Annotated in this window: 46 protein-coding genes, 1 tRNA gene and 3 pseudogenes; 30 read left to right on the top strand and 20 right to left on the bottom strand. The window is 63.7% G+C overall.

Translation table 11 applies throughout. The features are described 5' to 3' along the window. On the top strand, window positions 1–575 hold a 575-nt coding region (locus tag FUT88_RS20860; RefSeq protein ID WP_147217974.1), incomplete at its 5' end, for a transporter substrate-binding domain-containing protein. A gap of 77 nt (window positions 576–652) precedes the next feature. On the opposite strand, the gene FUT88_RS20865 is transcribed toward FUT88_RS20860, so the two are convergent. From FUT88_RS20865 to FUT88_RS20890, 6 genes are all read right to left on the bottom strand, one after another. Then, window positions 653–1,402 (bottom strand): amino acid ABC transporter ATP-binding protein, encoded by a 750-nt coding sequence (locus tag FUT88_RS20865; protein ID WP_024975122.1) that lies wholly within the window; start codon window positions 1,400–1,402, stop codon window positions 653–655. Then, window positions 1,399–2,091, bottom strand: coding sequence for an amino acid ABC transporter permease (locus FUT88_RS20870; protein ID WP_147214038.1), 693 nt, complete (start codon window positions 2,089–2,091; stop codon window positions 1,399–1,401). Before FUT88_RS20870 ends, FUT88_RS20865 begins: the two co-directional genes overlap by 4 nt. 2 nt (window positions 2,092–2,093) lie before the next feature. Beyond that, window positions 2,094–2,789 (bottom strand): amino acid ABC transporter permease, encoded by a 696-nt coding sequence (locus tag FUT88_RS20875; RefSeq protein WP_147214037.1) that lies wholly within the window; start codon window positions 2,787–2,789, stop codon window positions 2,094–2,096. 59 nt (window positions 2,790–2,848) lie between these two features. After that, a complete protein-coding gene (locus FUT88_RS20880; protein ID WP_147217977.1) occupies window positions 2,849–3,694 on the bottom strand; it encodes an ABC transporter substrate-binding protein in 846 nt (281 codons plus the stop codon). 368 nt (window positions 3,695–4,062) lie between these two features. Next, a complete protein-coding gene (locus tag FUT88_RS20885) occupies window positions 4,063–4,641 on the bottom strand; it encodes a hypothetical protein (RefSeq protein WP_147217979.1) in 579 nt (192 codons plus the stop codon). Between the two features lie 90 nt (window positions 4,642–4,731). After that, window positions 4,732–5,523 carry an IclR family transcriptional regulator gene (locus tag FUT88_RS20890; RefSeq protein ID WP_147217981.1) on the bottom strand — a complete coding sequence of 264 codons (792 nt, stop codon included), beginning with the start codon at window positions 5,521–5,523 and terminating at the stop codon, window positions 4,732–4,734. A 326-nt stretch (window positions 5,524–5,849) separates the two neighbouring features. On the opposite strand from FUT88_RS20890, the gene FUT88_RS20895 reads away from it, so the two are divergent. The 10 genes and pseudogenes from FUT88_RS20895 to FUT88_RS20940 all read left to right on the top strand — a co-directional run bounded on the left by FUT88_RS20895 (window position 5,850) and on the right by FUT88_RS20940 (window position 14,471). Continuing rightward, a complete protein-coding gene (locus FUT88_RS20895; RefSeq protein WP_147217983.1) occupies window positions 5,850–6,539 on the top strand; it encodes a 3-oxoacid CoA-transferase subunit A in 690 nt (229 codons plus the stop codon). Beyond that, window positions 6,536–7,198: a CoA transferase subunit B gene (locus FUT88_RS20900; RefSeq protein ID WP_147217984.1), complete on the top strand. Its 663-nt coding sequence runs from the start codon at window positions 6,536–6,538 to the stop codon at window positions 7,196–7,198. The genes FUT88_RS20895 and FUT88_RS20900 overlap by 4 nt, the downstream gene beginning before the upstream one ends. A 22-nt stretch (window positions 7,199–7,220) precedes the next feature. Next, window positions 7,221–8,422 (top strand): annotated as a pseudogene (gene pcaF / locus FUT88_RS20905) (3-oxoadipyl-CoA thiolase). A gap of 13 nt (window positions 8,423–8,435) precedes the next feature. Beyond that, the gene (locus tag FUT88_RS20910; RefSeq protein ID WP_147217986.1) at window positions 8,436–9,797 is read left to right on the top strand and encodes a 3-carboxy-cis,cis-muconate cycloisomerase; all 1,362 of its coding nucleotides are present in this window, start codon (window positions 8,436–8,438) and stop codon (window positions 9,795–9,797) included. Between the two features lie 22 nt (window positions 9,798–9,819). After that, entirely contained in the window at window positions 9,820–10,632 is an 813-nt protein-coding gene (pcaD, locus tag FUT88_RS20915; RefSeq protein ID WP_147217987.1) for a 3-oxoadipate enol-lactonase, read from the top strand. Further along, entirely contained in the window at window positions 10,625–11,023 is a 399-nt protein-coding gene (gene pcaC / locus FUT88_RS20920; RefSeq protein ID WP_027680879.1) for a 4-carboxymuconolactone decarboxylase, read from the top strand. Before pcaD ends, pcaC begins: the two co-directional genes overlap by 8 nt. An 83-nt stretch (window positions 11,024–11,106) precedes the next feature. After that, complete coding sequence (locus tag FUT88_RS20925; RefSeq protein ID WP_147217989.1) at window positions 11,107–11,976, top strand: branched-chain amino acid ABC transporter permease; 870 nt, start codon at window positions 11,107–11,109, stop codon at window positions 11,974–11,976. Then, on the top strand, window positions 11,973–13,007 hold the full coding sequence (locus FUT88_RS20930; RefSeq protein ID WP_147217991.1) for a branched-chain amino acid ABC transporter permease: 1,035 nt from the start codon (window positions 11,973–11,975) through the stop codon (window positions 13,005–13,007). Before FUT88_RS20925 ends, FUT88_RS20930 begins: the two co-directional genes overlap by 4 nt. Continuing rightward, window positions 13,004–13,777, top strand: a complete 774-nt coding sequence (locus FUT88_RS20935; RefSeq protein ID WP_147217993.1) for an ABC transporter ATP-binding protein — start codon at window positions 13,004–13,006, stop codon at window positions 13,775–13,777. Before FUT88_RS20930 ends, FUT88_RS20935 begins: the two co-directional genes overlap by 4 nt. Next, complete coding sequence (locus FUT88_RS20940) at window positions 13,770–14,471, top strand: ABC transporter ATP-binding protein (RefSeq protein WP_147217995.1); 702 nt, start codon at window positions 13,770–13,772, stop codon at window positions 14,469–14,471. Before FUT88_RS20935 ends, FUT88_RS20940 begins: the two co-directional genes overlap by 8 nt. Window positions 14,472–14,491: 20 nt before the next feature. Here FUT88_RS20940 and FUT88_RS20945 read toward each other — a convergent pair whose 3' ends face one another. Together FUT88_RS20945 and FUT88_RS20950 are read right to left on the bottom strand one after the other, a co-directional pair. Beyond that, complete coding sequence (locus tag FUT88_RS20945) at window positions 14,492–15,643, bottom strand: ABC transporter substrate-binding protein (protein ID WP_261797238.1); 1,152 nt, start codon at window positions 15,641–15,643, stop codon at window positions 14,492–14,494. A gap of 140 nt (window positions 15,644–15,783) precedes the next feature. Continuing rightward, on the bottom strand, window positions 15,784–16,761 hold the full coding sequence (locus tag FUT88_RS20950; protein ID WP_147217996.1) for a LysR family transcriptional regulator: 978 nt from the start codon (window positions 16,759–16,761) through the stop codon (window positions 15,784–15,786). 117 nt (window positions 16,762–16,878) lie between these two features. On the opposite strand from FUT88_RS20950, the gene pobA reads away from it, so the two are divergent. Next, window positions 16,879–18,105 carry a 4-hydroxybenzoate 3-monooxygenase gene (gene pobA / locus FUT88_RS20955; protein WP_147217998.1) on the top strand — a complete coding sequence of 409 codons (1,227 nt, stop codon included), beginning with the start codon at window positions 16,879–16,881 and terminating at the stop codon, window positions 18,103–18,105. Here pobA and FUT88_RS20960 read toward each other — a convergent pair. Then, on the bottom strand, window positions 18,083–19,189 hold the full coding sequence (locus FUT88_RS20960) for an endo alpha-1,4 polygalactosaminidase (RefSeq protein ID WP_147218000.1): 1,107 nt from the start codon (window positions 19,187–19,189) through the stop codon (window positions 18,083–18,085). The two genes, pobA and FUT88_RS20960, sit on opposite strands and share 23 nt — an antisense overlap. Before the next feature lie 306 nt (window positions 19,190–19,495). Here FUT88_RS20960 and FUT88_RS20965 point away from each other — a divergent pair, with 306 nt between their 5' ends. The 3 genes from FUT88_RS20965 (at window position 19,496) to FUT88_RS20975 (ending at window position 21,821) form a co-directional block, all read left to right on the top strand. Further along, window positions 19,496–19,789, top strand: a complete 294-nt coding sequence (locus FUT88_RS20965; protein ID WP_004631110.1) for a hypothetical protein — start codon at window positions 19,496–19,498, stop codon at window positions 19,787–19,789. 347 nt (window positions 19,790–20,136) lie between these two features. Then, complete coding sequence (gene infA, locus FUT88_RS20970) at window positions 20,137–20,355, top strand: translation initiation factor IF-1 (RefSeq protein ID WP_004631109.1); 219 nt, start codon at window positions 20,137–20,139, stop codon at window positions 20,353–20,355. Between the two features lie 470 nt (window positions 20,356–20,825). Further along, entirely contained in the window at window positions 20,826–21,821 is a 996-nt protein-coding gene (locus FUT88_RS20975; RefSeq protein WP_147218002.1) for a hypothetical protein, read from the top strand. A 131-nt stretch (window positions 21,822–21,952) separates the two neighbouring features. On the opposite strand, the gene galU is transcribed toward FUT88_RS20975, so the two are convergent. Continuing rightward, window positions 21,953–22,825 carry a UTP--glucose-1-phosphate uridylyltransferase GalU gene (galU, locus tag FUT88_RS20980; protein ID WP_027680889.1) on the bottom strand — a complete coding sequence of 291 codons (873 nt, stop codon included), beginning with the start codon at window positions 22,823–22,825 and terminating at the stop codon, window positions 21,953–21,955. A gap of 40 nt (window positions 22,826–22,865) precedes the next feature. Continuing rightward, complete coding sequence (locus FUT88_RS20985) at window positions 22,866–25,742, bottom strand: valine--tRNA ligase (RefSeq protein WP_147218004.1); 2,877 nt, start codon at window positions 25,740–25,742, stop codon at window positions 22,866–22,868. Between the two features lie 150 nt (window positions 25,743–25,892). Here FUT88_RS20985 and FUT88_RS20990 point away from each other — a divergent pair, with 150 nt between their 5' ends. Further along, window positions 25,893–28,253: a UvrD-helicase domain-containing protein gene (locus tag FUT88_RS20990; protein WP_147218006.1), complete on the top strand. Its 2,361-nt coding sequence runs from the start codon at window positions 25,893–25,895 to the stop codon at window positions 28,251–28,253. Window positions 28,254–28,278: 25 nt separating this feature from the next. On the opposite strand, the gene FUT88_RS20995 is transcribed toward FUT88_RS20990, so the two are convergent. The 4 genes from FUT88_RS20995 to FUT88_RS21010 form a co-directional block, all read right to left on the bottom strand. Continuing rightward, window positions 28,279–29,076: a BPSS1780 family membrane protein gene (locus tag FUT88_RS20995; RefSeq protein WP_147218008.1), complete on the bottom strand. Its 798-nt coding sequence runs from the start codon at window positions 29,074–29,076 to the stop codon at window positions 28,279–28,281. Continuing rightward, window positions 29,067–30,071 (bottom strand): homoserine kinase, encoded by a 1,005-nt coding sequence (locus FUT88_RS21000; RefSeq protein ID WP_147218010.1) that lies wholly within the window; start codon window positions 30,069–30,071, stop codon window positions 29,067–29,069. The genes FUT88_RS20995 and FUT88_RS21000 overlap by 10 nt, the downstream gene beginning before the upstream one ends. Before the next feature lie 85 nt (window positions 30,072–30,156). Then, window positions 30,157–30,585 carry a hypothetical protein gene (locus FUT88_RS21005; RefSeq protein ID WP_147218012.1) on the bottom strand — a complete coding sequence of 143 codons (429 nt, stop codon included), beginning with the start codon at window positions 30,583–30,585 and terminating at the stop codon, window positions 30,157–30,159. A gap of 94 nt (window positions 30,586–30,679) precedes the next feature. Next, window positions 30,680–31,633, bottom strand: coding sequence for a TIGR00730 family Rossman fold protein (locus tag FUT88_RS21010; protein ID WP_147218014.1), 954 nt, complete (start codon window positions 31,631–31,633; stop codon window positions 30,680–30,682). A 4-nt stretch (window positions 31,634–31,637) separates the two neighbouring features. Between FUT88_RS21010 and polA the strand changes: the two genes are divergently transcribed. The 4 genes from polA (at window position 31,638) to FUT88_RS21035 (ending at window position 37,938) form a co-directional block, all read left to right on the top strand. After that, window positions 31,638–34,451, top strand: coding sequence for a DNA polymerase I (polA, locus tag FUT88_RS21015; protein ID WP_147218015.1), 2,814 nt, complete (start codon window positions 31,638–31,640; stop codon window positions 34,449–34,451). Window positions 34,452–34,658: 207 nt separating this feature from the next. After that, the gene (locus tag FUT88_RS21020; RefSeq protein WP_147218017.1) at window positions 34,659–35,993 is read left to right on the top strand and encodes an NAD(P)/FAD-dependent oxidoreductase; all 1,335 of its coding nucleotides are present in this window, start codon (window positions 34,659–34,661) and stop codon (window positions 35,991–35,993) included. 109 nt (window positions 35,994–36,102) lie between these two features. Next, window positions 36,103–36,981 carry a dienelactone hydrolase family protein gene (locus FUT88_RS21030; RefSeq protein ID WP_147218019.1) on the top strand — a complete coding sequence of 293 codons (879 nt, stop codon included), beginning with the start codon at window positions 36,103–36,105 and terminating at the stop codon, window positions 36,979–36,981. 150 nt (window positions 36,982–37,131) lie between these two features. Then, window positions 37,132–37,938 (top strand): ZIP family metal transporter, encoded by an 807-nt coding sequence (locus tag FUT88_RS21035; protein ID WP_147218021.1) that lies wholly within the window; start codon window positions 37,132–37,134, stop codon window positions 37,936–37,938. A 69-nt stretch (window positions 37,939–38,007) separates the two neighbouring features. Here FUT88_RS21035 and FUT88_RS21040 read toward each other — a convergent pair whose 3' ends face one another. The 3 genes and pseudogenes from FUT88_RS21040 to FUT88_RS21050 form a co-directional block, all read right to left on the bottom strand. Then, window positions 38,008–38,895: a sulfurtransferase gene (locus tag FUT88_RS21040; RefSeq protein ID WP_147218023.1), complete on the bottom strand. Its 888-nt coding sequence runs from the start codon at window positions 38,893–38,895 to the stop codon at window positions 38,008–38,010. 21 nt (window positions 38,896–38,916) lie between these two features. Further along, window positions 38,917–39,905 (bottom strand): annotated as a pseudogene (locus FUT88_RS21045) (DMT family transporter). A 97-nt stretch (window positions 39,906–40,002) separates the two neighbouring features. Next, complete coding sequence (locus tag FUT88_RS21050) at window positions 40,003–41,100, bottom strand: aromatic ring-hydroxylating oxygenase subunit alpha (protein WP_102066516.1); 1,098 nt, start codon at window positions 41,098–41,100, stop codon at window positions 40,003–40,005. A 425-nt stretch (window positions 41,101–41,525) separates the two neighbouring features. Here FUT88_RS21050 and FUT88_RS21055 point away from each other — a divergent pair, with 425 nt between their 5' ends. The 4 genes and pseudogenes from FUT88_RS21055 (at window position 41,526) to folE2 (ending at window position 45,743) form a co-directional block, all read left to right on the top strand. Continuing rightward, window positions 41,526–41,813, top strand: coding sequence for an exodeoxyribonuclease VII small subunit (locus FUT88_RS21055; protein ID WP_027680903.1), 288 nt, complete (start codon window positions 41,526–41,528; stop codon window positions 41,811–41,813). Beyond that, window positions 41,810–42,721 carry a polyprenyl synthetase family protein gene (locus FUT88_RS21060; protein WP_147218025.1) on the top strand — a complete coding sequence of 304 codons (912 nt, stop codon included), beginning with the start codon at window positions 41,810–41,812 and terminating at the stop codon, window positions 42,719–42,721. Before FUT88_RS21055 ends, FUT88_RS21060 begins: the two co-directional genes overlap by 4 nt. A 56-nt stretch (window positions 42,722–42,777) precedes the next feature. After that, window positions 42,778–44,686 (top strand): annotated as a pseudogene (dxs, locus tag FUT88_RS21065) (1-deoxy-D-xylulose-5-phosphate synthase). Window positions 44,687–44,936: 250 nt separating this feature from the next. Continuing rightward, window positions 44,937–45,743: a GTP cyclohydrolase FolE2 gene (gene folE2, locus FUT88_RS21070; RefSeq protein ID WP_102066512.1), complete on the top strand. Its 807-nt coding sequence runs from the start codon at window positions 44,937–44,939 to the stop codon at window positions 45,741–45,743. Window positions 45,744–45,789: 46 nt separating this feature from the next. Here folE2 and tsaD read toward each other — a convergent pair whose 3' ends face one another. After that, window positions 45,790–46,833, bottom strand: coding sequence for a tRNA (adenosine(37)-N6)-threonylcarbamoyltransferase complex transferase subunit TsaD (gene tsaD, locus FUT88_RS21075; protein ID WP_147218027.1), 1,044 nt, complete (start codon window positions 46,831–46,833; stop codon window positions 45,790–45,792). A 96-nt stretch (window positions 46,834–46,929) separates the two neighbouring features. On the opposite strand from tsaD, the gene FUT88_RS21080 reads away from it, so the two are divergent. The 3 genes from FUT88_RS21080 (at window position 46,930) to dnaG (ending at window position 50,592) form a co-directional block, all read left to right on the top strand. Beyond that, on the top strand, window positions 46,930–48,153 hold the full coding sequence (locus FUT88_RS21080; RefSeq protein ID WP_147218029.1) for an NAD(P)/FAD-dependent oxidoreductase: 1,224 nt from the start codon (window positions 46,930–46,932) through the stop codon (window positions 48,151–48,153). A 131-nt stretch (window positions 48,154–48,284) separates the two neighbouring features. After that, complete coding sequence (locus FUT88_RS21085; RefSeq protein ID WP_316890109.1) at window positions 48,285–48,734, top strand: GatB/YqeY domain-containing protein; 450 nt, start codon at window positions 48,285–48,287, stop codon at window positions 48,732–48,734. 46 nt (window positions 48,735–48,780) lie between these two features. Further along, window positions 48,781–50,592, top strand: a complete 1,812-nt coding sequence (gene dnaG / locus FUT88_RS21090; RefSeq protein WP_147218033.1) for a DNA primase — start codon at window positions 48,781–48,783, stop codon at window positions 50,590–50,592. Between the two features lie 309 nt (window positions 50,593–50,901). Here the strand turns inward: dnaG and FUT88_RS26890 are convergent, their stop codons facing one another. After that, complete coding sequence (locus FUT88_RS26890) at window positions 50,902–51,081, bottom strand: hypothetical protein (RefSeq protein WP_258035456.1); 180 nt, start codon at window positions 51,079–51,081, stop codon at window positions 50,902–50,904. Between the two features lie 58 nt (window positions 51,082–51,139). Here FUT88_RS26890 and rpoD point away from each other — a divergent pair, with 58 nt between their 5' ends. From rpoD to FUT88_RS21105, 3 genes are all read left to right on the top strand, one after another. Next, window positions 51,140–53,398, top strand: coding sequence for an RNA polymerase sigma factor RpoD (gene rpoD / locus FUT88_RS21095; protein ID WP_261797239.1), 2,259 nt, complete (start codon window positions 51,140–51,142; stop codon window positions 53,396–53,398). 106 nt (window positions 53,399–53,504) lie between these two features. Continuing rightward, window positions 53,505–53,592, top strand: a tRNA-Ile gene (locus FUT88_RS21100). Window positions 53,593–54,332: 740 nt separating this feature from the next. Then, window positions 54,333–55,928: a DUF2957 domain-containing protein gene (locus FUT88_RS21105; protein ID WP_147218037.1), complete on the top strand. Its 1,596-nt coding sequence runs from the start codon at window positions 54,333–54,335 to the stop codon at window positions 55,926–55,928. The last annotated feature ends 231 nt before the right edge of the window (window positions 55,929–56,159 follow it).

Here is a 56,159-nt window from a genome sequence, read left to right on the forward strand (position 1 = left end):
CCACCAACAACCTCGAGCGCCAGAAGCAGGTCGCGTTCTCGAACAACATCTTCATCTACGGCATGTTGATGCTGGTGAAGAAGGATTCGGGCATCAAGGACTTCCCCGACCTGAAGGGCAAGACCGTGGTGACCACCGCCGGCACGACGGAAGACCGCATCCTGCAGAAGATGAATGGCGAGGCCAAGGACGCCGACAAGATGAACCTGATCCTCGCGAAGGATCACGGCCAGGCATTCCTGACGCTGGAATCGGGCCGCGCTGTGGCATTCGTGATGGATGAGCCGCTGTTGTACGGCGAGCGCACCAAGGCCAAGAACCAGGCCGACTGGGTGGTCACGGGCACCCCGCTGCAGACCGAAACCTACGCCTGCATGATGCGCAAGGACGATCCGGCGTTCAAGAAAGTGGCCGACGACGTGATTGCCGACCTGATGAAGTCGGGCAAGGCGAATGACCTGTACAAGAAGTGGTTCCTGTCGCCGATTCCGCCGAAGGGCCTGAACCTGAACTACCCGATGACGGCCGGCATGAAGGAGTTGTACGCGCGTCCGAACGACAAGGCGATCCAATAAGCCGCGTTGCCGTGCATCCAAAGAAAACGGGGAACAGTGTTCCCCGTTTTTTATTTGGCCGCCCGCTGCGTGAAGGTTCAGGCCGGTTCGCTCCACGGCGAACGGATGTCGGCCAGGAAGCGCTGCGCACGTGGATGTTGCGGGCGTTGGAAGAAATCTTCCGGCGTGGCGCGTTCCAGCACCTGACCCTGGTCCATGAACAGGACGCGGTCGGCCACCTCGCGCGCGAATCCCATTTCGTGTGTGACGCAGACCATGGTCATGCCGTCGCGGGCGAGGTCCTTCATGACCAGCAGCACCTCGTTCACCATCTCCGGGTCGAGCGCGGAGGTCGGCTCGTCGAACAGCATCACGGGCGGCTTCATGGCCAGGGCGCGCGCGATGGCCACGCGCTGCTGCTGGCCGCCCGACAGCTCGCCGGGGTAGGCGCCGGCCTTGTGGGGCAGGCCCACGCGTTCGAGCAGACGCATCGCAAAGTCCTTCGCTTCCTGTGGTGCCATGCGCTTGAGCTGCACCGGCGCCAGCGTGCAGTTCTGCATGACGGTCAGGTGCGGAAACAGGTTGAACTGCTGGAACACGAAGCCGATGCCGCTGCGCAGCACGTTGACGTCCACGCCCGGCGCATGCACTTCATGCCCGTTCACGACGATGCGGCCTTTCTGAATGGCTTCGAGCCGGTTCAGTGTGCGGATGAGCGTCGACTTGCCCGAGCCCGACGGTCCGCACACGACCACCACTTCGCCCTTGGCAACGGTTTCGTTGATGTCGACCAGCGCATGGTAATCGCCGTACCACTTGTCGACGTGTTCGATCGTGATCATGTTCATGGTTTGGACGGGGCGCTAGCTGCAAGGCGGCGCTCCAGATAAAACGCCACGCGCGTCAGGCTGAAGCACATGATGAAGTAGCTGATGCCGAGCAGGCCGTACACCTCGGCGGACTTGACCATCACGGCGGTGCTGATCTGCCCGGCCACGAACGACACCTCGGGCAGGCTGATGATGTAACCGAGCGAGGTCTCCTTGATGGTCGACACGAGCTGATTGACCAGCGACGGCAGCATGTTGCGCAGCGCCTGCGGCAGGATCACGCGGCGCATCGCCTGCATATACGACAGGCCGAGCGAGCGGGCGCTTTCCATCTGCCCGCGCGGCAACGCCTGGATGCCTGCACGCACGATCTCCGCCAGATATGCGCCGTCGAAGATCACCAGCGCGGTCAGCATGGTGCTGAACTGGTCCGTGCGCTGGCCGGTAACGGACGGGAGCAGGAAATACGCCCAGAAGATCACCATCAGCAGCGGCGTGCCGCGCACGACATAGACGAGCGCGGTGGCCGGCCAGCGCAGCGCGGCAATCGGGCTGACGCGGCACAGGCCCAGCAGGATGCCCACCGGCAGCGCGAGCACGAGGCCCGCGGATGCCAGCAGGAACGTCAGCGCCAACCCGCCCAGCGGCCCATTCGGGTACTGACCGATCAGGTAGTAGATACCGTAGGTTTGAATGAGATCGAGCATGGCTACAGCGTCCGGACGGGGTAGCGATGCTGATACCAGGCGGAGAACACCGTGATCGCGATCGAGATGGTCAGATAGGCCGCGGTGGCAAACGCAAACGCCTCAAAGCCGCGGAACGTGGCGGACTCCACCTGCTGCGCCTGGTACATCAATTCGGCCACGCCGATCACCATGGCAATGCTGGAGTTCTTCCACAGGTTCAACGTCTGGCTGACCAGCGGCGGAACCGTCACGCGCAGCGATTGCGGCAGCACCACCAGCCGCATGGCCTGCAGGAACGAGAGCCCGAGCGCGCGGCTGGCCTCAAGCTGTTCCTTCGGGATCGAGCGGATGCCGCTGCGGATGTCTTCCGCCATGTAGGCAGCCGTGTAGAGCACGAGCGCAATGACGGCGCTCGCGGCCTCGTAGTTCATGCTGTAGAGCCAGTCCCGGATGAACTCCGGCAGGATCTGCGGCGCACCGAAATACCAGAACAGCATGTGGGCGAGCAGCGGCACGTTGCGGATGGCTTCGACATAGGTCTGGCCGATGCCGCGCAATGGTGCAGCCGGCGACAGACGCAGCAGCGCCACCACGATGGCAAGCGGCAGCGCCAGCACGAAAGCCAGCACGGAAAGCTTGATCGACAGGAAGAAACCGCTGACGAGCCACTGGTGATACTGCCCCGAGAGCAGCATCGACAAATCAAAATGGGGCATGGAGATTCACCGCCCGGACGCAGTTCAGATACCGGTCCGGGCGGCCCGACCTTTAGCGATTAATCGATCTTGTCGGTAGAAATCTTGAAGGTGCGCTGCGGGAAGGCCATCTTCGTATTCGGGCCGAACCACTTGTCGAACAGCTTCTGCGCCTCGCCGCTCTTTTCCATGCCGAGCAGCACGTCGTCGACCTGCTTCTTGAAGGCGGGCTCGCCCTTGCGGATGCCCAGTGCCAGGTGTTCGGTCGACAGGTTTTGCGGCAGCAGCGCGTAATCCTTGGCCGCCGGGCCCATCTTGGCCATGTTGCCGATCAGCGTGGTTTCGTCGTTCACGTAGGCGACGCCCTTGCCTTGCTGCAGCGCCAGCAGCGCCTGCGGGCTGTTGTCGAACGAGACAACGTCGGCGTTCTTGATGGTCTTGGCAATGTTGGCTTCCATGGTGGAGCCCTTGACCGTCAGGAGCTTCTTGCCATCAAGCTGGGCGAGCGACGTGATGCCGCTGCTCTTCTTCACCATGGCCTTCTGGCCGGTGATGAAGGTCGACACCGAGAAGTCGATCTGCGCCTCGCGCTCCTTGTTGTGCGTGAGCGAGGCGGCCAGCAGGTCCACGCGGCCTTGCTGCAGTTCGGGCAGGCGGGCGGCCACGGCCAGTTGCTTGAGCACGGGCTTGACGCCCAGGCTCTTGGCGATGGCGTCGCACATGTCGACGTCGTAGCCGACGATCTCGCGGCTCATCGGGTCCTTCAGGAAGCTGAACGGCTCGTCGGTGCCGAGCACGCCGCAGACAAGTTCGCCCTTCTTCTTGATGTCGGAAACTTGATCAGCATGCGCGGTGGTGGCGACCAGGGTTGCCGCGGCCAGGATGGCGGCACCCGCAAATTGCGTCAGACGTCGGTTTGTTTTCATCGGATTTCCTCCTTGACGACTTCGGTGGTGAACAGTGTGCGAATCGAGTTCGGATCGGGGATCGCCCGCGAGCATACCGGCATATGCGCGCTTTGCATGCGCGCACTTCGGATAACCATATGACGGCGAGCGGAACGCCCAACTATAGTCCATGCCGATACGGCGCAGATGGCGGTTGGCAGGCAGGGCGGGGTGCAATGCACAGGCGGGATGTTTGGGTTGCCGGGGTTGGATGCGTGCAGCCCGGTAAGGCTGGCGCAGCAAGGCAGGGGCCCGGCAGACGTTGGATGAAATGGGACTTTGTCTGCCATTAATGACATGGCAGCCGACTGCACTCCATCAGGGGATTCCCGGGGCGGAACGTGGGCCTACAGCGCGCCGCAGATCGATTCGTTGATGGGCACGTCGCCCACGGTCTCGTGGTCGTTGCCGCGATAGCGGTAGACCAGGCTCAAGCCCAGGCGCGTGAGGATGCGCACGTCGCCGTTGTTGCAGATGTTCTTCTGCAGGATCGGCACGAAATTCAGCCGGAAGCCCTGCGATGCAGCCGAGTGCGCCGCGTAGTTGGTCAGCGTGATGACGAAGACGAGGTTCTTCTTCTGCGCCAGCGAGCATTGCGCCAAGGAGGTCTCGCGGTCGAGCGGGACAGGGGTGAAGCGGTTGATTTCGGCGCAGGCCTGGGCGAGGGCGCGGTCTGCATTGCGGGCGGGGCCCGTGAGGGCCGGCACGCCGGCGGCGGCCGTGCTGCGCCCCGTGGCGGCGCCTACCAGCATGCGGGCCAGTGGCGTCAGCTCCTGCATGGCGGTCGCCAGCGGCGTCGATTGTGCCCACACAGGGCTGGACAGCAAGGGCAGGGCAAGCGCCAGGATGCACGACGCATGCGCCCGGCGATGGCGGCCTTTCACATCCAGACCGGTGTGAATGGCGGTGTGTTGAGTCACAGACATCCTCTTTGCCCACGGAGCCACAATTTTATTGAAAAAACTGTCGGGATGCGAGGCGCGCAGCGCACCGGGCACTGCCGCTTTTAACTCAGATCAGGTGCGTACCCGCACCATGGCCGAAATGCGCTCGGCCGCCTGCTGCAGCGGACCGAGAAACTGCTTCGTCATCTGTTTGCCTGAAGTCCGGTTGGCCTGCCCGCTGATGTTCATGGCGGCGATGATATCGCCTGCACGATTGCGGATCGGCGCCGATAGCGAAATCAGCCCTTCCTCAAGCTCCTGGTCGACCAGCGCCCAACCCTGTTGGCGCACGCCGGCTATGACTTCCTTCAGTGCGTCGACGTCTGTAATGGTGCGCTGCGTGCGTGGGCGGCGGTCCGACTCACGCAGTGCGATGTCCAACTGATCCTCGGGCAGGCCCGACAGCAGCACGCGGCCCATCGACGTACAGAACGCCGGCAGGCGGCTGCCGACCGACAGGTTCAGCGCGATGATCTTCTGCGTGGGCACGCGCAGAACGTAGACGATTTCCGTCCCATCCAATACCGAGGCAGAGCAACTTTCGTGCACCGTCTGCACGAGCTCTTCCATCACCGGCTCGGCGAGGTTCCAGAACGGCATCGAGGTGAGGTAGGCGAACCCAAGGTCGAGGATCTTGGGCGTGAGGCGGAAAAGGCGGCCTTCAAAGCTGACATAGCCGAGGCTGACCAGCGTGAGGAGGATGCGCCGGGCGCCGGCGCGGGTCAGGCCCGTGGCCTCGGCGACTTCGGAAAGCGTCTGCTCCGGGCGTTCGGCGTTGAACGCGCGGATGACCGACAGCCCTCGCGCAAAGGACTGGACGTAGGAATCGCTGGGTTTTTCGGTGGGCAGTTCGGCGGCAGACATGCAAAGACAGGCAAAAGCGGTGCACTGGCCTCAAGACTACTGGCATTGCCCCGGTTTCGCCACTCGAACACTCGATCGGGATGCGTACGCCTTGACACGCTCGGGAGGTGAGGCGTAGATTCGTTCTTGGATCGAACGTTGGTTCTAACAGCGAACAAACGAGAGGCAAGGTAAGCCCGGGCCGGACAGCAAAGGCCTGTGTCGATCCGATCGTCAACAGGAGACTCGCAGGCCGCCCCGTTGCGGCTCGGCCATGTCCGGCCCCCGCGATGCTCCGCCCTGCGCCAGCCATCGAGAATGTGCGGCGCCCTTGCCGGAGAATGCACGTGATCAACAAGCTTTGTCCGTCTGTGGAGGCCGCTCTGGCCGATATCCCGGACGGTGCCACCATCATGATCGGCGGGTTCGGTGCCGCCGGCATGCCATCGGAACTCATCGACGGGCTGATCGCGCACGGCGCGCGTGAGCTGACCATCATCAACAACAACGCCGGCAACGGCGAGACGGGCCTGGCCGCGCTGCTCAAGGCGCGCCGCGTACGCAAGATCGTCTGCTCGTTCCCCCGCCAGGCCGATTCGTATGTATTCGATGCGCTCTACCGCGCCGGCGAGATCGAACTGGAGCTCGTGCCGCAAGGCAACCTGGCCGAGCGCATCCGCGCTGCAGGTGCCGGCATTGGTGGGTTTTTCTGCCCGACCGCCTACGGCACGCAATTGGCCGAAGGCAAGGAAACGCGCATCATCGACGGCAAGCCGTACGTGTTCGAGCTACCGCTGACAGCCGACTACGCCCTCATCAAGGCCCTGCGCGCTGACCGCTGGGGCAATCTCGTCTATCGCAAGACCGCACGCAACTTCGGGCCGGTGATGGCCATGGCGGCCAAGTGCACCATCGCGCAGGTCAGCGAGACGGTGGAACTGGGCGAGCTGGACCCCGAGCACATCGTCACGCCCGGCATTTTTGTGAAGCGCGTCGTGAAGCTCGTCTCCGCGCAACCCGCCAAGGAGGCCGCATGAGCGCCGAAACTACCGCCAAGATCCAGCGCTGGACGCGCGATCAGATCGCTGCCCGTGTGGCGCGTGATATTCCCGATGGGTCGATCGTCAACCTCGGCATCGGCCTGCCGACCCTGGTGGCGAACCAACTGCCGGCCGATCGCGAAATCATCCTGCACACCGAGAACGGCCTGCTCGGCATGGGCCCGGCGCCCGCTCCCGGGCAAGAAGACGAAGACCTCATCAACGCCGGCAAGCAGCCCGTCACCGTCAAGCCGGGTGCCTCGTTCTTCCATCACGCCGATTCGTTTGCCATGATGCGGGGCGGCCATCTCGACTATTGCGTGCTCGGTGCCTTCCAGGTGTCGGCCACGGGTGACTTGGCCAACTGGCACACCGGAGCACCGGATGCGATTCCCGCCGTGGGCGGCGCGATGGACCTGGCTATTGGTGCCAAGCGCGTCTTCGTCATGATGGAGCACCAGACCAAGCAGGGCGAAAGCAAGATCGTGCCGTCGTGCACGTACCCGCTGACGGGCATCGGCTGTGTCGATACCATCTACACCGACCTTGCCGTGATCGACATCACGCACGAGGGGCTGGTGGTGCGCGAGATGGCCGACGGCCTTGATTTCGATACGCTGCAGACGATGACGGCCGCGCCGTTGCGTCGTGCCTAGAACCATTGGAGACAGAACCATCATGACCGAAGCCTTTATCTGCGACGCCATCCGCACCCCCATCGGCCGATACGGCGGCAGCCTGTCCGCCGTGCGCGCGGATGACCTGGGTGCCGTGCCGCTCAAGGCGCTGATGGCGCGCAACCCGCAGGTCGACTGGTCAGCCATCGACGACGTGATCTTCGGCTGCGCCAACCAGGCGGGCGAAGACAACCGCAACGTGGCGCGCATGTCGTCGTTGCTGGCCGGGTTGCCCGACAGCGTGCCGGGCTCGACCATCAACCGCCTGTGCGGCTCGGGCATGGACGCCACCGGCACCGCCGCGCGTGCCATCCGCTCGGGCGAAACCGGGCTGATGATCGCGGGCGGCGTGGAAAGCATGAGCCGCGCGCCGTTCGTGATGGGCAAGGCGGCCACCGCCTTCTCGCGCGATGCTGCCATCTACGACACCACCATCGGCTGGCGCTTCATCAACCCGCTGATGAAGGCGCAATACGGTGTCGACTCGATGCCCGAGACCGCCGAGAACGTCGCCACCGACTACAAGATCAACCGCGAAGATCAAGACCGCTTCGCGCTGCGCAGCCAGGCGAGCGCCGCACGTGCGCAGGAAGACGGCACGCTGGCGCAGGAAATCACGCCGGTGACGATCCCGCAGAAGAAGGGCGATGCCATCGTCGTCAGCCGCGACGAGCATCCGCGCGCGACAACCATGGAAGCGCTCGCCAAGCTCAAAGGCGTGGTGCGTCCGGATGGCACGGTGACGGCCGGCAATGCGTCGGGCGTGAACGATGGCGCCTGCGCGCTCCTCCTTGCCAATGAAGAATCCGCCAAGCGCTTTGGCCTGACGCCGCGTGCGCGCATCGTCGGCATGGCCACGGCCGGCGTGCCGCCGCGCGTGATGGGCATTGGTCCGGCACCGGCGTCGCAAAAGCTGCTCAAGCAGCTGGGACTGACCATCGACCAGATGGATGTGATCGAGCTGAACGAGGCGTTTGCCGCGCAGGGCTTGGCCGTGACGCGACAACTGGGCCTGCGTGATGACGACCCGCGCGTCAACCCGAACGGCGGCGCCATCGCACTCGGTCACCCGCTCGGCATGAGCGCGCGCGCCTGGTGACCACGGCGATGTATCAGCTGCAACGCACCGGTGGGCGCTACGCGCTGTGCACCATGTGCATCGGCGTGGGTCAGGGCATTGCACTGGTCATCGAACGCGTTTGAGTTTGACACGGCCATGACCAGCGGACTGCTCGATCGCGCCTTCTCCACACCGGCCATGCTGGCGGTGTGGTCCGATGCCGCCACGGTGCGCGCGATGCTCGATGTGGAGGCCGCGCTGGCGCAGGCCGAAGGCGCGGTTGGCGTGATTCCGGCCGAAGCCGTGGCGCCGATTCGCGCGGTGTGCGCCAAGGCGACATTGGATCTGGACGCGCTCGGCAATGCCGCTGCCAGCGCAGGCAACCTGGCGATCCCGCTGGTCAAGCAACTGACTGCCGCTGTTGCACAGCACGATGAAAACGCCGCGCGCTACGTGCACTGGGGCGCCACCAGTCAGGACATCATCGATACCGGCTTGATGCTGCAGTGGCGGCAATCGGCCGCATTGCTCGAAGCGGATTTGCAAAAGCTGGCCGACGCGCTGGCTGCACTGGCGCAACGTCATCGCAATACGCCGATGGTGGCGCGCACGTGGTTGCAGCAGGCCCTGCCGACGACGTTCGGGCGCAAGGTTGGGGGCTGGCTGGAAGCGGTGCATCGCGCGCAGGATCGTTTTGCCGCGCTGCGCGCGCATGTGCCCGTGCTTCAGTTTGGCGGGGCGGCAGGCACGCTTGCCAGCTTGGGCGAACATGCACGCGCAGTCGCTCAAACGCTGGCGCACGAACTTGATCTGCCGCTGCCAGCACTCTCTTGGCACGGCGAGCAGGATCGAATCGCCGACATCGGTACGACGCTCGCGTTGCTGACCGGCACACTGGGCCATTTCGCGCGCGATCTCTCGCTGATGATGCAAACAGAGGTTGGCGAAGTTGCGGAGCCGTCCGGTGCCGGCAAGGGCGGTTCTTCCACCATGCCGCATAAGCGCAACCCGGTTGGCTGCGCGACGGTGCTGGCTGCGGCCACGCGCATGCCGGGTTTGGCCAGCACGCTGCTGGCCGCGCTACCGCAGGAGCACGAGCGCGCGCTCGGCGGTTGGCAGGCGCAGTGGGCGACGTTGCGCGAGATGGCCTGTCTCGCGGCGGGCGCGCTCGATCGCATGTGCGAGATCGTCGGAGGTTTGCAAGTCGACGCTGCTCGCATGCACGCAAATCTAGACCTTACGCACGGCCTGATTCTCGGTGAAGCCGTGATGCTGGCGCTGGGGGCGGATCTTGGGCGCCTGCAGGCGCACCATGTGGTCGAAGCTGCCAGCCGCAAAGCGGTACAAGAGAACAAGACGCTGCATGACGTACTGGCGCAGGATGCCGACGTTCTTCGCATCTGGGGTGCGACCGCGCCGCAACGGCTGAGCGCGCTGCTCGACCCCACTCATTACCTTGGCGATGCGGGCGCCGCTGTCGACCGCGTGCTCGCAGAGCATGCCCGCCGCCATTCCTGAAAACGCATTCCACGGAGACACCATGCCCTGGCTTGAACACGACAACGTCCGCCTGTATCACGAATTCGACGATGGGCCCGCCACGGGTAAGCCGGTGCTGGTGCTGTCGAACTCTCTCGGCACCAACCTCGGCATGTGGGAGCCGCAGCTCGACGCGTTGCGCCAGCACTTCCGCCTGCTGCGCTACGACCAGCGCGGCCACGGGCAATCGAGCGTGCCGGACGCGCCATTTGGCGTCGCGCAACTCGGCGGTGATGTGCTTGCGCTGCTCGACCACTACAACATTGAGCTGGCGCTGTTCTGCGGCCTGTCGATGGGCGGGCTGACCGGCCTGTGGCTGGCCGCGCATCACGGCGAGCGTTTCCCGCGCATGGTCGTGACGAACACCGCCGCGCTGATCGGCACGCAGCAAAGCTGGAATACGCGCATCGCGCAGGTCGAGCAGGGCGGGATGGCAAGCATTACGGAAACGGTGCTGGAGCGCTGGTTCACGCAGGGCTACCGCGATGCCAACGCCAGCCGCGTCGACATCGTCAAGGCGATGTTGCTGTCCACACCGGACGCCGGCTACAACGGCAACTGCGCGGCCATTCGCGATGCGGATTTGCGCGCGCAACTGCAGAACATCCGCGTGCCGATGCTGGTGATCGGCGGCACGCACGATATCTCCACGCCGGCTGCACAGACCAAGCTCATTGCCGACGGCGTGCCGGGCGCCCAGTACATCGAACTGTCTGCCGGCCACCTCGCCAACTGGGAGCAGGCTGACGGCTACACCGAAGCGCTGGTCAGCTTCTTGACGACCGGCGTGGCACGCGAGGTCGCCCATGGATGATCGCGAACGCTACGCTGCCGGCATGGAAGTGCGCCGCGCTGTGCTGGGCGATGCCCACGTCGACCGCGCCAACGCTGCCCAGACTGACCTCACCGCACCGTTTCAAGACCTCATCACACGGTACGCCTGGGGCGAAATCTGGACGCGCCCGGGCTTGCCGCGCCACACCCGCAGCCTGCTGACGATCGCCATGATGGTCGCCCTCGGCCGCGACGGCGAGTTGCGTTTGCACCTGCGCGCTGCCGCCAACAACGGTGTTACGCGCGACGAGATCCAGGAAACGCTCCTGCAGACCGCCATCTACTGCGGCGTGCCGGCTGCCAACCATGCCTTCCATCTCGCGCAGACGGTGTTTGCCGAGATGGATGCGGAGGGCGCTGCGAAGAAGTAACACCGCCGTCTCCGGAGAGACGCCACGCAACACACCGGGCAAACCGGCCGCCGAGCTGGAAAAAAAGCCCAAGGAGGAGACCCATGCTCAGCGCACTGGGTGTGTTGTTCGACGGGCTGGCCTACGGCAGCCTGCTATTCCTCATCAGCATCGGCCTGTCGGTCACGATGGGCTTGATGAACTTCATCAACCTCGCCCACGGGGCGTTCGCCATGGCGGGCGGCTATGTGTGCGTGGTGCTGATGAACCGCCTCGGCGTGCCGTTTCTGGCGACGCTGCCCATCGTTTTCCTTGTCACCGCAGCTATCGGTTTTGTGCTGGAGCGCACGCTGTATCGGCGGCTCTATCGCGCGAGCCCGCTCGATCAGGTGCTGTTCTCCATCGCGCTCGTTTTCATGGCGATGGCGGGGGCGACTTACGTGTGGGGCCCGTCGCAGCAACCGGTTGAACTGCCCGAGATGCTGCGCGGGCAATGGCGGGTTTTCGATAGCGGATTGGAAGTCGGGCGCTATCGCGTGTTCCTGATTGGCGTCGTGATTGCGCTGACGGCGCTGCTCGCGTGGCTGGTCGAGCGCACGCGCTTCGGCGCGCAGGTGAGGGCGTCCGTGGACAACCAGCAGGCATCTGCAGGGCTGGGCATCAACGTGAGCCTGGTGTTTTCCGTCACGTTCGCGCTGGGCTCGGGGTTGGCAGGGCTGGGCGGCGGATTGGGCATCGACGTGCTCGGGATCGACCCGGCCTTCCCGATCAAATACATGGTGTACTTCCTGCTCGTGGTGGCAGTCGGCGGCGCCGGTTCCATCAAGGGCACATTGCTGGCGGCGCTTGTGCTCGGCGTGTTCGACGTAGCCGGCAAGTACTACGTGCCCGATGTGGGCGCGTTCGTCATCTACGGGTTGATGGTCGTGCTGCTCGTGCTGTTCCCGAGCGGTTTGCTGGGGAGGCGCGCATGAGTGTGCTGCAGCAGTTGAGGCGGTCAGCCCGGCCTGTTGAGGGCTCCGCCGCACATGGGTTGCCGGAAGCACGGTGGTCACCGTTCGAGATCGCGTTCTGGTGCGTGCCGATTGCGGTGTTCTTTCTTCTTCCCGATTACCTTGTCTTCGGCAGCCAGGTGCTGATCGTCGGGCTGTTTGCGTTGTCGCTCGATCTGGTGCTCGGCTATGCGGGCATCGTGTCGTTGGGGCATGCAGGCTTCTTCGGGCTTGGCGCCTACACCGCCGGACTGCTCGCGGCGCATGGCTGGGGTGAACCGCTCAGCGGTCTGGCTGTTGGTGCTGTCGTGGCTGCGCTGGCCGGCTTCTGTGTGAGTTTTCTCGTCGTGCGCGGCCAGGATCTGACGCGGCTGATGGTCACGCTCGGCATCGGCCTGATGCTGTATGAAGCGGCCAACAAGATGGCGTTTCTCACGGGCGGTGTTGATGGCCTTTCCGGTGTGACGATGCGCAACCTGCTCGGCACGTTCGAGTTCGACCTGGAGGGGCGCACGGCTTACGTCTACAGCCTGGCCGTGCTGTTTCTGGTGTTTGTAGGGTTGCGTCGCCTGGTGCGCTCGCCGTTCGGGTTGTCGCTGCGCGGCATTCAGCAAGGGCCGAAGCGCATGCCGGCCATCGGCGCGAATGTTCGCATGCGGCTGGTGGCCGCGTTTACCGTGAGTGCGGCGATTGCCGGTGTTGCAGGCGCCTTGCTCGCGCAGACGACGCAATTTGTCGGATTGGATTCGCTGGGCTTCTCGCGTTCGGCAGAGTTGCTGATCATGCTCGTGCTGGGCGGTGCCGGGCGGTTGTACGGCGCGCTGATCGGCGCCGCGGTGTTCATGATTGCGCAGGACGTGTTGGCCGGCATCAATCCTGTCTATTGGCAGTTCTGGATCGGCCTGCTGCTGATGGTGATCGTGCTGTTTGCGCGCGGCGGCATTCTCGGCGGGTTGGAGGCTGCCGTATCCGCAGTCAAGGCGCTTGGTGCTCGCAAGGGAGGTGCGTCATGACTGCGCCCACGATGCATCCTCCGCCCACATTGAGCACGCGCGGCCTGTCCCGGCGCTGGGGCGGCTTTCACGCCAATTCCGATATCTCGCTGTCTTTTGCGCCCGGCGCGCGCCACGCGTTGATCGGCCCGAACGGCGCGGGCAAGACGACCTTCATCAATCTGCTCACCGGCACGCTCGCACCCACGGCGGGCCAGGTGCTGCTGGACGATGAAGACATCACCCGGTTGCCCGCGCACCAGCGCGTCAAGCGCGGCATCACGCGCACATTCCAGATCAACACGTTGTTTCCGGGATTGACGGTGCTGGAATCGGTGATGCTCGCCATCTTCGAGCGCACGGGCGCGTCGTGGCATTGGCACCGTACCGTCGCATCTCACAAGGATGCCCGCGACGAAGCGATGGCATTGCTGTGCCGCCTGCAACTCGGCGCCGACGCGCTGTCGCCCACGCATGCCTTGCCTTACGGCAAACAGCGTCTGGTGGAAATCGCCCTGGCGCTCGCGACGCATCCGCGCATCCTGCTCCTCGACGAGCCTGCCGCCGGCATCCCGAGCGGACAAAGTACCGAACTGTTCGAGGTCATCGCCAGCTTGCCACGCGACATCACGATCCTCTTCATCGAGCACGACATGAACCTCGTGTTCCGCTTTGCCGAGCGCATCAGCGTGTTGGTCGCCGGGCGCGTGCTGACCGAAGGCACGCCGCAGGAGATCGCCGCCGACCCGCGGGTGCGTGAGGTCTACCTGGGGGAGGCTGAGCATGCGTGAACTGTTGTCGTTCGAACATGTGACCGCCGGCTACGGCAATGCAGTCGTGCTGGATGATGTGTCGTTCGCCTTGGAGACCGGCGGCAGCCTCGCGCTGCTGGGTCGCAACGGTGTCGGCAAGACCACGCTGCTCGCCACGCTGATGGGCTTTACGCGCCTGCACGGTGGGCGTATCCGCTGGCAAGGCGCGGATATCGCCAAGGTGCCGCCGCACCGGCGTGCCCGTGCGGGGCTCGGCTGGGTGCCGCAGGAGCGATGGATGTTTCCGTCGCTGACGGTGGAAGAGCATCTGACCGCCGTGGCGCGACCCGGCGCCTGGGATGTGGCGCGCGTCTACAAGACGTTTCCGCGTTTGCAGGAGCGGCGCCGCAATCTCGGCAATCAGCTGTCGGGCGGGGAGCAGCAAATGGTCGCCATCGCCCGCGCGCTGATGACGAATCCCGCGCTGCTGCTATTGGATGAACCGATGGAAGGCCTCGCGCCGATCATCGTGCAGGAGCTTGGCCGCGCCATCCGCGCGCTCGTTGAGGAGGGCGGCATGGCCGTGATCGTGGTGGAGCAGCATGCGCGTCTGGCGCTGCAACTCACGCAGCGCGCGGTGGTGCTCGATCGAGGCCGGATCGTGCACGCATCCGCCAGCGCCGATCTGCTGGCCGATGCGCCGTTGCTGCAACGGCTCGTGGCGGTTGCGTAGTGCTTATTTGCCCGGGTCCTTCACGTCGGCAAACTTGTCGAACTCGACGTTGTACAGCTCGTTGCCGACTTTCTCCACCTTGCGGATGTAGACGGTCTGCACCACGTCGCGCGTGGCCGGGTCGATGGTGATCGGCCGCGCGGGCTGTCGATCTTCATGCCCTTGAAGGCGGACATGGCCTTCTCGCCGTCGATCTTGCCGCCGAGCTTGTTGATCACGTTGTAGATCGCGCCGATGCCGTCATACGCGGCCACCGCCATGAAGTTCGGGCGGCCGGCGCCCGGGTTCGCCTCGGCGAAGGCCTTCAGGAAGGCTTTGTTCTGCGGCGAGTCGTGCGCGGCCGAGTAGTGGAACGACGTGATGACGCCCAGCGTCGAGTCGCCCATCGCGGGCAGCACGTGGTCGTCGGTCAGATCGCCTGTCGCGATGACCTTGATCCCGGCCTGCGCCAGCCCGCGCTCGCGGAAGCCTTTCATGAATGCCACACCTTGCTCGCCGGCCGGCAGGAAGACGAACACGGCTTGCGGCTTGGCATCTTTCACGCGCTGGATGAACGGCGCGAATTCAGGATTGCGCAGCGGCACGCGCACCGCTTCCATGATCTGGCCGCCGCCCGCCGTGAACGTCTGCTTGAATGCGTTCTCCGCATCGACGCCGGGCGCGTAATCGGCCACCACGGTGGCCACCTGCTTGATGCCGTTCTTCAGCGCCCACGAGGCGATCGGCGTGGAGACCTGCGGCAGCGTCATCGACACACGCGTCACATAGTCCGACTTGGTCGTGATCGACGACGACGCTGCATTGAAGATCACCATCGGCTTCTTGGCCTGCTGCGCGATGGGCGCCACAGCCAGCGCTTCGGGCGTCAGGCCGAAGCCCGCGAGGAAATCCGCCTTGTCGCGCACCACCAGTTCCTGTGCGAGCCGCTTGGCCACGTCCGGCACGGGGCCGGTCGTGTCCTTTACGATGATCTGCACCTGACGCCCACCGGCGGTCGTGCCGTGCAGCTTCTGATACGCCTTGATGCCGTCTTCCATCTGCTTGCCATAGTCGGCAAACGGGCCTGAGAAAGGCGCGATCAGGCCAATCTTGATCGGCTCTTCCGCAAAGGCGGGCAGGCCGATCGTGAGCGCACCGGCAACGGCGGTGAGCAGCAGCACACGACGTTTCATGAAGGTCTCCAAAGGTTGATTGGCAAGCGTGAGCCGAGAGACACCGCAACGGCGTCGCCTGCGCGTGCCAGCGATCCTAAAGGCTCCGTGTTCGCAATGCAATCGAGTGTTCGGATTGTGAACGCCGACCGGTCGCGCGATTACTTCGTGTTCTTGCGTTTGGCGGGTTGATGGCCGGGCTCGCGCCATTCATCCGCCTCGTCGTTGAATAGCGTCGACACCAGGGCGCGAAACCACTGGCTGCGCGCGTCGTTGTGAAACTTCCGATGCCAATGCTGCTTGAGATCGAAGCTCGGCAGCTCCAGCGGGGGCTCCATCACGCAGATGTTGGCGTGCGATTGCATGAACGACAGCCCCACGGCGTGCGGCACCGTCGCAATCAAATCCGTGCGTGCGAGGATGAACGGGATGCTCATGAAATGCGGCGTGAGCAGCGCAGGGGTGCGGCGGATGCGCTTGCGTTCAAGGAAGCGCTCGTACAGTTCCTGGCTACGCCCCTCAGCGCGCACCACGGCGTGCCCGTATTCCAGAAACTGCGCCATCGACAACTTTTTGTTGCCGCCGCGCGTGACGGGGTGATCGGCCCGCACGATGCAGGTGAAGTAGTGCGTGAACAGCCGCTGCTGGAAGAAGTTGTTCTTCTTCAGGTCGGGGAAGTAACCCACCGCAAGGTCGAGCGAACCGGTCTCCAGCGCGCGTTCGAGCTGCGCTGGAGGCAACGATACGGATTGTATGGACGCGTGCGGCGCCTGCCGCGCCATCGCCTCGACAATGCGCGGCAGGAAGACCATTTCACCCACGTCCGACAGCGAGATCGAGAACGTGTGCGTGGTCGTGGCCGGATCGAACGCGCCGGTCTCCAGAATGCCTTCCCGCACACGGGCCAGGACGTCGCGCGCTGCAGGAATGAGCGCCAGCGCCCGCGGCGTCGGCTCCATGCCGCGCGAGGTGCGTACGAACAACGGGTCGTCGAACGCAGTGCGCAGCTTGCCCAACGCAGTGCTCACGCCCGGCTGGCTCATCCCGAGCTGCTGCGCCGCCATGCTCACACTGCGCGCGTCATGCAACGCCAGCAGGATCGGCAACAGGTTCAGATCAAAGTCGGGCAGCGTAGACATGGCGATGGATTATCTGAATCAGCAATAGAGTTTATCGCCAATATTGCATTGTGCGATATCAAGGTGTGCGCCAACAATGGTTGCCAGAACGATTCCAATCCATCCGGAGACAACACCATGCGCACCCAGGTCGCCATCATCGGCGCGGGCCCGGCAGGCCTTCTGCTCGGGCAGCTTCTGCACCGCAACGGCATCGACGCCGTCATCCTCGAAACCAAGAGCCGCACGTACGTTGAAGAGCGCATCCGCGCCGGCGTGCTGGAGCAAGGCACGGTCGACGTGCTCAACGAAGCGGGCGTGGGCGAGCGCATGCGGCGCGAGGGGCTCGTGCATCACGGCATCGACCTTCTGTTTGGCGGTAAGCGCCACCGTATCGACCTGACGGCGATGTCGGGCGGCCGCTCGATCACCGTGTATGGGCAGCACGAGGTGGTGAAAGATCTGATTGCCGCACGCGTGGAGCAGGGCGCGCCGCTATTGTTCGATGTGAGCGATGTGTCGGTGCACGATATCGAGTCGGCCACGCCTTCGGTGCAGTTCGTTCACGACGGCGTGCCGCAGACATTGCATTGCGACTACATCGCCGGATGCGATGGCTTCCACGGCATCTGCCGGCAGGCGATTCCGGCACAGCGGCAATCGGTGTTCGAGCGTGTGTATCCGTTTGCATGGCTCGGCATCCTGGCGGAAGCGGAGCCTGCGGCGGAAGAGCTGATCTACGCGAACCACGATCGGGGGTTTGCGCTGTTCAGCATGCGCTCACCCAAGATCACGCGGCTTTACCTGCAGTGCAAGCCGGATGAGGATCTGGCTGAATGGTCCGATGCGCGCATCTGGGACGAGCTGCACACGCGCCTGGAAAACAACGACGGCTGGCGGTTGAAGGAAGGCCCGATCCTGCAGAAGAGCGTCACGCCGATGCGCAGCTTCGTCTGCGAGACGATGCAGTATGGGCGCCTTTTCCTGGCGGGCGATGCTGCGCACATCGTGCCGCCGACCGGCGCGAAGGGCATGAACCTGGCCGTCGCGGACGTGCGCGTCCTGGCTCAGGGGCTTACGGCACGCTACAAGCAAGGCGACACCGCCCAGCTTGCAAGCTACGCCGACCGCTGTCTGCAACGCGTCTGGCGTGCCGAACATTTCTCGTGGTGGATGACGTCGATGCTGCATCGCTTTGACGACCACACACCGTTCATGCAGAAGCTGCAGCGCGCCGAGCTGGACTACGTGACCAGCTCGGCTGCCGGCGCGCGCGTGCTGGCCGAAAACTACGTCGGCCTGCCGTTTGCCGATGCGCCCGCCGGGGCGTCGTTGAGCGTGGTCAGTAGTTCCAGGGCGGCGTAGTCGTCGGCTTGGACAGCGCAATGCGGGAGACCAGCGGGCGGAAGCCTTGCGCGCGCGAAGCCGTGTAGACCTTCTGCGCGTTGGCGGTCTTCAGCGCGTAGTCGATCGTGAAGACGGGCACGTTGCCGGCGCAGTATTTCTGCAACTGCTCAATCGTCGATTGCGTGTCGACGGCGCTTGCAGCCTTGTCCCCGCCGGAGGCGCTGCTCCATGCGGCCCCGGCGCTGCCGCCGAACCATGTGTCTTCCTGCGCGATGCCATCGATCGTTGCCAGCAGCGTTGATGCACCGCCGTCGTCAATCAACGAGGGTGCGTTCTGCTGGATCACTGCGAATTGCGGATTGATGGCGCGGCCGGCCGCGCGGATCTTTGCGATGAAATCGACCATGGCCCGCGCGGGGTCGATGCCTGCTCCCTGGGCGGCGTCTGCCACAGAAGGCTCGGCGTATGCCTCCACCCAATCCAGATAGGCGCCATCGAACCCTTCGCGCGCCAGTTGCGCAACGGCGCCGTTCGGACCAAGCCAAAGCGCTTGCCAGCGCGGGTCCCAGAACGCCACGGGGTAGTCGCCGGCCCAGCCATCGGGGTCGGCTTTGATAATGAAGTCGGGCGTGCCGGCGCCGTCGGCTGTGGGCGCCTTCCAGCTCGACGTCCAATAGGTGCGGAAGTCTTCGGCCTCGCCAATGTCGATGTAGGCGAGCACCTTGCGGGCGGAGCCGTCGGGCTTGGTGCGCAGGCGCGCCACCATGTCGACCGTGTTGAAGTTCTCCAGCCCTTTGATGGTGTTATTGGCCTCGATCACCAGCATGTCGTACGGCTGTGCGTCGAGCGCGTCGATTTGCGCGCTGGTGGTCATGCCCTGCAGCTGATACATCCACGTCTGCACGCCGGCCAGCGGCGAGATGCCGTTGATGCCGCAAACAGGCGTGGTGGTTGTGGCCGTTGCGGTCGCAGTTTTTGAGCCAATCGCGGCATTGGAAGTGGCGGCGGCTTGCGGGCTCGACGACGAATCGCCGTCACCACCACCGCAGGCAGACAGCATCAGCCCGGCACACGCCAGGGCAACCGGAGAGATCAGGCGCATTGTGGTTTCTCGAAAAGTTCGGGGGGGTGTGCCTCACGCAAACCTGCACATCCGTTTGGATGCCACGGCAAGCACCAATCCAAGCTAGCACAATCGGATCGCGCCGCACCCTGCTGTGGAGGGGTGACGTGCTGAAACGTATTTAGACCGGCGTTGGTGTTTGCACCGAAGCCTTTGCTGTGGCTCATCAGCGTGCGCATGCCATGCCGTGCCCGCGGTCAAACGTTGCCGTCGCTTTCATCGCCATGCAAAACGCACGGGTGTATAGTCAGACAGCACTCGACGTTCAAGAAGGGGGCATTTCAGATGGACACTTCGCCGGCGGGCCAATACAAAGGCTTCGACATTTATCCGTTGGCTTTCCAACATGAACGCACGGCACGCTGGCCCGAGGCCAGGGAAGACCGCAGCTACAACGCAGCCGTGATGATCTGTCGGGCGGGGGAGTCGCCCGAACCCGGACAGACCCAGGTCTTCCGCCTATCGGGGGACCGGCAATTCAGCAATGTAGGGGCTGCGCGCATTGCAGCACTGCGCTTCGCTGAGAGCATCATCGATGGCGACGTGCCTGAACTGTCGCTTCCTGCCGACGGCGCCTGAAACCGCGGAAAACGCCCGTGGTAGAATAGCGGGCGAATCCGGCTCGCCGCCGGGCCTGTCAGGGCCGGTGGCAGCTGAGTCCAGCACCGGGGAATACCCCGCGCCGAGTCGGGCGGCGCGCATCTGCGACCGCCACCCATCCTCGCTCTCGCTTGTACGAAGCGGCGCACGCCATCGGCGGGCGCGATTTGTGTTTCGTACAACTCGGTACCCCCCAAGCCCGCAGTCCGGGCAGATGATCGCGGCGTACCGCTGCATGCCGTTCCAGGCGTGTGGCGTGGTTCGGGTGGGTCATCACATCATTGCAACCATCGGCGCAGCCGCGTGCTGCATACAAAGGAACGAGTTTGGCCAAGGAAGAACTGATTGAATTTGAAGGGGTGGTGTCTGAAGCACTGCCCGACAATCGTTTTCGCGTGCAGTTGGAAAACGGCGTGGAAATCTGGGCTTACGCATCGGGCAAGATGCAGAAGCACCGCATCCGCATTCTCGCGGGCGACCGCGTGAAGCTGGAAATGTCGCCGTACGACCTCACCAAGGGTCGCATCAACTACCGGCACAAGTAAAAACGGCTGTGCCGCCAAGACGTCCGTCCAGCGGGCGTTTCAAAGAAACCGCGTGTCCTGCAGACCCGCGGTTTTTTTATTATCGTTGCGTAAGCAGCGTTAAATTTCGTTGATCTCCCGGCAACATCCGGTATCATCCCGCTTGGCTGTCGACGGGGGGAACGCAGTTGGCAGCCAACTGAAGTGCAGGGCTTGTCATATTTTCAAGCCGCGAGCAGCCTCCGGGTATGACCGCGCCAGCTGTACCAGTCCATCAATAAGCGCACGGCCGCTGATCGATCCATCGACTCAGCAGGACCTCTAATCGCGCGTCCATTCGCCGACCGGGGCGTCATCTGACGCTCGCACCCGTTCGGTGTTCAGTGTGTCACAGGAGTCACACCACATCGGGATACCGCACAGGTAGGACGGCGCTTGTCCATCGAAGTACTGGGCGTAACGTTTTGCGTCCGAGGGAATAGAAAACCACAATGTTGGAAACCAAAAAAGCAGCACAGAGGGCGGCGCGCATGAGCCTGCGCGCTTTGGTGGGTCTGACGGCGGCGGCAACGCTGACAGGCCTGGGAACACAAACCGCCTCGGCGCAGGCCACGCGTCCGAAGGCACCTATCTACGGCGTCACGCTTGATGACGTCAGCAGTATCAACGCGATCGTGGCGTCGCTCACGCACTTGCCGTACAAGCCGACCGTGCGCGTGGTCTTTGACCCGGGTACATCGGCAGCCGACTACTACGCACCGCTGGTCAAGCTTCATCAAGTCGCCTACGTGATGGGCGAAGTGATGGATTCGTACTATTTCCCGGTCGACCCGACGACCTACAGTGCGCGCACCAACGAGTTGGTGAGCACGCTGAAGAATGTCGTGGACGTATGGGAAATCGCCAATGAGATCAACGGCGAATGGTTGCGTGCCAACCCGAGCGGTCCGACCGCGACGGCAACGTCGCAGGAACAGCAGATCGGTCAGATGGTCGGCAACGCCTACGACATCGTGAAGGGCGCGGGTGGCCTGGTGTCAGTGACGATGTACTACAACGACGACGGCAAGGGCACGAACTGCTACGAGCTGCCGATGGACTCGTGGCGTACGTGGGCGACGAACTTCCTGCCGTCCCGTGTGCGTCAGGGCACGGATTACGCATTGTTCAGCTACTACCCGTACCAGGACTGCCCGGGTCTGAATCCGTCGTGGGCAAACGATTTCAAGTTGCTTGAGAGCATCTTCCCGATCGCGAAGGTGGGCTTTGGTGAGATCGGTACGTCCAGTACGTCGGCGCCGCTGTCCGTGCAGCAGAATCTGATCAAGTCGTACTACCCGATGGGTACCACCACGATGGCAGCGGATCCGCGCTTCATCGGCGGCTACTTCTGGTGGAACTACGTTGAGCAGATGCTGCCGTACAGCACCAGCTCGTACTGGAGCCTGCTGAACAACACCATCAAACCGCTGACGGCACCGCAGTAAGAAGAGGCTGCAGCCTCTCCTCGCAAAAGGGTGGGACTCCGCGCCGGACGGACGGGACACGATCCGGCAACAAAAAACCCGCGCAGCGTGAGCTGACGCGGGTTTTTTCTATGGCGACGTGCGCGTTCAGCTCAGCCGCGTGCCGCCAGATAGGCGCGGAATTCGTCAGCGACTTCCTTGTGCTTGAGTGCCAGTTCCACCGTGGCCTTCAGGTAGCCCAGCTTGCTGCCGCAGTCATAGCGCACGCCCTTGTAGCGATAGGCCAGCACCTGCTCAGCCGACAGCAGCGACTGGATGGCATCCGTCAGCTGCAGCTCGCCGCCCGCGCCCGGCTTGAGGTTGCGGATGTGATCGAAAATGCGCGGCGTGAGGATGTAGCGACCGACCACGCCGAGGTTGGACGGCGCATTTTCCGGCGCCGGCTTCTCGATGATGCCCGACATCTTGATCACGCTGCCGTCTTCTTCCCACGGGCGGCCATCGACCACGCCATACGAGCGGCTCTGCTCCGGGTCGATCTCTTCCACCCCGATCACCGAGCAGTTGTAGTGATCGTACAGGTCCACCATCTGTTTCATGACGGGCGGCTCGCCGTCCAGCAGGTCGTCGGCCAGGATCACGGCGAACGGCGCATCGCCGACGAGCTTTTCAGCGCATTGCACCGCGTGGCCCAGGCCAAGCGCTTCAGGCTGGCGCACGTAAAAGCAATCCACATGCGACGGCTTGATCGAGCGCACGACTTCCAGCAGCGCGGTCTTCTGCTTCGCTTCGAGTTCGGCTTCGAGTTCGTAGGCCTTGTCGAAGTGGTCTTCAATGGCGCGCTTGCTGCGGCCGGTCACGAAGATCATCTCGGTGATGCCGGCAGCCATGGCTTCTTCTACGGCGTACTGGATCAGCGGCTTGTCCACGACCGGCAGCATTTCTTTCGGGCTGGCCTTGGTGGCCGGCAGAAAGCGGGTTCCGAGCCCCGCGACGGGGAAAACGGCTTTGGTGACGCGTTGCATCGTGGTTTCCTTGGTATCGATTAACGATTATTCAGGGCGCTCAGGCAGCCTGCACCGGCAGCCGTGCAATCTGGGCTTCCAGCTTGGCCAGCGTGGCTTTGAAGTCGGTCACGCGCTTTTGTTCCTGTTCGACCACGGCGGCCGGTGCGCGGGCGACGAACGATTCGTTGCCGAGCTTGGCTTCGCACTTGGTGATCTCACCGCGCAGGCGGTCGATTTCCTTCGACAGGCGCGCATGCTCGGCGGCCACGTCGATCTCGATCTTCAGCAGCAGCTTGTTCTCGCCGACGATCGCGACCGGTGCGCCGGCGCCGTCCTGTTCCATGGCAGCAGCGTCCGTGTAGACCTTCACCTCAGACAGCTTGCCCAGCGCTTGCACGTATGGCGCCACCACCTGCAGGAATTCGGCGTCGCCGTTGACGTACAGCGGCACGCGTTGGGCTGGGGAGATGTTCATCTCGCCGCGCAGGTTGCGGCAGGCGTCGACCAGCGCCTTCAACTGCTGGACCCACTGCTCGGCGTGTTCGTCGATCTTGGTGAGCACTGCGCGCGGATATTCCTGCAGCGCGAGGCTTTCGGTGCCGTCGCCCTTGGCGCGGCCGGCCATCGGCGCAACCTTTTGCCAGAGCTCTTCGGTAATGAACGGGATGATCGGATGCGCCAGGCGCAGCACCGTTTCCAGCACGCGCAGCAGCGTGCGCCGCGTGGCGCGCTGCTGGGCCGGCGTGCCGGTCTGGATCTGCACCTTGGCCAGTTCCAGGTACCAGTCGCAGTATTCGTCCCAGACGAATTTGTAGATGGCGTTCGCGATGTTGTCGAAGCGGTAGTCGGCAAAGCCTTTTTCCACTTCGGTTTCTACGCGCTGCAGCAGCGAGACGATCCAGCGGTCGGCCTGCGAGAAGTCCAGATGACCTTCGGGGCCGCAATCACCGACGCATTCCTGCATGCCGCAGTCCTGGCCTTCGGTGTTCATCAGCACGAAGCGCGTGGCGTTCCAGAGCTTGTTGCAGAAGTTGCGATAGCCTTCGCAGCGGCTGGGGTCAAAGTTGATGCTGCGGCCGAGCGTGGCGAGCGATGCGAACGTGAAGCGCAGCGCGTCGGCGCCAAATGCGGGAATGCCTTCGGGGAATTCCTTGCGCGTGCGCTTCTCGACCTTCGGCGCGTCCTTCGGGCGGCGCAGGCCGGTCGTGCGCTTGGCCAGCAGCGGTTCCAGCGCGATACCGTCGATCAGGTCGACGGGGTCCAGCGTGTTGCCTTCGGACTTGCTCATCTTCTTGCCTTCCGAATCGCGCACCAGGCCGTGCACGTAGACGGTGTGGAAGGGCACCTCACCGGTGAAGTGCAGGGTCATCATGACCATGCGCGCCACCCAGAAGAAGATGATGTCGTAGCCCGTGACCAGCACGGTCGAGGGCAGGAAATGCTTCAGTTCCGGCGTATCGGCCGGCCAACCCAGCGACGAGAACGGCACCAGCGCCGACGAGAACCACGTATCCAGCACGTCGTCGTCACGCTTGAGGGCACCGGTGTAGCCCTTGGCGGCTGCTTGCGCTTTGGCTTCTTCTTCCGTGCGGCCGACGTACACATTGCCCGCGTCGTCGTACCACGCCGGAATCTGGTGGCCCCACCACAGTTGGCGCGAAATACACCAGTCCTGGATGTTGTTCAGCCACTGGTTGTACGTGTTGACCCACTGCTCCGGCACCAGCTTGATCTTGCCGCTCTGCACCGCGTCCAGCGCGACTTCAGCGATGGAGCGGCCTGGGAAGCGCGTGCCTTCCGGCGCCGGTTTGCTCATGGCGACGAACCACTGGTCGGTCAGCATCGGCTCGATCACGACGCCGGTGCGGTCGCCGCGCGGCACCATCAGCGTGTGCTTCTTCACCTCGGCCAGCAGGCCTTGCGCTTCGAGATCCTCGACGATCTTCTTGCGCGCGTCGAAGCGATCCAGGCCGGCATAGGCGGCGGGGGCATCGGCAACGATCTTCGCGTCGAGCGTCAGGATCGACAACTGCGGCAGCTTGTGGCGCTGGCCGACCGCGTAGTCGTTGAAATCGTGGCCCGGAGTCACCTTGACCACGCCGGTGCCGAATTCGCGGTCGACGTACTCGTCGGCAATCACGGGAATCTTGCGATCGGTCAGCGGCAGGTGGACGAACTTGCCGATGAGGCGGGCGTAGCGTTCGTCCTCAGGGTGCACCATCACGGCCGTGTCGCCGAGCATCGTTTCCGGACGGGTCGTGGCGACCGTCAGGTGCGTGAGGCCATGCAAGGCATCCGGCTCGGCGAGCGGATAGCGGATGTGCCACAGCGAGCCTTCTTCTTCCTCGCTCACCACCTCCAGGTCGGACACGGCGGTGCCAAGCACCGGGTCCCAGTTGACGAGCCGCTTGCCGCGGTAGATCAGGCCCTGCTCATACAGACGCACGAACACGTCGCTGACGGCGCGCGACATCTTCGGGTCCATCGTGAAGTATTCGCGCTCCCAGTCGATCGAGGCGCCCATGCGGCGCACCTGGCGGGTAATGGTCGAGCCCGATTGCTCCTTCCATTCCCACACCTTTTCGACGAACTTCTCGCGGCCCATGTCGTGGCGCGATATGCCCTGGGCATCCAGCTGGCGTTCGACGACGATCTGCGTGGCGATGCCCGCGTGGTCGGTGCCCGGTACCCACAGCGTGTTGGCGCCCGACATGCGCGCGTGGCGCGTCAGGCCGTCCATGATGGTCTGGTTGAACGCGTGGCCCATGTGCAGCGTGCCTGTCACGTTCGGCGGCGGAAGCTGGATACAGAAGTCGGGTTTGCCGGCTTCGAGCGTCGCGCGGGAGACGCCCATCGCTTCCCACGCCGCGCTCCACTTCTGCTCGATGGTGGCGGGTTCGAAGCTCTTGGCGAGGGACTGGTTTTGATCGGTCATGCTGACAGGGCGCAATGGGCGCAAAAAGACGTTTGGCCCAGGAAAATGGCGGGCGAAAGCTTGGAATTATACGGCGTGTCGATGTCCGGCACGGGCGAAGCGGCTATTGCGGCCGGTATAATTTCAGGATTCTGCCGAGGCTCCTCCCGCATGTCCGACCTGCTCGCCAATCTGAACCCCGAACAACGCGCTGCCATCACGCTTCCCGATGAATCGGCGCTGATCCTGGCGGGGGCGGGCAGCGGCAAGACGCGCGTGTTGACCACCCGCATCGCCTGGCTGATCCAGAGTGCGCGGGTGTCGCCCTCAGGTGTGCTGGCCGTCACGTTTACAAACAAGGCGGCCAAGGAAATGACGGCGCGCCTCCAGGCCATGCTGCCGATCAACACGCGCGCCATGTGGATCGGCACGTTCCACGGTCTGTGCAACCGGCTGCTGCGCGCGCATTTCCGCGATGCCGGTCTGCCGCAGACGTTCCAGATCCTCGATACGCAAGACCAGCTGTCCGCCGTCAAGCGCCTGCTCAAGTCGCTCAATATCGACGACGAGAAATTCCCGCCCAAGAACGTCCAGTACTTCATCAATGGGGCTAAGGAGCAGGGCTTGCGCGCGGGCGATCTGGAAATCGCCAACGAGTACGACCGCCGCATGGCCGATCTCTACGCCGCTTACGACGCGCAATGCCAGCGCGAAGGCGTGGTCGATTTTGCCGAGCTGCTGCTGCGCTGCTACGAACTGCTGCGCTACAACGACGCCATCCGCGCGCACTACCAACGGCGTTTCAAGCACATCCTGGTCGACGAGTTCCAGGATACGAACAAGCTGCAATACGCCTGGCTGAAGATCCTGGCCGGGCTGGGCGAGCCTGGTGTCACGCCCAACGCCATCTTTGCCGTCGGCGACGATGATCAGAGCATCTACGCGTTTCGTGGCGCCAACGTGGGCAACATGGTCGACTTTGAGCGCGAATTCCGCGTCGAGCACCGCATCAAGCTGGAGCAGAACTACCGCTCGCACGGCCACATCCTCGATACCGCCAACCACCTGATCTCGCACAACACGCGTCGGCTGGGCAAGAACCTGCGCACCGATGCCGGCCATGGCGAGCCGGTGCGGGTCTACCAGGCCGCGACGGATGGGCAGGAGGCCGGCTGGATTGTCGATGAGATCCGCGACCGGATTGCCACCGGCATGTCGCGCTCGGAAATTGCCATCCTGTATCGCAGCAATGCGCAGTCGCGGGTGATCGAGCACGCCCTGTTCTCGGCGGGTATCCCGTACAAGGTGTACGGCGGCCTGCGCTTTTTCGAGCGTGCGGAAATCAAGCACGCGCTTGCGTATCTTCAGCTTCTTGAGAATCCCGACAATGACGCGGCGTTTGGTCGCGTGGTGAATTTCCCGGCGCGGGGCGTCGGGGCGCGCTCGCTGGAGCAGTTGCAGGATGCGGCGCGGCTCTATGGCATTTCGCTTGCAGCGGCGGTGCCGTATCTGACGGGGGCCGCGGGCACCAAGTTGTCGGCGTTTGTGCGTCTGATCGAGCAGATGCGTGCGGACACACGCCAGATGACGCTGCCCGAAATCGTCCAGCACGTCATTCACGCCAGCGGCCTGATCACGCATTACCAGGGCGAGAAGGAAGGCCAGGACCGCATCGAGAACTTGCAGGAACTGGTGACCGCCGCCCAAGCCTTCGTTGCCGAAGAAGGCTACGGCGTGGATGCGATTGCCACCGCGCTGCCCGTGCGCCACGACGCCATGCTGCGCATCGAAGGCGGCGAGATCGATACCGCTTCTGAACTCGTCGCCGACGAAACGCCTGCAGAAATGACGCCGCTCGTTGCGTTTCTCACGCATGCCTCTCTGGAAGCTGGCGACAACCAGGCCCAGGCAGGCCAGGATGCCGTGCAGATGATGACCGTGCATGCGGCGAAGGGGCTGGAATTCCATGTCGTTTTCATCACCGGGCTGGAAGAGGGTCTGTTCCCGCACGAAAACAGCCAGATGGAAAAGGACGGCCTGGAGGAAGAGCGCCGCCTGATGTACGTGGCGATTACCCGGGCCCGCGAGCGGCTGTACCTGTCGTTCGCGCAAAGCCGTGTGCTGCACGGCCAGATCCGCTACCACATCCGCTCACGCTTCTTCGACGAACTGCCCGAAGACACGTTGAAGTGGCTGACGCCGCAGCATTCTGGCTATCAGGCCACGCGGCGAGTGCAAGGCGATTCCGCGTGGGGCAAGGATTGGTTCAAGCGCCCCGAGCGCGGCGATGACGACGCCTACACCGGCCGCCCGACCGGCGGCATGGACACCGGCAAGAACTACGCCGACGCCAAGCGCGCGGAGGCCACAGGCTTCCGCGTCGGCCAATCGGTGTTTCACAACAAGTTCGGGGAAGGCGTCATCACGACGTTGGAAGGCGAGGGCGCCGAGGCGCGCGCCCAGATCAAATTCAACCGCCACGGGGTGAAGACGCTGGCGCTGGGCATCGCCAAGCTCGACCCGATCAACTGAGCGCTGATCGCGTCGTTGGGCCCGATCAGGCCGTCGTGTCAGTCGTTTGGCCGGCCGCTTGCGTCACGTTGAAGCAGCCGCGGTAGGTGGCGTAGAACGAGCAGTACAGCACCGCCATCACCAGAATCCGGTACGGCGTGGCGATGATGGGAGCGATATTGTTGGCACCGCTCGACGCGAACAACGCATCGATGAACAGCGGCACCGCGATCAGCAGGATTGCCACCAAGACGCCGTACGCGATGAACGCGGCGCGGTTGCGCCATACGGCCATCCAGCTGAAGAACAGCGCCTTGCCCACGGGAATGCCGTGCCACGCTACCAGCAACGGCGCAAACCAGAACAGCACCGCCACCGGGATGTACAGCACCGAGCCCATCACCATGGCGAGATAGAACTCGCGGATGGCGTCAGCGGTGAGCGGTTTGTCGCTGACGACGGTCATGAGCGTGTCGACGTCCACCATCGTCATCAGCACGCCGCTGACCACCAGCACCAGCACGCCATAGATGCCGCCGAGCTTGAGCAGGCTGCGCATCGCATCCTTGCCGTACGCACGAAAGCCGGCGATGAGCGACGCAGGCCCGACGCGCTTGCCTGCGACCGTATCGCGGCAGGCTGACATGAAGCCCACGAAGATGGCTGGATTCACCAGCAGGATGGCAAACACACCAATCGGCGGCACCAGCAGCATCAGCAGGTTGACCGCAAACAGGTAGATGAACAGCAGCAGCAAGAACCCGATCGGGTTCTTGCGAAACAGCCACGCACCCTGGCGCAGCCAGACGTAGCCTTGCTTGGCCGGTACTTCAATCAGTTGCATGGTTGGGGAAGATCCAGAGTCAGGCCGCCGGCGCCCACCCGTTCGCGCAGCACGCGCTCGAAGTGGGTGGGGTCATGCGGCTTGAGCAGTTCGGCATCGCGCGGGAGATAGAAATCCCACAGGCGCGAGACCCAGAAGCGGTATGCCGCGGCACGCAGCATGTCTTGCCAGTGCCGCGCTTCCGTGTCGGTAAACGGGCGCACAGCGTGATACGCGCCCAGCATCGCACGTGCCCGCTCGGCGTCCAACACGCCGGTGGCCAGGTCGATGCACCAGTCATTGACGGTGACGGCCACGTCGAAGAGCCACTTGTCGACACCGGCAAAGTAAAAGTCGAAGAAGCCACCCAGGCGTTCCGGCTGGCCGTCCGCGGCCGGCTCGAACAGCACGTTGTCGCGGAAGAGGTCGCAGTGGCAGGGGCCTTCGGGCAGCGCAGCGTAGTCGGCGCTGGCGAAGAAGCGTTGCTGGTGCGCGAGTTCGCTTTCGAGCAGCACGCGCGTGTCGCCGTGCACGAACGGCACGACATCAGGCACGACTTCGTTCCACCACGGCAGGCTGCGCAGATTGGGCTGATGGCGCGGATAGTCGCGTCCGGCCAGATGCATGCGCGCGAGCATGTCGCCGACGATGGCGCATTCCGACACCGTCGGCGCCAGGTTCGACCGGCCCGCCAGACGCGTCACGATGGTCGCGGGCTTGCCGTTGAGCGTGCGCAGGATCTCGCCGTCGCGGCCGGGAATCGGCGCCGGCACGCTGATGTCGTGCTGCGCCAGATGCTGCATCAGATAGAGGTAGAACGGCAGTTGCTCGAGCGTCAGCCGCTCAAACAGGGTGACGACGTATTCGTGCGTCTGCCCATCCTTTTCCGTGGTCAGGAAGAAATTGGAGTTTTCGATCCCGGAGGGGATGCCGCGAAATGCGCGCACGGCGCCCACATCGTATTGATCCAGCCAGAGAGCGATCTCGGCGTCGGAGACCGGGGTGAAAACAGCCATGCTTCAGGAACGGGAAACGGGTGGAGGGAAATGCAGCCGGCCCACCGTGGAGCCTGCTTGCAGGCGCCGCGCTTGCGGCACGGGCTTAGAACTTCAGGACGTTGACCGAGGGCACGCGGTCGATATCGCCGCGCTCGCGAATGCGCGGCGAGCTGTCTTCGGGCTTGCTGAGGTTGTAGGACGTGCCCATGCCGGACTTGACATGGATGTCCGGTGCCTGGCCCTTCTGGAAGCGGTATTCCTCGACTTGCGTACCGTCGTTGTCGCGGTAATCGAAGCTCGGCTTGACGCGCTCGTTGTGGATGGCGCCGCGGGTCGGCTTGGAAATCGGCTGATTGTTGATCGCCTTGACGTCGGGCAGGTCCAGACCGGCGCTGTCGGAGTTCACCTCCGCGTGCGCCGGCAGGGCGAGGCAGAAAACGGCGCCTGCCAGCAACCCAGCGTGGCGCATCAGGCGCGCGGCGGTGGCAAAGCCGGAGTGGACAGGGGCGGACGGGTGAAGCAGCGAATCCATCATGGACTCCGGCGGGTGATCTGGGACCCTACATTCTAGCAGTCCGGCCTCCCGCCATCGTCCGTTCATGTGGCGCCGAATGTCACACCCGAGGTTACAGATAGAACATCTCTTCCTTGGGCGGAATCGGCGAGGTGCCTTCGCGCTTTTCGTAGAACTCGTAGACAGCATCGAGCGCGTCCTTGGGCTCATCGACGATGCGCATGATGTCGAGGTCGTGCTCCGCAATCAGGCCCATCGGCAGCAGCGTAAAGCGGAACCAGTCCAGCAGGCCCTTCCAGAAATGGCTGCCGAACATGACCACCGGCACGCTGCGCGATTTGCCCGTCTGGACGAGCGTGAGCACTTCAGCCAGCTCATCGAGCGTGCCGAAACCGCCAGGCATGACGATGAACGCATCCGAATTCTTCACGAAGGTGACCTTGCGCGTGAAGAAATGGCGGAAGCGCATCGAGATGTCCTGGTACCGATTGCCTTGCTGCTCGTGCGGCAGTTCGATGTTCAGGCCGACGCTGGCCGACTTGCCGGCATGCGCGCCTTTGTTGGCCGCTTCCATGATGCCGGGGCCCCCGCCGGAGATGACAGCGAAGCCTGCATCCGAGAACAATCGGGCGATTTCGATGGTGCGTTCGTAGTACGGCGAATCCTCGCGCAGGCGCGCGCTGCCGTAGATCGAGACGGCCGGACGGATCTCCGAGAGGTACTCCGTCGCCTCGATGAACTCTGCCATAATCGTGAACATCTGCCAGGAGGCGCGCGCTTTCTTTGCGGTGGCGCGTTCTTCGTCGGCGAGTGCCCGCAGGCTGGGAATCATCTTGCGATCGGTACGGCCTTGCGACACGTCAGCCTTGGGCTCGTGTTCGACGCCCACCGTCACGTTGACGTCCATGTCGGCCGTGGTGGCCTGGCGCGAGGGGCTCACTCCGGTCAGTTCAGCCGCCGACACCTCGGCCGAGGAAGCGCCAGCAGCCTGCTTTGCCACGCCGCCTTCTGCGGAAGCGCCATTATCGGAAACGCCTTTTGGCGTTCCAGTCACATTAGAGTCCATGGGAATGTCGGAAAGTCAAGAAACGCTGTTGCTCGTCGATGGCTCGAGTTATCTGTACCGTGCCTATCACGCACTGCCCGACTTGCGAAACGGAGAAGGGTTTCCTACGGGGGCCATCTACGGCATCGTGAACATGCTGCGCAAACTGCGCAACGACTATCCGGCCAAGTATAGCGCTTGCATTTTCGACGCCAAAGGCAAGACCTTTCGCGACGACCTCTATCCTGCCTACAAGGAGCATCGCGCGCCCATGCCCGACGACCTGCGCGCGCAGATCGAACCGATCCACGAAGCCGTGCGGGCATTGGGTTGGCCCATCCTGATGGTGGAAGGCGTCGAGGCCGACGATGTGATCGGCACCCTGGCTGAGCGGGCCGCTCGCGAAGGCGTTCGGACCATCGTCTCAACGGGTGATAAGGACCTCGCCCAACTGGTGAATGACCACGTCACGCTGGTCAACACCATGACGAACGAAACGCTCGACCCGGCCGGCGTGCAAGCCAAATTCGGTGTGCCGCCGGAGCGCATCGTCGACTATCTCTCGCTGATTGGCGACACCGTGGACAACGTGCCCGGTGTGCCGAAGGTGGGGCCGAAAACCGCGGTGAAATGGCTGACGGAGTTCGGCTCGCTCGACAACGTCATGGCACGCGCGGGCGAGATCAAGGGTGTGGTGGGCGACAACCTGCGCAACACGCTCGAGTGGCTGCCGAAGGGCCGCGAGCTGCTGACCGTGAAGCTCGACTGCGACCTCAGCAAGGAAGTGCCGACGTTCGACGCGCTGATCGACGGCGGCGAAGACAAATCCAAACTCGTCGATTTCTTCTCGCGTTACGGCTTCAAGACCTGGCTGCGCGAGGCTTCAGGCGAAGCGCTGCCCGACACGCGCAGCGTGGGTGCCGCGCGCAAGGCCGCGACGCCCGTGAAGAATTACGCCGGCGAGGCGGCACAACTGCAGGCCCAGGCCAACCTCTTCGATGTGGAGGCGCCACCCGATGAGATCAAATACGAGACGGTGACGACCGAAGCGCAGCTCGAATCGTGGATGCAGCGCCTGGACGAAGTGGATCTCGTCTGCATCGATACCGAGACGACGTCCATCGACCCGATGCTTGCGCAATTGGTGGGCATTTCGCTGTCGGTGAAGCCGGGCGAGGCTTGCTACATCCCCGTGGCGCATCGTGGCCCCGATGTGGCGGGGCTCGATGCAGCGGCGCAACTTTCGCGCGACACGGTGCTCGCGCGCATGAAGCTGTGGCTCGAAGACGAATCGCGCAAGAAAGTCGGACAGCATCTGAAGTACGACGCGCATGTGTTTGCCAATCACGGCATCGCGCTGCGCGGCATCGAGCACGACACGATGCTCGAATCGTATGTGCTGGAATCCCACCGCAATCACGGCATGGATGCACTGGCCGAGCGCGTGCTGCACTTGAAGACGATCACCTACGAAGCGGTGTGCGGCAAGGGTGCATCGCAAATCGGCTTTGACGAGGTGCCGCTCGATCGCGCGACCGAATACGCGGCGGAGGACGCCGATATCACGCTGCGTCTGCATCGCACGCTGTTCCCCAAGGTGTCCGAAGACGACAAACTGCGCTACGTCTACGAGCAGATCGAAATGCCGACGTCCATCGTGTTGCAGAAGATGGAACGCAACGGCGTGCTGATCGACGCCGAGCGTCTGGCCAAACAGAGCAACGAGCTGGGCCTGCGCCTGATCGATCTGGAAGCCGAGGCCCACAAGCTTGCAGGGCAGCCGTTCAATCTCGGCTCACCCAAGCAGATCGGCGACATCTTCTTCAACCAGATGAAGCTGCCGGTCATCAAGAAGACCGCCAGCGGTGCGCCGTCGACCGACGAAGAAGTGCTGCAGAAGCTGGCCGAAGACTACCCGCTGCCGAAGCTGCTGCTCGATTATCGGGGCCTGGCCAAGCTCAAGTCGACCTACACCGACAAGCTGCCGAAGATGGTCAACCCGCGCACTGGCCGCGTCCACACCACCTACGGTCAGGCGACGGCGGTGACGGGGCGTCTGGCCTCGACCGATCCGAACCTGCAGAACATTCCGGTGCGCACGGAAGAAGGGCGGCGCATCCGCGAGGCGTTCATCGCGCCGGAAGGCAGCGTGATCGTGTCGGCCGACTATTCGCAGATTGAACTGCGCATCATGGCGCATCTCTCGCAGGACGAAGGCCTGATGCGTGCATTCCGAGAAGGTCAGGACGTGCACCGCGCCACGGCCGCCGAAGTGTTCAACGTGACGCCGCTGGAGGTCACGCCCGACCAGCGTCGTGTGGCCAAGGTCATCAACTTCGGCCTGATCTACGGGATGAGCGCGTTCGGGCTGGCGAGCAACCTGGGCATTGGGCGCGATGCGGCCAAGATCTATATCGACCGCTACTTCGCCCGCTACCCCGGCGCCGCGAGCTACATGGACGAAACCCGGCAGAGCGCGCGCGAGCGCGGCTACGTGGAGACGGTTTTTGGCCGTCGCCTGTGGCTGCCGGACATCAACGGCGGCAACGGCCCGCGCCGCCAGGCTGCCGAACGCGCCGCCATCAACGCGCCGATGCAAGGCACGGCGGCAGACCTCATCAAACTGTCGATGCTGGCAGTGCAAGGCTGGCTCGAAGCGGAAGCGATGCGCTCGCGCCTGGTCATGCAGGTACACGATGAACTGGTGCTCGAAGTTCCGCAGGCCGAGCTTGCCGTGGTGCGCGAGCGACTGCCCGAGTTGATGTGCAGCGTCGCAACGCTGCGCGTGCCGCTGGTGGCCGAAGTTGGCGTGGGCGCAAACTGGGAAGAAGCGCACTGACGCAATCGCTTGCCCCGCGAGCGCCGCGCCATAAACCAAGGCGTGGCGCCCGCTTGCCTGACAAGGCAGGCTGCGGATCGCGTTGGCATGTGGTTGTCATGATTTGCCATATCCAAGCGTCCGGGGTTGCAGCGGGTTTTGCGTTGCAGCAGACTGCACCTGACAGATCGAGTGATCGAAAAGTTTCAATGGCTCCAGGAGAGGCACATGGCAGGGCAGACGGATGGCGCAGGCGGTACGAATGGGCCGCGCATTGTGGTGGTCGGCGGAGGGGCCGGGGGATTGGAGCTTGCGACGCGGCTGGGCGACAAGCTCGGCAAGCGCGGCGCGGCACAGATCATTCTCGTTGATCGCAATCCCACACACATCTGGAAACCGCTGCTGCATGAAGTTGCTGCCGGCAGCATGGATCCGAACACGCATCAGCTCGAATACGCTGCGCAGGCGCGCTGGCATGGTTTCGAATTCCAGCAGGGCGAACTGAAGGGCCTCGACCGCGTCGCCAAATCCATCATCGTGTCGGGATGCGTTGACGCGGATGGCACCGAGGTCCTGCCCGAGCGCGCCATCTCGTACGACACGCTGGTGCTGTCCATCGGCAGCGTGACGCATTTCTTCGGCGTGCCGGGCACGGCCGAGCACGCCATTGCGCTCGACACCGCATGGCAGGCCGAGCGCTTTCGCCGCAGGCTCATCGCGGCATGCATGCGCGCACAGAACGGCGTCGGCGATGCGCGTCCGCAAGTGGACATCGCCATCGTGGGGGCTGGAGCAACGGGCGTGGAGCTGTCGGCTGAGCTGCGCAACACCGCCCACGTGTTGGCCGCTTATGGCCTGCACAAGCTCGACCCGCGCCACGACATTCGCATCCACCTGATCGAAGGCGGCCCGCGTATCTTGCCGGTGCTCAAGGAGCGTATTTCGGCTGCGACCACGGAGTTGCTGCACAAGCTCGACGTGGACGTCATCACCAGCGAACGGGTGACGGAAGTCACTGCCAGCGCCGTCAACACGGCCAGCGGCAAGTCCATTCCGGCAGACCTGACCGTGTGGGCTGCAGGCATCCGCGCACCGTCGGTGCTGGGGGAGCTGGGGCTGCCGGTGAACAAGCTGGGTCAGGTCGTCGTTTCGCGCACGCTGCAGGTGGAGGGTGACGATTCGATCTACGCCTTTGGCGATTGCGCGAGCTGCCCCTGGCCGGAGGCGTCGTCCAGCGTGCCGCCGCGTGCCCAGGCCGCGCATCAGCAAGCCACGTATCTCTTCGATGCGCTGCGCAAGCGCATGGAGGGCAAGCCGGTCCAACCTTTCGCGTTCAAGGATCTCGGCTCTCTGGTGTCGCTGGGCCATTTCAGCGCGGTGGGCAGCCTGATGGGCGGACTGATCGGCGGGTCGATGTTCATCGAAGGCCTGATGGCGCGGTTGATGTACACGTCGCTGTATCGCATGCACGTGCTCGCGCTGCACGGTTGGGTGCGGATGTCGGTCGATACGGTGATGCACTGGCTGCGCAGCAAGACGAATCCGCGCGTCAAGCTGCACTAGGCCGGTCCTGGTACCTGGGCCGGATACCTGACTCGGCAGCAATGCATCTGCTTCGGTAGACTAGCCGCTTCGTTCACCGTAACCGCCCGCGGGGCGCGAGGAGAGTGCGATGCAGCTTGATGCAGAAGTGGAGAGCCTGGTACCCGGCCGCAGCTTTGATCGTCGCGGCTTCATGAAGACGGCGCTGGGCTCGGCCTTTGCGGCGGCGGTGCTGCCGGTGTCGGCGCAGACCGTCCATACCGATTTCAATGGGCTGACGGCGGGCGAAGTGACCGTGCCCGTCGGTGATTTCAAGATGCCGGCCTACCGCGCCCAGCCCGAAGGCAAGACGCAGCTGCCGGTGGTCATCGTCGTCAGTGAGATCTTCGGCGTGCACGAATACATCGCCGATATCTGCCGGCGTTTTGCCAAGCTCGGTTATCTGGCGATCGCGCCTGAGCTGTTTGTGCGACAGGGCGATCCCCAGTCAATCGGCACCATCGCTGAGCTGCAGGAGAAGATCATTTCCAAGGTCCCGGACGCGCAGGTCATGGGCGATCTGGACGCAACGGTGGCGTGGGCCAAGCAGAACGGCGGCGATGCGGCGCGCATCGGTATTACCGGGTTTTGTTGGGGTGGTCGCCAGACGTGGTTGTTTGCCGAGCACAGCCCGGATATCAAAGCCGCAGTGGTGTGGTATGGCCATGTAAAAGGCAATCCGACCGCGCTGCAGCCTGCTTTCCCGATCGATAAAGTGGACGATCTCAAGGCGCCGGTGCTGGGCATGTACGGTGCAAAGGACACTGGCATTACGCAGGATGCCGTCAATGCAATGAAGCAAACCTTGGAAAAATCCAGGAACCCCAAGGCGCACGCATCGCGCATCATCGTGTACCCGAATTCCGGTCACGCATTTCATGCCGATTACCGCCCCAGCTATGTGAAGGCCGACGCGGAAGATGGCTGGAAGAAATGCCTGGCCTGGTTCAAGGACCACGGCGTGGCGTAGCACCTCAACGCGCCGAAACGAAAGGCTCTGGGGAAAACGCCCCGGGGCCTTTTTCTTTTGCCTGCACTGGCAAAGGTTGATAAAGCGGCATACAATTCGCCCTTCTTGCAACTCTGTTGCGTTTATTGGCTCCGGCTGCGTTACCTCCGCATGACCTTCGATACCACCCTGTTAGGCATTCTTCTGGCCACCGCGCTGTCGGGCATCGGCAGCATGGCGGGCGCTGCCGTGCTGTCACTGACGGTGCTGTCGCGCATGGTCGAGCGGATGGTCAGCTTCTCGGTGGGCGTGCTGCTGGCCACGTCATTGCTGCATTCCCTGCCGGAGGCATTCGAAGCGCATCGCGGTATTGAGCCCAATACGCATGCGCTGTTTGCCACGCTGCTGGCCGGGCTGCTGGGATTTTTCCTGCTGGAAAAAATTTCTCTGATCCGCCACTCACATCACCACGAGGGCGACGGGCACGGCCATCACCACGGCCACGACCGGCAGGAAGCCGGGCGCAGCGGCCTGATGATCCTGGTGGGCGACGGACTGCATAACTTTTCGGACGGCATCGTGATTGCCGCGGCGTTCCTGGCCGACACCAAGGTCGGCATCGTCACCGCGCTGGCGATTGCTGCGCACGAGATTCCACAGGAGATCGGCGATTTCATGGTCCTGCTCAATGCCGGATTCTCCAAGACGCGCGCCTTCGTCTACAACCTGATCTGCAGCGTCTGCGCGCTGGTGGGTGCGGTGCTGGGTTACTACCTGCTGGACCGCTTGACGTCGTGGATTCCGTACGTGCTGGTGGTGGCGTCGAGCAGCTTCATCTACATCGCGGTGTGCGATCTGATGCCGCAAATGAAACGCCGGCCGCGCTGGCAGGAATCGGCGGTGCAGGTGGCATTGATTGCGGCGGGCATCGCGATGATCTTTCTGCTGACGGAAGGTCTGCACGGCCACGCGCACTGAGGCGCTGCATTCTGCTTAGAAAAAAGCCCGGTCGATGCCGGGCTTTTTGTTGCGCGCTGGTTTGGCAAATTACGGGTTCGGCCCCGTCGCCACCGGTCGCGACGGATCGCTGCACCATTCGCTCCATGAGCCGGCGTAGAGCGCGGCGCCCGTGAGGCCCGCGATCTCCATGGCCAATGCGTTGTGGCAGGCAGTCACGCCCGAGCCGCATTGCAGCGTCGCGTCTTGCGGCTTGGCGCCGGCCAGCACGGCCGTAAAGTCGGCGCGCAATTGTTCTGCCGGCTTGAACCTGCCGTCGGCCTGCAGGTTGTCGCGGAAGAAACGGTTGCGCGCGCCAGGAATGTGGCCGCCGACGGGATCGAGCGTTTCGTTTTCACCGCGGTAGCGGTCGGGGGCGCGGGCGTCGACGACGGGCTTGTCGGCGTGGCCGAGGTATTTCTGCACGATATCTGCCGTGACCATCTGCACGAGCGAGGGCTTGCGCGTGATGTTGCCGGGCGTGGCATTGAGCTGCGGTTCTTCGGGCACGATCTGGTCGACGGGAAAGTGCGCGGCTTCCCAGGCCTGCAGGCCGCCATCGAGCACGGCCACATCGGCATGGCCGACCCAGCGCAGCAGCCACCACAGGCGCGCCGCGTACATGCTGCCCTGGCGGTCATACGCGACGACTTGCGTGTCGTCGTTCACGCCGAGCGCCTGCAGGCGCGCGACGAGTGCCTCTGCGTCGGGCAGCGGGTGGCGGCCATTGGTACCGGTTTTGGGGCCCGACAGTTCGTTGTCGAGATGCATGTAGAACGCGCCGGGCACGTGGCTCGCGTGATACGCGTCCCGCCCCGCGGCGGGGTTGGCGAGGTCAAAGCTGCAATCGATAACGACCACCGCTTCGGGCGCGCTCTGCTGCAGTGCGGCCAGTTGCGGTGCGGTGATGAGGGTGGCGTAGTGAGCGCGTTCGCTCATGGCGGCAATCTCCTGGGTCGATCAAACTTCCGGGTGAATCTCGGCTTCCGGGCCGGACACGGCTGTCTGCGGCGTCGGATGTTCGCTGCCAGACTGACGGGCGCGCATGACGGTGGTGACGATGCCGCTCCCGATGATGAGCGCCATGCCCGCCCACGACAGCGCATTCAGGTGGTCATTCCACAGCAACATACCCCACCCGCTCGCAAAGACGATGCCGGTGTATTGCAGATTAGCCGTCAGCAGCGTGTTGCCGCGCTTGTAGGCACGCGTCATGGCGGTCTGGCCCAGCGTCGCAAGAAGCCCGACAGCCAGCAGCAGGCCGGCGCTGTGCCACGTGTGCGGCTGCGCCCCGCCAATCAGCATCCACACGCCGCCGGCGATTGCGCTCACCAGTGAAAAGTAGAACACGATGCGTGCTTCGTTCTCGCCCAGGTCGCCCAGTTGGCGGACCTCCACATAGGCGAGGGCGGTGAACACGCCGGAGACCAGCCCGACCATGCCGCCGGCCAGCTGAGATGGCCCGCTTCCCACGCTGGGCTGCAGCAGGCACAGCACGCCGACAAACGACATCAGGATCGCGGCCACCATCTTCTTGTCGCGCCCGCGGCCTTGCCGGCCATTGCAGCGCCTGCGCCGATGATCAACGCAATCCATACCGGCGACATGTAGTTCAGCGTCATGGCCGTCGCCAGCGGCAGCAGGCTGATCGACGTAAACCACAGCAGCAGCGATGTCACCCCGAATACGCTGCGTTTGATATGCGCCACGAGATAGGGCGTGCGGATGCCCGCGCCTGTCTTGGCGAGGACGGCGCCCATCAGCGTCATGCCGATCACGCTGCGGTAGAAGACGATCTCGCCGGTGCTGTAATGCGCCGAGGCCAGTTTCACGCACACGCCCATCGCCGAGAAGGCAAACGCGGCAAGGATCATCCACAGCGATTGGCGAGAGGAGCTTTCGGCCGTTTGGGTGGCAGTCTGGGCAGCGGTTGCAGTGTCGGCGGGCATGGCGAGGAGGGGGCGAAAAAAAACGGTGCGGCCTGTGAGGGCTGCACCGTTCCTATTGTGACGCGGAAGGGGGCGGATGCCTACCTTCAGTCGTCGCTCAGTAGTTCATCGTGCGTCGATACCATTCGTGGAAGTGCTGCATGCCGTCTTCCATGGGCGACTGGTACGGGCCGACTTCGCTCGTACCACGCTTGAGCAACGCCAAGCGCCCGGCGTCCATGCGTTCGGCGATCTCGTCGTCTTCGAGGCACGTTTCCATGTAGGCGGCGCGCTCGGCTTCGACGAACTCACGCTCGAACAGCACGATTTCTTCCGGATAGTAGAACTCGACCACGTTACGCGTCTTGGTCGGGCTGAGCGGGTGCAGCGTCGACACCACCAGCACGTTCGGATACCACTCGACCATCACGTTCGGGTAATACGTCAGCCACACTGCGCCGTACTTCGGCATCTCGCCGTTGTTGAAGCGAAGCACAGCGTCGTGCCACTTCTGGTAAGCCGGCGTGCCGGGTTTGCGCAAATTGGCATGGATGCCGACGGTCTGCACGCTGTGCCACTCGCCAAACTCCCATTCCAGGTCGTCACACGAGACGAACTGGCCGAGGCCGGGGTGGAAGGGCACCACGTGGTAGTCCTCGAGGTACACCTCGATGAAGGTCTTCCAGTTGTAGTTGCAGTCGTGCACCTCGACGTGGTCCAGCATGTAGCCGGAAAAATCGAGATCGCGCGCCACGCCCAAGCGGGCGAGGTCTTCGCGCACATCGCGCTTGCCTTCGAACAGCAGGCCGTTCCAGTTCTGCAGCGGCGAGCGCGACAGATGCACGCACGGTTGCTTCTCGAAATGCGGCGCGCCCAGCAGGTCGCCCTGCAGGTCGTACGTCCAGCGATGCAGCGGGCAGACGATGTTCTGGGCATTGCCGCGCCCATTGAGCATGATGGCCTGCCGATGCCGGCACACATTGGAAAGCAGTTCGACGCCGTTCGGATTGCGCACCAGCACGCGGCCCTCGGCCTCGGCGGCAAGCGTGTGATAGTCGCCGACTTCCGGAACCATCAGCTCATGGCCGACGTAACCGGGGCCATGTTTGAACAGACGTTCGATTTCAGTTTGATACAGCGCCTCGTCGAAGTAAGCAGAGACGGGCAACTGGGTTTCAGACGGCACCAGATTCAGTGCGGCGCTGAGATTGGACATTATCCCCACTCCCAATAACGGTGAAAGCAGTGAACAACCCAACCATCGAAAAATTCGATGAAAAATTCGATTTGGGAAAGGACGCCATCGGCAGGTGGCGTAGGGTCTGTTGAGGTAGGAAACGAGCGCTGCCGGCCCCCGCTTGGGCCAACGACCATACGTTCAATGGGCCAACAGACCCAGACCATCGTGCGGAGCGGCGTACGCCGGCCCGGCCTTTGGAGGAAAGGGGGGGATTGTACCCCAGGGAAATTGATAAGTCCCTGATTTTCGAACCCTTTCCGCCGCCGGCTATTCGACCGTCAGATGGGTGATGCCTCGCGTCGCAGCCACGAATCGTCATCTCGCACCCTGTGGGATGTGCGCAGAACGCACGCGGAATTGCCGTAAAATGCCGGATTGTCCTTTTCTGATTCGCAACCGGCATGCCCCGTGCCTCAAACGACGCCTCCAGCAGCGCGTCCGCCACGCCCTCCGCTACGCCGGCTTCCTATGAAGCGGCGATGGCCGAACTCGAAACCCTCGTCGCGAGCATGGAATCCGGTGAATTGCCGCTGGAGGCCTCGCTTGCGGCGTATCGACGCGGGGCTGAGCTGGTCAAGTACTGCCAGCAGGTGCTGGAACGTGTCGAGCAGCAAGTGCGCGTGCTGGACGGCGATGCGCTGAAGCCGTTGGGAGACGACTCCAACGCGAACGAGCAGGGCGACGCATGAGCGATTTCGCCCAATGGATGGCGTCCGTGGTCGCGCGGACGGAAAGCGCGCTCGAGCACACCTTGCCCGCCGAAACCGTCGCGCCGCAACGTCTGCATGCCGCCATGCGCTATGCCACGCTGGGTGCGGGAAAGCGCGTGCGTCCGCTGCTGGCACATGCTGCGGGTGCGCTGGGCGACGCATCGTCGGAGGCGCTTGACGGCGTGAGCTGTGCCGTGGAGATGATCCACGCCTATTCGCTCGTCCACGACGACATGCCCTGCATGGACGACGACGACCTGCGCCGCGGCCGCCCCACCGTGCATCGCGCCTATGATGAAGCGACGGCCCTGCTGGTCGGCGACGCCTTGCAGACGCAGGCGTTCATCGTGCTGGCCGAGCTGGGAGCGGTAAGCCCCGCAACGCGGGCGATGCTGGTCGGTGAATTGGCGCGTGCTTCCGGTTCGCTGGGGATGGCGGGTGGTCAGGCCATCGATCTGCAAAGCGTGGGTATCGCGCTGTCGCAAGACGAGCTGGAAGCGATGCACCGCATGAAGACCGGAGCGTTGCTGCGGGCGAGCCTGCGGATGGGCGCGCTGTGTGCTGGCGTGAATGCCGCTGCCTTGGAGCATGTCGATGCGTATGCGGGTGCTGTCGGCCTCGCGTTCCAGGTGGTCGACGACATCCTCGACGTGACGGCCGATACTGCAACGCTGGGCAAGACCGCCGGCAAGGACGAGGCCAACGACAAGCCGACTTACGTGTCCATCCTCGGGTTGGACAAGGCCCGGGCGCTGGCTGATGAGCTGCACGCCGCAGCGGGTGCGGCGGTCGCCCAACTGGCCCGCGAGATCGGCGGTGAAGCGAGCCAGGCCCGTACCCTCCGATTGGCCGAGATGGCCGACCTGATTGTGCGGCGTGGCCACTGAACAACATTGCATCGACGTTAGAAGTCTTTGCCAAAACGCCTGAGCGGCGGTCCCACATGACGTACGAACTTCTGAACACCATCGACGATCCGGCCGACCTGCGCCGACTGGACCGCCGCCAGCTCGGGCCGCTGGCCGACGAGTTGCGCGCCTTTGTGCTCGATTCCGTCTCGCAGACGGGCGGCCACCTGTCGTCGAACCTGGGCACGGTCGAACTGACCATCGCCCTGCATTACGTCTTCAACACGCCGGAAGACCGCATCGTGTGGGACGTCGGCCACCAGAGCTATCCGCACAAGATCCTGACTGGCCGCCGCGACCAGATGGGCTCGCTGCGCCAGCTGGACGGCATCTCCGGCTTCCCGCGCCGCAGCGAGAGCCCGTACGACACGTTCGGTACCGCGCACTCGTCCACGTCGATTTCCGCCGCGCTGGGCATGGCCCTGGGCGCCAAGACCAACGGTGAAGATCGCGTCGCCATTGCGGTGATCGGCGACGGTGCGATGAGCGCCGGCATGGCGTTCGAGGCGATGAACAACGCGGGCGTCTATAAAGACCTGCCGCTGGTGGTCGTGCTCAATGACAACGACATGTCGATTTCGCCGCCGGTGGGGGCGCTGAACCGCTATCTGGCGCGGCTGATGAGCGGCCAGTTCTACGCGGCCACCAAGAAGGGCGTGGAAAAGCTGCTGTCGGTGGCGCCGCCGGTGCTCGAGTTTGCCAAGCGCTTCGAGGAACACACCAAGGGCATGTTCGTGCCGGCCACGATGTTCGAGGAATTCGGCTTCAACTACATCGGCCCGATCGACGGGCACGATCTTGAATCGCTGGTGCCGACGCTGCAGAACATCCGCCAGCGCGCGCGCGAAGGCGGCGGCCCGCAGTTCCTCCACGTCGTCACCAAGAAGGGCCAGGGTTACAAGCTGGCCGAGGCTGATCCGATCCTCTATCACGGCCCGGGCAAGTTCAACCCGCAGGAGGGCATCAAGCCTTCGGGGCGCCGCCAAGGTGACGTACACGCAGGTGTTCGGCCAGTGGCTGTGCGATATGGCGGCGGCCGACAAGCGCCTAGTGGGTATCACGCCCGCCATGCGCGAAGGCTCGGGGATGGTGGAGTTCGAACAGCGCTTTCCCGACCGCTATTACGACGTCGGCATCGCCGAGCAGCACGCCGTCACCTTTGCCGGCGGCCTGGCATGCGAGGGGCTGAAGCCGGTCGTCGCCATCTATTCGACGTTCCTGCAGCGCGGCTATGACCAGCTGATTCATGACGTGGCGCTGCAGAATCTGCCGGTGGTGTTCGCGCTGGACCGCGCAGGCCTGGTCGGCGCGGACGGTGCCACGCACGCGGGTGCGTACGACATCGCCTACCTGCGCTGCATCCCCAACATGATGGTGATGACGCCTGCCGACGAGAACGAATGCCGCCAGCTGCTGAGCACCGCGTTCGCGCAGGATTGCCCGACAGCTGTGCGGTATCCGCGTGGTGCCGGCACGGGCGTGGCGGTGCAGCCGACCCTGGAGCCGCTGCCTGTAGGCAAGGCCGAAGTGCGCCGCACGTCCACCGCGCCCGCCGGCCAGCGCGTTGCGATTCTGGCGTTCGGTTCGATGGTTGCGCCGGCGTCGGCAGCGGCCGAGCGTTTGGACGCCACCGTCGTCAACATGCGCTTCGTCAAGCCGCTCGACGTGGCCTGCGTGCTGGAAATGGCGCGCACGCACGATTACGTGGTCACGGTAGAAGAAGGCTGCGTGATGGGCGGGGCAGGTAGCGCCTGCCTGGAAGCGCTGGCTGCCGCTGGCGTCTCGACGCCGGTGCTGCAACTGGGCCTGCCCGATCGCTTTGTCGATCACGGCGATCATGCTGCGCTGCTGGCGCAATGTGGGCTGGATGCCAACGGCATCCTCGCGTCCATCCGCGAGCGTTTTGCCGTACAGCCGCGCGCAGCGGCCCCGCGCGTCGCGTGATTCACCTTTGGCGCTGGCCTATAGGCAGAATCAATCACCCGTATTGCATCCACGGGTATGAGTAGTTGACTGCAGAGGTAGGAAATTTCTTTTACACTCCGCCAGTCTTATTTCTGAATTGTGTGCGCAGTCGCGGGATGGGCAGATTCGATCACTTGAGGGGTGGTCATCGTCAGCCAGGTTCCGCGGTTTCACACTCGTTGCGTACCGGCCGACTGCGATGGCCGGGCGACCGTAAAGGAAACCGATCATGAACGATATGAACCCGGCTTTCGCGATGCCGGACGTGCAGTCCAGCCACGATACTCGCCAGATCCCAATTCAGCGCGTTGGCGTGCGCGGCGTGCGTTACCCGATGTCGCTGCAGACCCCCTCGGGCGTGCAGAACACCGTCGGTACCTACAACCTGGACGTGCATCTGCCCGCTGACCAGAAGGGCACGCACATGTCGCGCTTCGTCGCGCTGCTTGAAGAAGAGCGCGAGCCGCTGAATCTGGCGCAGTTCCAGTTGCTGCTGGAAAAGATGCTGGAGAAGCTGGAAGCCGACGCCGGCCGTATTGAGGTCCATTTCCCGTATTTCGTCAGCAAGACGGCCCCGGTGTCGGGCGTGCAGTCGCTGATGGACTATGAAGTGACGATGATTGGCGAAGTGCGCGACGGCCACACCAAGGTCCGCGTCAAGGCGCTGGTGCCGGTGACGAGCCTCTGCCCCTGCTCGAAGAAGATTTCGCAGTACGGCGCGCACAACCAGCGCTCGCACATCACGATCGACGCCGAGCTGGCGGCCGATACGCCGGTCGAAGCGCTGATCCGCATGGCCGAAGAAGAGGCGTCTTGCGAACTGTGGGGCCTGCTCAAGCGTCCGGACGAAAAATTCGTGACGGAGCGTGCGTACGAAAACCCGAAGTTCGTGGAAGACCTGGTGCGCGATATCGCCATGCGCCTGAACCAGGACGACCGCATCGTCGCCTACACGCTGGAAGCGGAAAACTTCGAGTCGATTCACAACCACAGCGCCTATGCGCTGATCGAGCGCGACAAGCGCACCGACAAGTAATCGACGCGCCGCCCCAAGAAAAAGCCGCTCAACCGAGCGGCTTTTTTCATGCCTGGTGGATGCGGATGTCTTCGAGGTCCCAGCGGGGCGTGACGCCGTAGCCGTAGCCGTCCTGCACCTGGGCGGGATCAGCCTGCAGCCGCATCGCGCCGGCAAAGGCGATCATCGCGCCGTTGTCGGTGCAGAACTGCAGGTCGGGGTAGTAGACGCGAAGCCCGCGCTTTTTGCCCTCGGCGTTCAGCCCGTCGCGCAACTGGCGGTTCGCGCCCACACCGCCGGCCACGACGATGCGCTTGAGGCCATGCTCGCGTGCGGCGCGCAGCGTCTTCTTGACGAGCACTTCGACGATGGCGGCGACAAATGCACGGGCAAGATCCGCGCGTGGCTGGTAACAGGTTTCGCTGTCGGTCAGGTTGAGCTTGCGCACCTGCGTGAGCACCGCTGTCTTGAGGCCCGCGAACGAGAAATCGAAATTGCCCGAATGCAGCATTGGTCGGGGCAGGTCGAACACGCCCGGGTTGCCAAACTCGGCCAGCCGCGAAACGGCAGGGCCGCCCGGGTAGCCGAGGCCGAGCAGCTTGGCGGTCTTGTCGAAGGCTTCGCCCGCGGCATCGTCGAGCGTCTCGCCGAGCAGCGTGTACTGGCCGACGGCATCGACGCGCATCAACTGCGTATGCCCGCCCGAGACGAGCAGCGCCAGAAACGGAAACTCCGGCCGGTCCGCCTCCAGCAGCGGCGAGAGCAGGTGCCCCTCCAGGTGATGCACGCCCACCAGCGGTTTGCCGAGCGCAAACGCCAACGCATTGGCCACCGAAGCGCCGACGAGCAGCGCGCCGGCCAGCCCCGGGCCTTTCGTGTAAGCGATCGCGTCGATGTCCCCGCGCGTCGCCCCCGCTTTGACCAGCACCTCTTCCAGCAGCGGAATCACGCGCCGGATGTGATCGCGCGAGGCCAGCTCGGGCACCACACCGCCGTATTCGCGGTGCATGGCGATCTGCGAATACAGCGCATGCGCGCGCAGGCCGGCATGGGTGTCGTACAGGGCGACGCCGGTTTCGTCACAGGAGGATTCGATGCCGAGGACCAGCATGGCAAGCGGGGCGTGAGGAATTGCAATGGGAAGGCCGCCGAAGATAGCACAAGTTAAAATGCGCGGTTTCTTCAAGAATAGGGCGGCGCAGCGATCATGATGCGGTGCGATGTAGCGGTGATCGGCGCAGGCGCGGCCGGGATGATGTGCGCGGCCGTGGCCGGGCAGCGCGGCGCGCGCGTGGTGCTGATCGACCACGCGACGAAGCTGGCCGAGAAGATTCGCATCTCCGGCGGCGGGCGCTGCAACTTCACCAACGTCAACGCGGGCCCCGCCAATTACCTGTCGAACAACCCGCACTTCAGCCGTTCGGCGCTGGCGCGATACACGGCTCAGGACTTCATCAGCCTCGTCTCCAGCTACCGCATTCCGTATCACGAGAAACACAAGGGCCAGCTTTTCTGCGACGACAGCGCGGAAGACATCATCCGCATGCTCGAAACGGAATGCGGGCGCGGCAATGTGATCTGGCGCACCGGCTGCTCGATCGCTGAAGTCGGCAAGGACGGCGAGGCTTACCGCCTATCGACCAGCGCGGGCGCGATCGTCGCCAACAAGGTGGTGATCGCCACGGGCGGCCTGTCCATCCCCAAGATCGGCGCGACGGATTTCGGGTATCGCATTGCGCGGCAGTTCGGATTGAAGATCGTTGAGACGCACCCAGCACTGGTGCCGCTCACCTTCAACGCCGACCATTGGGCGCCGTTTTCGGCGTTGTCGGGCGTGTCGATGGAAGTGGACGTGACCGTTGCGCAGCGGCCGGGCAAGGGCGGCCGTAAGGGAAGCGCGACGACGTTCCGCGAAGACTTGCTGCTTACCCATCGCGGGCTGTCGGGTCCGGCCGTGCTGCAGATCTCCAGCTTCTGGAATGCCGGTCAGCCGCTGCTTATTGATCTGCTGCCGGACACCGACGCCGGGCAATGGCTCTGCGATGAGAAATCCGGCTCGCGCAAGCAACTCGGTACGGTGCTGGCGCAGCGGCTGCCCGAACGCGTCGCGCAGGCGTGGTGCGCCACGCACGGTGCCAACCCGCAGGCCCCGATTGCCGAGTTGCCCGACAAGGTGCTTCGCACCCTTGGCGCGGCGCTGAACCGCTGGGAACTGACTCCGTCGGGCAGCGAAGGGTATCGGAAGGCCGAAGTGACGCGCGGCGGGGTCGATACGCGCGCGCTGTCCTCCGCCACGATGGAGGCCCAATCGGCGCCCGGCCTGTACTTCATCGGCGAGGTAGTCGACGTGACGGGCTGGCTTGGCGGCTACAACTTCCAATGGGCGTGGGCTTCGGCCGTCGCGGCGGGAGAGGCTGCCTCCGCTCGCTGATCCCCCACGGATCGGTCCTGGAACTGTTCGGGTTCTGTGCTACGATCAGTGATCCATTTTTCCAAGTTTGCAACCCGCTGGACCACCGTCCAAGCGGGTTTTGCCGTTTATCGGAGTTCGGAATGTCGCAGTTGTCCCTCAAGGCCCAGATCACGGAAGACATGAAGGCGGCCATGCGCGCCAAGGAAATGGATCGTCTCGGCACGATCCGCCTGTTGCAGGCCGCCATCAAGCAGCGTGAGGTGGATGAGCGCATCGAGTTGGATGACGCTGCCGTGCTGGCCGTGATCGACAAGATGCTCAAGCAGCGCAAGGATTCGATCACCGCGTTCGAGCAAGCCGGCCGTGACGACCTCGTTGCCAAGGAAGCGGCAGAAGTGGCTGTGCTGCAGGTCTATATGCCCGCGCAGCTGTCGGAAGCCGAAGTCGACGCTGCGGTGCGCGACGCCGTGGCCAAGGTCGGTGCCTCGGGCCCGCAGGACATGGGCAAGGTGATGGGCGTCCTCAAGCCGGCGCTGGCCGGCCGTGCCGACATGACGCAAGTCTCGGCACGCGTGAAGGCCGCCCTGACCGGCGCCTGAATCCGCTCCACGCTCGCCGCATCCACATCCAAGGGGCGCACCCCGCGTGATCCCGCAGCCGTTCATTGACGACCTGCTCAACCGCGTCGATATCGTCGACGTGGTGGGCCGTTACGTGCAGTTGAAGAAGGGCGGCGCCAACTTCATGGGGCTGTGTCCGTTCCATAACGAGAAGTCGCCGTCGTTCTCGGTGTCGCCCACGAAGCAGTTCTATCACTGCTTCGGATGCGGCGCGCATGGCTCGGCAATCGGCTTCCTGATGGAGTTTTCCGGGCAGTCGTACGTCGAGGCCATCAAGGACCTCGCGCAGTCCGTCGGCATGGTGGTGCCCGAAGAGCGCGGTGGCTTGCCGCCCGCCGCGCGGGCTGAGCAGCAAGCCAAGACCGTCGCGCTCGGCGACGTCATGGCCCGCGCCTGCGATCACTACCGCAAGCAGCTGCGCAGCGCCCCCAACGCGATCCAGTACCTCAAAGGCCGCGGGCTGACCGGCGAGATCGCCGCGCACTTCGGTCTCGGCTATGCGCCGGACGACTGGCAATCGCTCGAAGCCGTGTTCGGTCCGTATCGCGAAGACGCCACTGCGGCACCGCTCATCGAGGCGGGCCTCGTCATCGAAAGCGAGAAGACGGGCGCCGATGGATCGCACCGCCGCTACGACCGCTTTCGCGATCGCATCATGTTCCCGATCCGCAATACCAAGGGCGTGGTGATCGGTTTCGGCGGCCGGGTGTTGGGGCAGGGCGAACCGAAATATCTCAACTCCCCCGAAACGCCGCTGTTCAGCAAGGGCACCGAGCTGTACGGCCTGTTCGAGGCGCGCAACGCCATCCGCGAGTTCGACTACGTGCTCGTCGTCGAAGGTTATATGGATGTTGTCGCGCTGGCGCAGCTGGGGTTTGCCAATGCGGTGGCCACGCTGGGCACGGCCTGTACGCCCGTCCACGTGCAGAAGCTGCTGCGGCAGGTCGACACCGTCATCTTTTCGTTTGACGGCGACAGCGCGGGGCGCCGGGCCGCGCGCCGCGCCCTTGAAGCCTGCCTGCCGCACGCCACCGACAACAAGACAATCAAGTTCCTCTTCTTGCCCTCGGAGCACGATCCAGACAGCTTCGTGCGTGAAGAGGGCACCGAGGCGTTCGCCCGCGAAGTGCACAACGCGATGCCGTTGTCGCGCTTCCTGCTTCAAGCGGTGACCGAAGACCTGGACCTGCGCCAGCCCGAGGGCCGCGCCCGCGCCCAATATGAGGCCAAGCCGCTGCTGAATGCCATGCCGGCCGGTGGGCTGCGCCTGCAGATCGTGCGCGGTCTGGCCGAGATGACCGGCACCACACCCGCCGATATCGAAGCGCTGTGCGGTTTGCGCAGCGACCCAGCCCAAGCGGGCCGCATGACGCAAAAGCGGCCTCGCGTGGCGCGCACCGCACCTACGGCGCTTGAACAGAAGGTGCTGCGCCTCCTGATGCGTTATCCCGGGCTGGCCGCTCGGCTCGACGCCGATGCCCGGGCCCAGTTGACAGCGCCGCAATTGCCCCAAGGTGAGGTATTGGCGGCGCTGCTGGCTGAATGCGATGCTGCGGGGCCGGAAGTGCACTTCGGCGCCTTTGTTGAGCGCTTGGGCCAGACGCCCTACGCCGAAGCCTTCGCCGGGCTGCGTCCGGCCGTGCTCCAGGACGACATCGAACTGGAGCCGGCCATGTCCGAATTCGACACCGCCGTACAAAAGATGCTCGCCGAGCCGCTGAAGCGCGAGCTGGAGATGTTGCAGCGCAAGATGGAGGCCGGCCATGCCGGTGACGACGACAAGGAGCGCATGCGCTGGCTGGTGGGCGAAATTAGCCGCCGTCGACAGCTCGTGTAGCGCACACGCCGCAGAGGCAAGCTCCAAGCGGGGCGGGCAATTGCGGGTAGCCCCTTGATTTTTCAGGCGAAAACCCGATTTTCGTTTAGACCGGCTGGGTCTGGCGTGCTAGAATAGCCGGTTTGGATTGCAAGTCCTTTTTCCCATTTTTGGGGGAGTGAGCGTGCCCATGGTGAAGGTGAAGACCTCCGCGAAGGCCGGTTCCAAGGCCAGTCCTGCTTCTGATTCTGCCAAGCGATCCTCATCGGCGCGCGGCTCGGGGGGAGGAAAGACTTCAGCGGGAACGGCGAAAGTCGCGAATGGTCGGACTCATGTGGGGCAGGCGGGATCGACAGGAGTGAAGGCCACTGCGCCGGCAAAGACGGGGAAAACCCAGCCGCGCCAGACCGCCGATATCGCCGTCGCCGCCAAGACTGTCAAACCGACAGCGCGCACAAAGGGCGCGATCCAATCTTCAACCTCAGGCAAGGTCTCGACGTCGATGAGCACGAGCGCCAGACCTGGCGGCACAGCCGCTTCCGTCGCACTCAAGGGCAAGACAACCACCGTGGCGAAATCGAAAGTTACCGAAGTCGAGAGCAAGCAGACCACTGCCAGCGCAAGCGCAACCAAGACGGGTACCGCTCGTACCAGCACCGCAGCCAAGCCAGCCAAGGCAACCGCGGAAGACACCAAGCGCACCGCCCAGGCAGGGGCCACCCCCACAACTCCTCCCGCGCCCCGCGCCGAGGCCGCAGCCGAGCCCAAGAAGCGCGGCCGCAAGCCCAAGGCAGAGACGCAGGCAGACGATGACAGCAGCACGGACGTGACTGAAGAATTTGACACCCCCGCCGCTCCGGCACCGAAAACCGAAAAGCTGAAGGCCCGTGACCGCAAGGCCAAGGAAAAAGCCCTGCTCAAGGAATTCGCTGCTTCGCAGCAAGGCGGTTCGGAAGAAGAGCTCGAGGCCCGCCGCCAGAAGCTCAAGGCGCTGATCAAGCTGGGCAAATCGCGCGGCTACCTGACCTACGCTGAAATCAACGACCACCTCCCCGACGACATGGTCGACGTGGAGTCGATGGAAACGTTGGTTGCCACGCTCAACGACATCGGCGTTGCCGTGTACGAGCAGGCTCCGGACGCCGAAACGCTGCTCCTGAACGACAACGCGCCTTCCGTGACCACGGAAGAAGAGGCTGAAGAAGAAGCCGAAGCTGCGCTGTCGACGGTTGACTCCGAATTCGGCCGCACGACCGACCCGGTGCGCATGTACATGCGCGAAATGGGCACGGTCGAGCTGCTCACGCGCGAAGGCGAAATCGAAATCGCCAAGCGCATCGAGGCCGGCCTGAAAGACATGGTCATGGCCATCTCGGCCTGCCCGGTCACCATTTCGGAAATCCTCGCCATGGGCGAGCGCGTGGCCAACGATGAATCCAAGATCGACGAATTCATCGACGGCCTGATCGACCCGAACGCTGAAGCCGAGGCCGCTGCTGCCGCCGAGGAAGAAGAGGAGTTCGAGGAAGAAGAAGCCGAAGAAGAAGGCGACGAAGAGGAAGACGAGGACGATGAAGGTGCCGGTGCTGCCGCAGCCTCGGCCCGTCAACTCGAAGAGCTCAAGCAGGCTGCGCTGGTCAAGTTTGGTGTGATCGGCGAGCAGTTCGACAAGATGCGCCGTGCCTTCGAGAAGGAAGGCTACAAGTCCAAGCCTTACGTGAAGGCGCAGGAAGCCATCCAGGCCGAGCTGATGACGATCCGCTTTACGGCACGCAACGTCGAGCGGCTGTGCGACACGCTGCGCGGCCAGGTGGACGAAGTGCGCAAGCTTGAGCGTGCCATCCTGAACATCGTGGTCGACAAGTGCGGCATGCCGCGCGGCGATTTCGTTGCGCGCTTCCCGGGCAACGAGACGAACCTGAAGTGGATTGAAACCGTGGTGGCTGACGGCAAGCCGTACAGCACCATCGTCGAGCGTAACGTGCCGGCCGTGCACGAACTGCAGCAAAAGCTGATCGACCTGCAAGCGCGCGTGGTGCTGCCGCTGACCGAGCTGAAGGACGTCAACCGCAAGATGTCGGAAGGCGAGCGCCGCGCCCGTGAGGCCAAGCGCGAGATGACCGAGGCCAACCTGCGTCTGGTGATCTCGATCGCCAAGAAGTACACGAACCGCGGTCTGCAGTTCCTCGACCTGATCCAGGAAGGCAACATCGGCCTGATGAAGGCGGTGGACAAGTTCGAATACCGTCGCGGCTACAAGTTCTCGACGTACGCCACGTGGTGGATCCGTCAGGCCATTACGCGTTCGATCGCCGACCAGGCGCGCACCATCCGTATTCCGGTGCACATGATCGAGACGATCAACAAGATGAACCGCATCTCGCGTCAGATCCTGCAGGAAACCGGTAACGAACCGGATCCGGCAACGCTGGCCGAGAAGATGGAGATGCCGGAAGACAAGATCCGCAAGATCATGAAGATCGCGAAGGAGCCGATCTCCATGGAAACGCCGATCGGTGACGACGACGATTCCCATCTGGGCGACTTCATCGAGGATACGAACACGCTGGCCCCGGCCGAAGCAGCGCTGCATGGCTCCATGCGCGGTGTGGTGAAGGACGTGCTCGATTCGCTGACGCCGCGCGAAGCCAAGGTGCTGCGCATGCGCTTCGGTATCGAAATGAGCACTGACCACACGCTGGAAGAAGTCGGCAAGCAGTTCGACGTGACCCGCGAGCGTATCCGTCAGATCGAGGCGAAGGCACTGCGCAAGCTGCGCCATCCGAGCCGCTCCGACAAGCTGAAGAGCTTCCTCGAGGGAAGCTGATTCTAGCGAGGCAGGCGATTTTCCGAGTGGGCTTGCGCCCACTTTCGGGTAAAATCCCGCACCAGGCCCGGCCTAAGCGCCGGGTCTCTTTTTTTCCTGTTTGACAGGGCCGGACGCCGTGCTGGTTGCAGGCAGCGGACTCATAATCCGCCTCCGAAAGGACACCGTGGGTTCGAATCCCACCCGGCCCACCATCTTTTGCTCCCCCGCCTTTTCCCTCGGTTCATCCGCGTTTGCGTGCCCATGGCACATGGCCGTCTTCTGTTCGTTAGCGCGCGTTATTGTTCGGGATCGTATTTTGCTACGCCTGCGGTTTTCGGCGAAATATATTCATTTCGACATATTTGAATAACGTCTCAGTGCGTAAGCTTTCCCCCAATTGGAGGGGGGAGTTTAAAACGCTTCAAACGAATCGGTTTCATTCTCTCGTTTGAAAAGTCGCCGAACCGCGCCGTGCCTGCTTGTACGGGAGATTGCGGGAGTTGTTTTGAATGAAATCTCTATTTACTTCATACTCTGAGCGGACCATAGTTTCGGCCATAACGATAAGTAAATAGCCAGTAGCGTACCCTTCGGAGACACAGGATGTTACGCATTCAAAACGGGCCCTTCCAGCATTCCGCTTCTGCGCGTGCCCACGCGCGTCATCGCCATCGTCGTCGCTGCAGCTGCGGTGGCGGGGCGGGTCCACGCTAGTAACGTTACCTCGATTGTTCTTGGGATCGGCGCCCGGCCGATCTGCGTGAGACCGGCTGGCCGTCGGTTAACGCGACCACAGCACGTCCGTCGTTTTTGTCGTTTGCAGGTCGATCTGCCGATGGGGCAGGTCGTGTGCTGTCGGCCGTCGTTTGCCGGCAGGCGGGGGTATTGACCGGCTGTTGCACACATTCGCCGGCCCAAAACACAACAAGTTTCAAAACGTGAGGAGACAACCATGGGTAGTCGACGTCATCTTTTTGTTGTCATGGCAACCAGTTGCATAGTGGCCATGCCGTTTATTGGCGGGTGCGGTGGGGCGGACGACCCCGGCTCGTCGGATGTTGCGCAGTGTTCGGGCAGCTCTTGCCCGCCCAGTGGAGCCGTCACCACGCCCAGCACGCCGACCAGTCTGTGCCCGGCGGCGTTGGACTACACGACCACGTACACCGGCGGCTCCGGCAGCGGCGAGTACATCAAGGTCAAATTCGACACCAGCAAGAACACGTACCAGATGCAGTTCCTCGAGTCGTCGGTGCCGACCTCGGCGGGGCAGGTCAATACGACGCGCAAGGGGTTGACCATTGATGGCACGTTCGTCCATCCGACCAACCTGCCGACGCCCGAGCAGAACCGCTGCGCTTTCGTGCTGCAGTCAGGCAAGACGGCGGACAACAGCTACGCGATCACGGTCAATCCGCAAGACCCGCCGATGCTGTTTGTCGGCCAGGGCATCGTGGGTGGCGGCATTCCGGGGGCGACTATCCAGTTTGACGGCATCCAGCCGATTCCGGGGGTCGTGATTGGCGCGGTGCCGTCGCGGACGTTTGATTTCTACCCGTTCCTGGGCTTCTCCGAGACCGTGACCGATTTCTCGCAGGTCGCGGGGCGCTACAACCAAGTTGGCGTGCATGTCACGCCCACGGGTTCCGGCAATCAGACCTCCACACCGCAAGGCTGGCAACCCGATGCTGTCAACTGGACGCAAACGCTGAATGCCGACGGCACCTGTACGGCGGAAGGGATCGATTATTCCTGCCACACGACCGGCACGCCGTGGACGCTGCGTCAGAACGCCGATGGCTCGCAGGATAACGTGTTCGTCAGCAACCCGACCAGCAGCAGCGTGCCGTATCCGTATGTAGGCCAGGTCTCGCCGCTGGTGCTGCTGGCGCCGAGCCAAGCCAAGGGCATTCTGATTGCCGGCAAGCTCAACGGGCAGGTGGTGCCGGTGGTGATCCGAGTGGGCTACTCGCATAGCGATGCCGCGAACTTGCTGGCTTCGGTGGCGGATGACCAGATCGGTATCTCGATCCTCTCTCCTGCAACGGCAATCCCGGCCAACGCGCTCAAGGGCGGCTATGTTGGTGCGACCAGCGGCTCGGCTTGCGGTGTGGTCACCAACAACGGGCCAAGTGGTGCGCCTGCCAGCGGCAACGGCTTGAACGCGACGGTCGATCACCCTGAACTGTCAGGCTCCTATAGCGGTGGCTTCTTCCACGCGAACGCCGGTAACTGCAGCGATGGCACGGCCGTGTCGACGTTGGCCGCCAACTACACCTCCACGCTGTTCCAGAACGGCACCGCCGCCTTCATCAACCCGCTTACGTCACGTGTGACGGCGCAGTTCGGGCTCGACTACACGCAAAGCTCGCCGGGCAAGTTGATCGTGACCGCGCAGAACGACTTCAACGCGCAGGGCGCCAGCGGCAACGTTGCGTTGTTCAAGGCCGGCGACACCGGCGTAGCGGTCAAGGTAGGCAACGTGTACGCAATGCTCATGAACAACAACAAGTACAACCCGTTCTTCACGGTCGGCGCATTCGTCCAGTGAGGCGCCGCAACAACGAAACCAACATGCGCGGCGGTGCGTGACCTGTGCACGCTGCGCCGCCGCGACGGAACAACAACACGGAGGAAACGCAAATGCAATGGCGTAAATGGTTGGTCGTGCTCGCTTGCGCACCGATGGTGACAGCGTGCGGAGGCGGCGGTGATGATTCGCCCGCTCCGGTGATCCAGCGCCTGTGTCCGCAGGCCATCGACTACAACACCGTCTTCACTG

The sequence above is a fragment of the Ralstonia sp. TCR112 genome, assembly GCF_007997035.1.
GTDB classification, from domain to species: domain Bacteria; phylum Pseudomonadota; class Gammaproteobacteria; order Burkholderiales; family Burkholderiaceae; genus Ralstonia; species Ralstonia edaphi.

Coding starts and splice junctions, on each gene's coding strand:
- FUT88_RS21060 (WP_147218025.1), top strand. CDS start 41,810: ATGAGCGATTTCGCCCAATGGATGGCGTCCGTGGTCGCGCGGACGGAA.
- FUT88_RS20870 (WP_147214038.1), bottom strand. CDS start 2,091: ATGCTCGATCTCATTCAAACCTACGGTATCTACTACCTGATCGGTCAG.
- FUT88_RS20885 (WP_147217979.1), bottom strand. CDS start 4,641: ATGTCTGTGACTCAACACACCGCCATTCACACCGGTCTGGATGTGAAA.
- FUT88_RS20965 (WP_004631110.1), top strand. CDS start 19,496: ATGGACACTTCGCCGGCGGGCCAATACAAAGGCTTCGACATTTATCCG.
- FUT88_RS20960 (WP_147218000.1), bottom strand. CDS start 19,189: ATGCGCCTGATCTCTCCGGTTGCCCTGGCGTGTGCCGGGCTGATGCTG.
- FUT88_RS21055 (WP_027680903.1), top strand. CDS start 41,526: ATGCCCCGTGCCTCAAACGACGCCTCCAGCAGCGCGTCCGCCACGCCC.
- FUT88_RS20925 (WP_147217989.1), top strand. CDS start 11,107: ATGCTCAGCGCACTGGGTGTGTTGTTCGACGGGCTGGCCTACGGCAGC.
- FUT88_RS21030 (WP_147218019.1), top strand. CDS start 36,103: ATGCAGCTTGATGCAGAAGTGGAGAGCCTGGTACCCGGCCGCAGCTTT.
- pcaD (WP_147217987.1), top strand. CDS start 9,820: ATGCCCTGGCTTGAACACGACAACGTCCGCCTGTATCACGAATTCGAC.
- FUT88_RS20880 (WP_147217977.1), bottom strand. CDS start 3,694: ATGAAAACAAACCGACGTCTGACGCAATTTGCGGGTGCCGCCATCCTG.
- FUT88_RS20900 (WP_147217984.1), top strand. CDS start 6,536: ATGAGCGCCGAAACTACCGCCAAGATCCAGCGCTGGACGCGCGATCAG.
- FUT88_RS20975 (WP_147218002.1), top strand. CDS start 20,826: ATGTTGGAAACCAAAAAAGCAGCACAGAGGGCGGCGCGCATGAGCCTG.
- FUT88_RS21105 (WP_147218037.1), top strand. CDS start 54,333: ATGGGTAGTCGACGTCATCTTTTTGTTGTCATGGCAACCAGTTGCATA.
- FUT88_RS20865 (WP_024975122.1), bottom strand. CDS start 1,402: ATGAACATGATCACGATCGAACACGTCGACAAGTGGTACGGCGATTAC.
- FUT88_RS20910 (WP_147217986.1), top strand. CDS start 8,436: ATGACCAGCGGACTGCTCGATCGCGCCTTCTCCACACCGGCCATGCTG.
- FUT88_RS20930 (WP_147217991.1), top strand. CDS start 11,973: ATGAGTGTGCTGCAGCAGTTGAGGCGGTCAGCCCGGCCTGTTGAGGGC.
- FUT88_RS20985 (WP_147218004.1), bottom strand. CDS start 25,742: ATGACCGATCAAAACCAGTCCCTCGCCAAGAGCTTCGAACCCGCCACC.
- FUT88_RS20995 (WP_147218008.1), bottom strand. CDS start 29,076: ATGCAACTGATTGAAGTACCGGCCAAGCAAGGCTACGTCTGGCTGCGC.
- FUT88_RS20945 (WP_261797238.1), bottom strand. CDS start 15,643: ATGAAACGTCGTGTGCTGCTGCTCACCGCCGTTGCCGGTGCGCTCACG.
- polA (WP_147218015.1), top strand. CDS start 31,638: ATGTCGGAAAGTCAAGAAACGCTGTTGCTCGTCGATGGCTCGAGTTAT.
- galU (WP_027680889.1), bottom strand. CDS start 22,825: ATGCAACGCGTCACCAAAGCCGTTTTCCCCGTCGCGGGGCTCGGAACC.
- folE2 (WP_102066512.1), top strand. CDS start 44,937: ATGAACGATATGAACCCGGCTTTCGCGATGCCGGACGTGCAGTCCAGC.
- FUT88_RS20890 (WP_147217981.1), bottom strand. CDS start 5,523: ATGTCTGCCGCCGAACTGCCCACCGAAAAACCCAGCGATTCCTACGTC.
- FUT88_RS21000 (WP_147218010.1), bottom strand. CDS start 30,071: ATGGCTGTTTTCACCCCGGTCTCCGACGCCGAGATCGCTCTCTGGCTG.
- FUT88_RS21005 (WP_147218012.1), bottom strand. CDS start 30,585: ATGGATTCGCTGCTTCACCCGTCCGCCCCTGTCCACTCCGGCTTTGCC.
- FUT88_RS20935 (WP_147217993.1), top strand. CDS start 13,004: ATGACTGCGCCCACGATGCATCCTCCGCCCACATTGAGCACGCGCGGC.
- FUT88_RS20990 (WP_147218006.1), top strand. CDS start 25,893: ATGTCCGACCTGCTCGCCAATCTGAACCCCGAACAACGCGCTGCCATC.
- tsaD (WP_147218027.1), bottom strand. CDS start 46,833: ATGCTGGTCCTCGGCATCGAATCCTCCTGTGACGAAACCGGCGTCGCC.
- pobA (WP_147217998.1), top strand. CDS start 16,879: ATGCGCACCCAGGTCGCCATCATCGGCGCGGGCCCGGCAGGCCTTCTG.
- FUT88_RS21080 (WP_147218029.1), top strand. CDS start 46,930: ATGATGCGGTGCGATGTAGCGGTGATCGGCGCAGGCGCGGCCGGGATG.
- FUT88_RS21050 (WP_102066516.1), bottom strand. CDS start 41,100: ATGTCCAATCTCAGCGCCGCACTGAATCTGGTGCCGTCTGAAACCCAG.
- FUT88_RS20875 (WP_147214037.1), bottom strand. CDS start 2,789: ATGCCCCATTTTGATTTGTCGATGCTGCTCTCGGGGCAGTATCACCAG.
- FUT88_RS21035 (WP_147218021.1), top strand. CDS start 37,132: ATGACCTTCGATACCACCCTGTTAGGCATTCTTCTGGCCACCGCGCTG.
- FUT88_RS21010 (WP_147218014.1), bottom strand. CDS start 31,633: ATGGACTCTAATGTGACTGGAACGCCAAAAGGCGTTTCCGATAATGGC.
- FUT88_RS20950 (WP_147217996.1), bottom strand. CDS start 16,761: ATGTCTACGCTGCCCGACTTTGATCTGAACCTGTTGCCGATCCTGCTG.
- FUT88_RS20940 (WP_147217995.1), top strand. CDS start 13,770: ATGCGTGAACTGTTGTCGTTCGAACATGTGACCGCCGGCTACGGCAAT.
- pcaC (WP_027680879.1), top strand. CDS start 10,625: ATGGATGATCGCGAACGCTACGCTGCCGGCATGGAAGTGCGCCGCGCT.
- FUT88_RS21020 (WP_147218017.1), top strand. CDS start 34,659: ATGGCAGGGCAGACGGATGGCGCAGGCGGTACGAATGGGCCGCGCATT.
- FUT88_RS21040 (WP_147218023.1), bottom strand. CDS start 38,895: ATGAGCGAACGCGCTCACTACGCCACCCTCATCACCGCACCGCAACTG.